This is a genomic window from Chishuiella sp. (genome assembly GCF_032109125.1).
Classification (GTDB): Bacteria; Bacteroidota; Bacteroidia; order Flavobacteriales; family Weeksellaceae; genus Empedobacter.
In genome coordinates, this window is sequence record NZ_DAMCLZ010000006.1 from 1 (window position 1) to 57,671 (window position 57,671).

Genomic DNA, 57,671 nt, shown 5'->3' on the forward strand with positions numbered 1-57,671 from the left:
CGCCAGTTTTTAAACAAAAGAATCCTCAAGTGAATAACTTGGGGATTTTTTTATACAATAAAATTAAGGTTTAAGTTATTCAGTTCCTAGTTTTAGTAATTAAACTTAGGTTCTTAAAATCAGCTACTTTTTATCAGCTACCATAATTATTTTCTTATTTTTATATAGAAGTTCTTTGATTGGTTTTTCTTAGAATAATGGCTTCTAATTTGGTATTGATATATATATTACTGATTGGAAAACTTCAAAACAGTATATTGGTCATGAAAGTTTTATACACATTTTACCAACTTCTGAAGATTATAAAGATAATGGAAAATTAGATTTTAGTAGTGGCTATGATAAAGATGCTATTAATTTTATAAAATCAATAGGAGTTCAAAATCCTTCTAATTCTGGAGGATGGATTGACCATTTTAATGAAAATGTAAGGAATAGCGCAAGAGAAAAAACAACATCAATAATTCAACAGTACTACAAGTTGAATAATTTAAATGTTTCAGATAAAGGTATCCATAAAAGACGTAGACTTGACTCTAGATATCCTCCAAATATATCTAACAAACTTGTAGATTATGAAAAGAAGCGAAATAGTAAATAATTTTTAAAAAAATGTATAAGAATAAAACATTGAACAAAGGCTTATTATTTTTTTTTAGTATTATTTTTTTTATAGGTTTTATTTATTATAAAACTCAAAAAAAGGATAAAAACATAAGTAACATAAAATATGCAACGACTGCTAACAATGAATTTAATTGGAAAATAGAAAAGGGAAATTCTGTTTATTATATTAGATTAAGTGCAAATGATTACATTGAAAACATTAATAATGACGAATATTTTAAGAAGCTACTAGGAAAATATAAATTTTCAGATTATAGTTATATAAAAAATACAAATGAATTTGTGAATTTATCAATAAGTGAAGACCCTATTGAAAATAGATTTTTAATTAGTCATAAATATAGTTATGATTTGAATATAGATTCTTTAGGAATAGTTAATTTGAATGTTTATTATCCTATTGAAAAAGAAGGAGGTTATTCTTTTAATTTATCAAAAGACGATTTTAATATGATAAAAAATATTTTAAGAAATATTTCCGTAAAAGAATTAAATAATAAATTTTACATTAAAAATAATAAATCAGCACAATCCATAATTATAAATAATCAATATATTATAAATGATTTTAAACCATTAAAATCTAACCTTGATATTTATGCTATGTTGATGTTTTCTAATTATATAACAATGAGGTATATAGATAAAAAAGTACCTAATAATATTAAATATAGTATTAAGTCTTCTAATTATATAACAACTCGTCCTATTCCAGAAATACTTTCACATTAATTACAAATAATTAACAATAGCACCAAAGGCAAATAAACGTTTGCCTTTGGTTATTTTATAAAGTAACTAAGCTACATTTTCATTAAAAAAATCTTTAAATTTCTTAGTGGTTAGCATTTTTATTTTCTTATTTTTATAGAGAAGTTTTTTGATTAGTTTTGTTTAGAAGAAAACAACTATTATCCTTTTGGATTAAAACATAGTGGGTATATAGCCGCAACTATTGGTAATAAAAATTATAATTACAAATATAATGATTATGGAGAAAAAAGCTTTAATTAAGCTTTTACGAACATACTGTACGTAGTGGAATTACAAACAGATTTAGATATTAATCTTTACGACTACGGAGTTCGTAATTACGATTCTGCGATTGGACGTTGGTTCAACATCGATCCACTAGCAGAGAAATATCGTAGATGGTCACCTTACTTATGTTGTAAACAATCCAGTCTTCTTTATTGATCCCGACGGGATTATGGCTACTCCACCTGATTATTATATTTTTAATGAAAAAGGAAATTTTGTTCGGATAGATAGAAATAATCAGCCTGACAAACTTGTTGTTGAAAACTCAAAAACTGGTAGAATTAAAGGTAAATATAATTTTAATGATCCAGCAAATGATACTAAAGCAATTGAAGAAGGTATTATATCAGAAGTTGTTTTTATTACTAAAGAAGATATTGATTTAGAAATGAAAATTGGTTTGATTGGTAGTGAAAAAGAAAGAGCCCTTACTTTTATAGAAAGAGAAAGTAGACACACAGTGGATGAGTCAGCATTATCAGGAAAAAGTAATGGTCAATTAGATTTTAAAAATGGAGGTGTGAATATTAGCCCTGTAGGTTTACATTTGGTAAACGGAATAGCCAATAACGATTATGATTGTGGGAGTTTTTTATGGGGACAAGCTGGTAAAAGGCTTGGATTAAGTCCTTCAACTCTTTCCGTTGCGGCTCATTTAAACAACGCTGTAAATGGAAGAAGTGATAATCCTGGTGTATCAACTGGAATACTTGATTCTCCAGAAGATCAACGAGCTATAAGAAATGGATATTATTATCCTAATCAACCTTTTAAAATAAAACAATCAGCAGGTGATCCAACAAAATGGATTAAAAATTGATATTATGATGAAAGAAATAATATTATTAATCAGTTTACTTTCACTTTTTAATTGTAAAAAAGTCAATCATAATAATGACAGTAACAGGATATTTAATCAAGTCCAAAAATCTGATTTTAAGATTTTTGAAGGTGTATATATAAAAACATCAAATGTATTGGACGGAAATGAAAGAGTTTCTTCCTTCATAAAAGAATTTAACGGAAACAAATATCATTTACCAAATTTTGAATATTACAATTGTAATATAGGAGACACTATCTGCTTAAAAATAAAAGCAAAAAAAACATTTGATATTTCTAAATATAATCTTTCTATTAGTAAAAATAAAAATCAAAATTATTATTCTACTTTAAATGATATTTCAAAAATTATCAATGAATTTCAAAAATTAGATATATATAAAATTTATAGTAGTACTGAAATTGGTAATTCTATAATATTTTTCATTAAAGACGAAGAATACATTGCTTATATTGATGATATCTTAAAAATTAAAAATGAATATTGGAAAGAAAAAATATCTAATAGTAAAAAAATAGATCAACATTGGTATTATAGTAAATAAGTATTCCAAATGCATTATTTTAGCAAAACTCACAATAAATTAAAAGGCAAACTAACATTTGCCTTTTGTTATTTTATAAAGTAACTAAGCTACATTTTCATTAAAAAAATCTTTAAATTTCTTTGTGGTTAGCATTTTTATTTGCTTATTTTTATAGAGAAGTTCTTTGATTAGTTTTGTTTATAAGAAAACAACTATTATCCTTTTGGATTAAAACATAGTGGGTATACAGCCGCAACTATTGGTAATAAAAATTATAATTACAAATACAATGATTATGGAGAAAAAAGCTTTAATTAAGCTTTTACGAACATACTGTACATAGTGGAATTACAAACAGATTTAGATATTAATCTTTACGACTACGGCGCTCGTAATTACGATTCTGCGATTGGACGTTGGTTCAACATCGATCCACTAGCAGAGAAATTTATTAATATTACTCCATATTCATACGTTGCTAATAATCCTATAAATGCCATTGATACTGATGGAAGAGATATAATTTTTCGAACTAAAAGCCAAACTTTAGTATATAGTAAAGGGAATTTTTATTATGGTAGTATTACAAAAAATAAGAATGGATTGTTTCAAGTTAATAGATCATGATGGGCGAAAAGAAAAAGTGAGTTCTACATTATGGAAAGTCAGACAATCATTTTGAAAAACAGAAAAATAAAACAATAATTATTTAAAAGAAATTCTACATGCTTTAGAAAATTCTGAAAAAATGCATATAATTAAAGAGGGGAGCAAAAGTAATGTTTCTAATAATGTAGTTCTTGATAGAAAAGAAATAAATGCAGGAAAATCAGAAAAAAAAGGAGACAAATTATATACTATAACAACCTTCGATTTCTTAGATGAAGCTAAAGATAACTTTAAAAAACAAGAGGGGATTCCTGATTCTGATTTATCTACTGTTGCTCACGAAATGAGACATGCTTTTGATGATGATTAAGGTAAAAGTAAGGATAATGATCCTAATAACTCTGCTTCAGAACCTTCTGAAATAAGAGCTGTTGAAACAGAAAATAAAGCTAGAGAAATAGAAAATCTTCCTAAAAGAAAAACTTATGGTGGTAAAAAAATTCAATTTTAATATTATTATATCTTATTTTTTATACTTTTTTATTATTTCATGTAATAATAATAGAAAAGATTATTTTACTTATGATTATTTAAAAAAAGATATAGAAAAGGAATTAAATTATATCGACTCTAATTACACCAATAGTAAATATTATTATATTTTATTAGAAAATAATAAATTGGCTAAAATACCGTTGAACATACTTTTTTCAATAACTAAAAAAGATAACCTTATTTACAATAATAATTTAGGCGATATATACAAAGTTTTAAATTTTAAAATAGTATATAATGAAATGGAATTAAAAAGTAAATATCCTGATATATTTACTTTTAAAATGTCTAATATGATAGAATCCGAATATTCCAATTTATCAAAACAGGATTTTATAAATAAGTATACAATACAAAGAAATAACAAATACTTTTTAGAATGTAAAAACAAAGATATAGAAGAATGTGAATCAATTATATATATATATTATAAATATCATTATACATATTATTTTGATGACTATTTAGGTAAGGGGTTTTTTATGAATAATGGGTAGTATTACCACAAGCTATGGTGAACATCATGCTGGTGAGTTATTAAAATAAATAATTTTAAACCACAAAAACCCCCAATTAGAGGGCTTTTGTTATTTTATAAAGTAACTAAGCTACATTTTCATTAAAAAAATCTTTAAATTTCTTAGTGGTTAGCATTTTTATTTTCTTATTTTTATAGAGAAGTTTTTTGATTAGTTTTGTTTAGAAGAAAACAACTATTATCCTTTTGGATTAAAACATAGTGGGTATACAGCAAGTACTATTGGTAATAAAAATTATAATTACAAGTATAACGATTATGGAGAAAAAAGCTTTAATTAAGCTTTTGACGAACATACCGCACGCAGTGCTGAGTTACAAACAGACTTAGATATTAATCTTTACGATTACGGTGCCAGAAATTACGACCCTGCAATCGGTCGTTGGTTTAATATTGACCCGCTCGCGGAACTATATCCTGATTTTTCTCCATATGTTTATGCTGCAAATGTTCCTACAAAATTTGTAGATTATGATGGTAGAGATTTTGGTGTATCCATAGATCATGATAAAAAAACAATTACAATTATAGGTCATGTATACGCTAATAAAAAAGATATGACTCTTTTAAATGAAATAGCTACTTATTTAAATGAACAGACAGGTGTTGTTTTGAAAGTTGGAGAAGGAGAAAGTGCTACTAATTATTCAATAGGATTTAATATTACTACAGAAGAAAGCGAGACACCTAATAAAAGTGCTAATAAAGCTAATAAAAGTGATAATGATCCCTTTGGTAAAATAAATAATTCATTTACACAAAATTCTGATGATGCTTTAGTAAGAGGAAAGTCTGTTAGAGGTTCAGCCAGCAGAACAAAATCTGCAATAAAAAATGATGAAGGAGTATTTGCAGGAGCTCATGAAATTTTACACCTTTTAGGTTCTGGTCATAAAAATGGAATAATGTCAGATGGAGCTACTTCTGGAGGAGTTACAGATGATATTTATGGAGCTATATTAAAAGGTGTAGGTGTAGGTAATGGATCTATTGGTTCTGGAAATAAAAATGCTATAGGGCAAGGTCATATACGTAGTGAATCAGGTGATAGACCTAATGGATTTATGGAAGGCTCAATAATGAATAAGGCTAAATTTGATAGACAAATGCATAGAGCTGTAGAAAAAAGAATAAAACAAGATAATAAAAAATAAAATTTATGAAAATATTTTTTTCATTCTTTCTCTTCTTTATTGTAAATGTCTCATTCTCTCAAAATGCACAATATTATGATAAAGTATTAAATGAAATTTTACAAAAAATAGTAAAAGAAAACCCAAAAGACAGGTATTATTTTGAAAGCTTTAAATCTATATATAATAGTTCCTATGGATTATTTGATACTTTTATAGATTGTGAGAATGATTTCTCTTCTTTTAAACAATTAGAAAAAAATCAAAATATTAATATTTCAAATAAATACACTCATTATATTGTTAAAAAAAATATTATTAATAATTTTTTTTTAGGAAGAAGATTGAAGAAAATTGAAATAGATAATCTTTTCTTTGATATAGATACAAATACATATCTCTTAAAGGTTTCTTTTCAAGGAAAAGAAGGAGAAACATCTGTTTTAATCTTTTTTGATGATTCAAAGGAAAAGATATTGAATACATGTTACTCATATTCTATATATTAGAAATAAATTAATTCACAATAGCACCAAAGGCAAACGTTTGTTTTGCCTTTGGTTGTTTTATAGTGTCACTACATTTTTATTAAAGAAGTCTTTGATTTTTTTAGTTGTTAGTATTTTTATTTTCTTATTTTTATACAGAAGTTCTTTGATTAGTTTTGTTTAGAAGAAAACAACTATTATCCTTTTGGTTTAAAACATAGTGGTTATACAGCAACTACCATTGGTAATAAAAATTATAATTACAAATACAATGATTATGGAGAAAAAAGCTTTAATTAAGTTTTTGACGAACATACCGCACGTAGTGGAACTGCAAACAGATCTAGATATTAATCTTTACGACTACGGTGCTCGTAATTACGACTCTGCTATCGGCCGTTGGTTTAATGTAGATCCGCTGGCGGAGAAAATGAGACGTCACTCGCCTTACAACTACGCTTTTAATAACCCTATACGTTTTATTGATCCTGATGGAATGGCTCCTGATGATATCATCTTTGGAAATATCAGTAAAGAACTTCAGAATAAAATTGTAAATCAATTACAAGAAGTAACAGGGTTAACTCTTAATGTTGATGATAATGGAAAATTAAATTATGATCAAAATTCTACGGGTGATTTAGTAAGTGAAACTGCAGCAAATATGTTAATGGGAGCAATTAACTATACAAATCATACTTATAATATTTCAGAAAAAACAGAAGGAGATAGTTCTAATCAAATGGGGATTAATGTTTCTAATATTTCTGTAAATTCCAATCAAGTTTCTGGTTTTGAAGAAGGTGTAAGTAAAAATTTAAATCCTTTAACATTAGGAGCAGGTATGACTGTTTTACATGAAATTAGCCATAAATCAAATAATTTATCAGATCCTGCTTTTGGTTTTGGAGAGAAAGGAGACAATGTTAATTTCATGAATACTATTAGAAAAGAATTAGATGCTTCAGGTAAGTTTGATAAATCTTTTGGGCAACGTGAAAGTTATTTTCCAATTACTCGTTCTGGCTATGATTATTATCCATTTAGTAATAAATCTTTAAACATTATTAGTTCTAATGGTTCTGTAAATAATTTAAACCCATCTAAACACTTATTTATAAAAACTAAAAAATGAAAAAAATAATCATTTATTTTTCAATTATTTGCATTTTTTACAATTGTAAGGTGCATACTGAATCTTCAAATCATATTCCAATACAATATTATAAAGCTTATGATTCTATATCTCATTTTATGAAGAAAGATAAATTTCTTAATGATATGAAAGCAAAATATGGTAACCACTTTATTAAATTTTATTTGATGAAAGATATATATAGCGTGAAAGACGGTAGATTTAATCAAAAAAATCTTTATAAAGAAGATGGTCTGAAAGAATTTTCAAAAAAATATTCAGAAGGAAATCTAAATAAATATAAAGACATCAGACAAGCCTTACCGAAAGATTTAAAAAAGTATAAAGGTCCAAACCTTTTCGTTTATTTTTCTAATATAGAAAATGACACTCTAAAAGTAGATATTTTAACTAATCCTTACTCTGAGTACAATAAGACAGGAAGTGTAGATAAATTTTTAATTATCTTTGATAAAGAATCTATTAAGACATTTAATCATTGGAAAGATCATTACGAATGGTAAGTAAATTCAAAATATTTTCACAATAACACAAAAGGCAAACGTTGTTTTGCCTTTTGTTATTTTATAGAGTAGCTACATTTTTATTAAAAAAATCCTATTTTTTTAGTAGTTAGCATTTTATCAAATAGTTTTTCAATTTTTATCTCTAATAATTAAACTTATTACTTAAAACTCACAACTTAAAATGGCTTCTTAATTCGCAATAGGGATTGCAGTGAAAATCCTTTTACAAACTGATGGCTGAGCGGAGTCGAAGTCTGTTTGTAAAAGATTGAAATGGAAAGCCCGGCACGAAGTGATTGCCCAAAAAAATGTTCTAATATAAAATTCCCAATTCTTTCCATATTCGTCTTGTTACTTTGTTGCATGAAAAAGATGAATAGAGGATTTTTTTATTTCCTATTTCTATTATTTTTTGTTTCTGGTATAACATTACAAGCACAAAATAAACAATTGCCAAAAGTACATCATGCAGAGCCATTGTATTTGGATTTGGTAAGAGATTTGGGAGCAAGAAAAGGTGAAAAGGAATTGAATGTTGGAATGGAGTTTTCTAAAAATAATAACTACAACGAGTTTACTTATTTAACGGAGTATGAATTTGCACCAGTTGATAGATTGGGGCTAGAGGTTGAAGCTGATTTTTCTTTTTATAATAATAGAAAAAACGAGGCAAAGAAAATGAATCATGAATTGGAAGCACTTCGTTTTTCATCTCAGTATTCTTTTTATGTTTCAGAAAAATCACAAACAACTTTGGCTGTAGGTTATTCTCAGATATTAGATTTTAATGATTTTAAAAATTTTAACGATAAACAAATAGTCGTCGGGACTAATTATAATCCTTTTTTTATCGCTGCTAAACGTTGGGGGAATAATTGGCATACTTTACTGTTCTTTTCTCCTATTTTGGAAGAATCTTTTGAACATGATGAATGGGGAATGCGTTGGGAGTTTAATTCTTCTATTTATTACAATCTGCCAGGAACGGGACATTATGTAGGGTTAGAGTTTAATGAGGCTTTGGAACATGATGAGTTTTCTATGGTGATACATCCAGAAGTAAAATTGAAAGTGAACGAACAGCTAGCTGTTGGTTTGGTGAATGGCTTTTCTGTGAATCATCATTCAGAAAATTTTAGTTTGTTTGGTCGTCTAATTTATGAATTGTAATAGTTTTTGAAAAAAATGAAAGAGTTAAAATATATAGTATTCTTATTGGTATTGTCGTTGAATGTAAATGCACAATTAAGCCCTCCAGGATTGGGAAAAGCAGATGTTGTGCAATGGTCTGCATTGGGTGTTAGGCAAGATATAAATGATAAATGGCAATCTATGACATATACTGGTTGGGGAAGTAAAAGTGTAGATGGAAAATATAATCCTTTGTCTAAAAATGCGATTTGGGTGTTGAACCAAGAGTTTTATAAGAAGATAAATAAAAATTGGAAATATTCTTTTGCATTAAGTTATAGAAGACAAAATGAATATGACACAAATGATTTTGGTGAAGAAATAAAAGAGGTGACACAAGAATTTAGAGTGTATGGACGAATAAATTATGAGTTAAAATTAGATAAATGGAAAATTTCTCCTACACTAAGACAAGATATACGTAGATTTTATACAAAAGATTTTAAGAATAGTGAGGAAGATTGGCAATTTAGAAGTCGATTTAAATTACAAGTTACCTATAATTTAGATGAAGATGAAAGACATAAATTGATAGGTGGTGCAGAGAGTTTATTTGCAACAGCACATGATTCTAAAAATGATGAATGGTCGGACTTTAAGTATAAAGAAAGTCGATTTACGTTTTACTATTCATATTCGCCAGAGAATATTCCAGCTCAGTTTAATATAGGCTATATGAATAACTTAATTGGAGATAGCCATCCTTATGGTGTAAATTATGTTGCATTTGATATTATACTAACAAACTTATTTTAAACAAATAGTTGATATACGAGATTATAATTTTTCATGTTGTTATTCTTAGCTTCTTTAAAAGTAGATGAAATATATTTTAATAGTTATATAGATGATAAAACGGTTTTAAATCTTATATCTATTTTTGGGGCAATTGCTTCGCACCGTGCTTTTTCGCTATATCTTTTTAGATTGGTCATTAAGCGAATTCGAAATGCAATGACCAATCTAAAAAGGATGCCACTTCAATCACTATTGCAAAATAAAAGACTAATCATTAATTATAGACTAAAAATCAATGATTAGAAATTATAAAAAAATAGTTTAAATAACACTTCGTTATAAAAATTTAAACAACTTATTTTAATTAAAAAATCCAGATAATTTTATTATCTGGATTTTTTTTATAGCATTTCAAAAGATTCTAAAGTTCCGTCTTCGTTGAACCTAATTTCATATTCATAACGTTCATTAGAAATTCTTGTAGGATACCAATTTATTTTATTGTTATAATACTGAGCATCAATTGTTATATCAGAGGCTTTACTATTAATTTCTTTTTGTTTTTCTAGTAAGGCATTATAAACATTTGAAACATTACGAAATGGAATTCGATTCAGATTAATCACATTACTTTGTACATCATCATTTTTAGATAATCGAATAGGAGATGGTTCTCCCCATTTACCATTTTCATATTTGTATTCATCAACAAATAAAGGATTATCAGGATTTTGTAATTTCAGAATTATTCTATAGTTAGTATAAAAGTAAATGTTTTTATAAATAAAGATAGATTTACCTTTAAATTCTGGTAAATTTTTCAGTGAATTTTCAGCTTGATTAAGAACTTCTAAATTATTGAAAAAAGGTATTTCTTTTTCTTCATTATTATTAGAAAGTGAATTAATGCTTTCTATCGATGATTTTTTTTCTGTTAGCGTATCTGTTATCGTATTTTTAAATTGTTTACAAGAATTGAAAATACTTATTACTGAACAAGAGAATAAAAATATGTAAGTGAACTTTTTCATGGGATTAGATTTCATTTAAATCATCTGTAAATGCAACATTTTGATGATTGTTTGTTGAATAGAATATTTCTTTTTCCTTTTGATGTATATTTACTAAATCAGTTAGTAAAACAATTTTTTTGATTGTTGCATGTTGTTTTTTTCCTAACGAGTCGGTATATTCCAATTCAAATTTTACTTGTGGTTGGTTGTTAATATATGTTCCGGTTTGTTCTGCACTTAAAATTTTAGCAAATGTTTTCTCTCCTTTAAATTTTAATTCTAACGATTCTTTATTTCTAAAAGAATTTTTTCCCATTAGTTTTACAAAGACTAACCAAAAAATAAAGCATATAAAAAATATAACAAGAGGGGAAATAATTAATGGATGATCAAAACTTAAAAATCTCCATCCAAAACCATGATTTTCTAATTGATAACTAAATGCATAATAATATATAACTCCAAGTAAAGCTATAAACCATATAAAATACAGTTTATAATTTACTTTACTTTTGATTCCATCTAAAATTATATATGGCATTTTAGAGAAAGATTCGTCAACTAGGATAGAAATCCAATTCCCTTCTTCAAAACGATTCTCGTTGGGACGAGAATCATTAATCTCCATTGAATGCCAAATTTTTTGTTGATTAAAATTATCTAATTCTAGGATTACTTTTTTATGGATAAAGCTTTTTGTTTTTAAAGGAGTCGATTTAGATTCGATGATTTTCGCCTGAATTCTTTTTCCTGATTTTAAAATTGAGGCAATATTCTTTTGTGTTTGAAAAGAATATTTATAAATCATATAAAAAGCTATACAGAAAACAGATGTCCAAAGAAAAATACTAAGTCCCAGATAAGCTAAAGCTTTTTTACCATCAACAAGCTCGAGATGATCGTATGATGTTGTATTGTAATAAATAATTGCAGGATGTGCAAAAATGAAATACAAAATAAATACTATCCAAAAATATCCAAAAAACTTTCCCATAACGAATAAACTATTCAGCTCCTTTTAAAGAAATAGTAACACCAGAATATTTATCATGATCAGCTCCTATATAAGTAAGATCATATCTATCATTACTAGTGTTATTTTCGTCTGCTAACTTATCTTTTAATAAAGAATAATTAATTTTTTCTACTTTAGGATTCCAATCATTTTCAGAAACAGGTTTAATAGACTCGATATCTTCCATTTTAAACAACGCTTTATCGTTCACAACGTTTATAGATCTTTTCATAAAAATAGTATCACCTTCTATTTTTTCTATTTTTACCCAACCTTGTGGTAAACCATTGATGCTATTTCCTTCCGCATCAGTAAAAAATGTAGCGCCATATAATTGTCCAGCTTTTAGATTATATAGAGCAGTATTTAATTTTTCATTTTGATCACAGTAAGCTTTAGATTCTATTTTTCGATTAATCCCAAATATAATTGCAGCAATTAATGTAAGAGTAGCTATAATTAAGTAACCTTTCCATAATCTGAAATACGGTATTTTACAGGTCTTTTTTAGTTGTTTAACTTCCTCTTTTATTTCTGGAGAATATTTTCTTGCATGAATTAATTCACCTTTACTATTGTATAATCGAGATATCTTAACTAAACCACCACCCATAGAAAGACCTAAAAACTTTGTTGCAGGAGTTATAATGTATAATTCGAAATTTTGTTCTTCAGTATCATTTTTTAATTTACCTGTTATAAATTTTTGTGCTAATGGCAATTCGTAGCGTGTATAAAAAAAGATCATAAATGTTTAGTTTAATATTTTTAATTGTTTTTTAATTGTTTTTTAATTGTTTTTTCCTGCGTTTGACCAAATATAAAATGATATACCACAGGTAATTAAATAAAATATAGGTAGTAATGCAATGAGTAATTTATTAGAAGGATTAAATTTCCAACTAATTAATATACTAATTGGATAAAGAGTAGATAAAACTAGAAATATATAGCTAATTATCGTATTAAAATTTGTTGTATTTGCAGAACGTTCTCCTGCAAATGACATTACGTTTGCAAGTAATACAAATGGATAAATAACAAGAGGAATAAGTCCTAATATATTTATAATTTTAATTAGCATATTTTTAATAATAATCACTTGTCGATTGCTAAAATAAAATGTTTTATTAGTAGATAAAAATTACAACAATGCTTTCTTTTGATTTTAACACTTCACTAAACCTAAAAAGATAAATTATTTCATCTTATTTTTTAACTAATTATAAAATATTTAAAAGGTTATAAATCATTGTTTTTATTATTGATTTTTGTCTATTGAAACAACTTTAAAAATCCATTTAATATATAATTAGTACCTTTGTACCGTCAAAAGAAGTTGATGCGTTATTTTTTACGCTTTTTTATATCAAAATTTTAAATTGATATAAAATTCAAGTTATTCGATATAATTACTTGTATATTATCATTAAGATAATTTAATTTCTAATCTATTTAAAAGAAATATTTTTTTCTTTTTTACATGATAAACTCTTGGTCGAATAAGAGTATAAACTATGAAATAATATTTAATAAGACACAAGGCATTGTTCACAATGTTATTGTAATGTAATTTATTGTGTTTTAAGAAAGTGCGTTTGATTAATGATTTCGTTTGTAATGTTTTGTATATCAATATTTTTTTTGACAATTTGTTTAACCAAAACTCTGAAAATGGATAGAAAAGAGAGCCAAAGGAAAGTAAAACTAAAAGTCGAGGATTTAACAATAGTTTTCGGAAAACAAAAGGAAAAAGCTTTAGAATTATTAGATAAAGGTTTTTCTAAAAAAGAAATTCTTGAGCAAACTGGCTGTACAGTAGGTATTAATAAAGCTAGTTTTGAAATATACGAAGGTGAATTCTTTGTAATTATGGGATTATCTGGTAGTGGAAAGTCTACTTTACTACGTTGTCTTAATAGATTAAATGAACCTACGTCTGGAAAAGTATTCATCAATGATGATGATATTACAGTTAAAAACAATAAACAATTATTGGATGTAAGAAGAACAGAAATGAGTATGGTTTTTCAAAAATTTGGATTATTACCACATCATACTGTTTTAAGTAATGCGGCCTTCGGCTTAGAAATTAGAGGAGAAGATAAAACTTCACGAGAAGAAAAAGCACAAAAAGCATTAGATATTGTTGGATTGAATGGTTTTGAAAATCAGTTTCCTTCTCAATTATCTGGAGGAATGCAACAAAGGGTTGGTTTAGCCAGAGCGTTAGCTAACGATCCAGAAGTATTATTGATGGATGAAGCATTTTCTGCTTTAGATCCTTTAATAAAAACTGAAATGCAAGATCAGTTACTAGATTTACAAGATTCACTACAAAAAACAATCGTTTTTATTACACATGATTTAGATGAAGCCATAAAAATTGGTGATAGAATTGTAATCATGAAAGATGGAGTAATAGAACAAATAGGAACAGCAGAAGATATTTTAACGAATCCTAAAAGTGATTATGTAAAAGCCTTTGTAGAAAAAGTTGATCGAAAAACTATTATTACTGCAGGTTCTTTGATGCATGAAAAACCAACAGTTGTACGATTTAGAAAAGATGGTCCAGAAGGAGCGTTGAGAAAAATGAGATCGACAAGTTTAGATATGTTACCTGTTGTAGATATTCATAATAAATTCTTAGGATTAGTTTCGTTGGCAGATGTTGTTCGAATTGCAAAATTAAAAGAGCCAACAGTAGAATCTATTATAAATGATAATGTACCATCAGTATTTAGTGATGCTACTGTAGAAGAAATGTTACCTCTTATTTCTGGGAATAAAGCAACAATTGCAGTCATAGATAATCAAAATAAATTATTGGGAGTTGTATCTCAAACTTCACTGATCATTGAAGCTACAAAATTTAACGAAGAAGAAATCATAGAATTAAAAGAAATAGCAAACAATCAATAAAATGAATAAAACAATCAATATAGGTCAATACGTAGAAATTGCTATTAATTGGCTAACAGAAAATGCAAAACCTTTATTTGATGTAATAAAAAACATTGGAAATTCCTCTATTATGGGAATTGAATGGGGATTATTAGCAGTTCCATTTTATGTAGTCATCTTATTATTTGCTTTATTAGCTTTATGGAAGTCTGGTAAAGGAGTTGCAATAATGACAATTGCTGGCTTTACATTAATTTATTTAATGGGATTTTGGAAAGAAACAATGGAAACACTTGCTCTAATAGTTGTATCAACTATAACAGCTCTTGTTTTTTCAATTCCTTTAGGAATTTGGGCTGCAAAAAGTAAATTGGCAGAGAAAATAATTCGTCCATTATTGGATTTAATGCAAACCATGCCTGCTTTTGTGTATTTAATTCCTGCAGTATTATTTTTCAGTATAGGAAAAGTGCCTGGTGCTTTTGCAACAATTATTTTTGCAATGCCGCCAGCTGTTCGTCTAACTACTTTAGGAATAGAATCTGTTCCAAAAGATATTGTTGAAGCAGCACGTTCTTTTGGTGCAACTAATCGACAAATACTATTTAAGGTAGAACTGCCTTTAGCAGCTAAAACTATATTAACAGGTGTTAATCAAACTATATTACTTTCTTTATCAATGGTAGTAATTGCAGGTATGATTGCTGCAGGTGGTTTAGGAGAAAAAGTATTAGAAGGAATTAATAATCTTGATATAGGATTAGGTTTTGAGAGTGGTTTATCTGTTGTTATTTTAGCAATTATATTAGATAGAATAACGCAAGGATTTGTAAAGAAAAAATAGAATTATGAAATTTATAAAATATACTATATTATCTTTTTTATTTCTTATACTATCTTCAATAACATTTTATTCATGTAATGGATTAAAGAATTCCAAATACATTACAATAGGAATGGTAGATGGTTGGGCAGATGATGTTGCATTTACATATGTTACAAAAGCAATTTTAGATCAACAAGGTTATCATGTAATTATCCAAAAAGCATCTACAGATATGATTTTAGCTTCAATGAATAATGGTGATACAGATTTATTTTTAGGAACATGGCTTCCATATACTCATGCAGCTAAAGTTGCAAAATTTCCTAAATTAGAAACATTAGGAGTTAATTATAATAATGGAAGAATAGGATTAATAGTTCCAGATTATTTACCAATAAATTCTATAGAAGAATTAAATCAGAATAAAGATAAATTTAAAGGAAAAATAATAGGAATTGAAAAAGGTTCTGGTCTTGCTTCTGCTACTGATAATGCTATTGTAGATTATAACCTTAAAGGTTATGAGCAGATTAATTCATCTACTATAGCGATGATTACAGAAGTGCAAAATGCAATTAGAAATAAAGAATGGATAGTTGGTACAGGCTGGCAACCACATTGGATGTTCGGAAAAATGAAAATTAAATTTATAGATGATCCTAAAAAAGTTTTTGGAGAAGCAGAACAAATAAAAACGTTAAGCCGTAAAAATTTTGTAAAAGATCATCCAGATTTAGGCTTATTTTTTTCTAAAATGAACTTTGATGATGCAACAATGTCTGACTTGTTAGCAAAATTAGAAGATAGTAAAGATAAAGAAGTTACTGCAAAAGAATGGGTAAAAGAACATCAAAAGTTAGTAAATTCTTGGTTATCTAAAACAAAATAATATTTAAAATCATTATAAAGTATCATTATTTCAAATAATGATACTTTTTTTTTGATGAATAGGGCATTATTCTAATAGATTTCTAATACAATAAAAATAACTTTTTTATTGGGGGGTAAATTCATATTCTCTAAAGTTTCTTATGTAAGAATTATTTTTAAATTTGCATAAATTCTAAATAGATGAATATAATTCTTTTTGATGGGGAAGAGTGGGAAAATCTTTTACCTCTCACTTTTACAAAACCTATTGCTTCTTTACGTATGGGAGCTTTAAGTTTTGGCGAACGCTGGGAAAAATTACTCAAGAGTAAGATTTCTAATCAAACACAACCTTATTTACAAGAAAAATATCCTATTCAGCTTCAAACCGAAAACCTATTTATAAATCCTTCTTTTTTTCCTACAGTTGAGTTAGTTGATAAAATAAAAAATATTAAACTTAATCAAAGTATTTTATATAAAAATCATTTAGTTGCTGTAAAAACTACAGATAAAATTCCAACTAAATCTTCAAATAGTATAAATTTAGAAAAAGATATAATACATATCAAAAACTCTTGGGATTTATTTACATATAATTTTCAGGCAATAGAATTTGATTTTGATTTATTAACAGAAGGAAGAAAATCTGAACCCATATCTGATACAAACCGTGTTTTAAATCCTGAAAGAATTTTTATTGAGAAAGGAGCAAAAGTAGAATTTTCAATTTTAAATGCGACAGAAGGATCTATTTATATTGGAAAAGATACTGAAATAATGGAAGGTTCCATGATAAGAGGTAGTTTGGCATTGTGTGAAAATGCTAAAATAAACATGGGATCTAAAATTTATTCTGGTTGTACAATTGGTCCTTATTGTAAAGTAGGAGGAGAATTGAATAATGCTATTTTAACAGCTTATTCAAATAAAGGTCATGACGGATTTTTAGGTAATTCTGTTATAGGTGAATGGTGTAATTTAGGTGCTGATACGAATACATCAAACTTAAAAAATAATTATGCAGAAGTCAAATTATGGAATTATAAAGAAAATCGCTTTATAAAGACAGGTTTACAATTTTGTGGATTAATTATGGCAGATTATTCAAAGTCAGCAATTAACACTCAATTTAATACTGGTACGGTTGTTGGTGTTGCTGCTAATATTTTTCAAGTCGGGTTTCCACCAAATTTAGTAAAACATTACAGTTGGGGAGGAAAATCAGATTCTCCTATTTTTACTTTTGATAAAGCATGCGAAGCTGCAGAAAAAATGATGGAAAGAAGAAAAATAGAATTATCATCTATAGATAAGAATATTTTAGAATATATTTTTAAATTAAATAATAACTAATTCAATAAGAAGGTATATTGAGGATTTTATAAAAAAATGCTAAAAGATTAAAATTAATTGGTAATTCTTTAACGTTTAATTAAAAATTCTTAATTTTGCTTTTTGTTAGAAAAGAAATTTGTGAAATGACTGGTAAATATAAAAACGTTTTAGAGTTAATAGGAGAAACTCCATTAGTTCAATTAAACAGAATTAACCAAGACATTCCAGGCGAAGTTTATGCAAAGTTAGAGTGTTACAATCCTGGACACTCAACAAAAGACAGAATAGCTTTACATATTATAGAAGAGGCTGAAAAAAATGGTTTATTACAACCTGGCGCTACAATTGTAGAAACAACTTCAGGTAACACTGGGTTTGCTGTAGCTATGGTTGCAATAGTAAAAGGGTATAAATGTATCTTAGCAGTATCAGATAAGACAAAAGCAGAGAAAATTTCATTTCTTAAAGCAATGGGAGCTAAAGTTTTCCTTTGTCCAGCTAATGTCCCAGCAGATGATCCTAAGTCATATTATGAAGTAGCAAAAAGAATTGCTGCTGAAACACCAAATTCCCTTTATATTAATCAATATTTTAATAGAGGAAATACAGAAGCTCACTATTTAACAACAGGTCCTGAAATCTGGGAACAAACTGAAGGTAAAATAACACACTTAATCGGTTGTACAGGAACAGGAGGAACTTTAACAGGTAGTGCTCGTTTTATAAAAGAAAAAAATCCAGATGTGAAAATTATTGGAGTTGATGCTTATGGATCAATTTTAAAAACTTATCACGAAACTGGTAAAATAGATGAAAATGAAATTTATCCTTACAGAATAGAAGGTTTAGGAAAGAATTTAGTTCCTGGAGCTTTAGATTTTGATATGGTTGATCGTTTTATAAAAGTTACTGATGAGGATGCAGCTTATTGTACTAGAGAGATAGCTCTTAAAGAAGGTATGATGGTAGGTTATACATCAGGAGCTGCTACACAAGCATATAAAATGTTATCAAATCAAGGTGAATTTGATCAAAATTCTGTTGTTGTTATATTATACCCAGATCATGGATCTCGTTATATGACAAAGGTATTTAGTGATGATTGGATGGCTGAACAAGGTTTTACTAATAGTAGACTAAATGGTTTGGAAGCAAGAGCCACTGTAGAACAAATAAAATAATTAAATATCAATAAAAGTAATTAGAAATTTATTAATTCCTAATTACTTTTTAAGATTAATAAAAATATAAAAGAAATGGATATTTTCGAACGCTTAAAACAAAATCCTGGACCATTAGGTCAATTTGCTGATTATGGTGAAGGTTATTACGTATTTCCTCAATTAAAAGGAGAAATAGGACCTGTAATGGAATTCCAAGGGAAAAAAGTAATTACTTGGTCTATTAATAATTATTTAGGTTTAGCAAATCATCCTGAAGTTCGTAAAGCTGATGCTGATGCTGCTGCAAAATATGGAATGGCATATCCTATGGGGGCTCGTGCTATGTCTGGGCAAACTGACTATCACGCTCAATTAGAACAAGAATTAGCTGATTTTGTACAAAAAGAATCTGCTTATTTAATGAACTTTGGTTACCAAGGAATGGTTTCTACAATCGATGCTTTAGTTTCTAAAAATGATGTAATTGTTTATGATGCTGAATGTCATGCTTGTATTGTAGATGGTGTTCGTTTACATTTTGGTAAACGTTTTATTTATCAACATAATAATATAGAAAGTTTTGAGAAAACGATTATACGTGCTCGTAAACTTGCAGACAAACAAGGAGGAGGTATTCTTGTAATAACTGAAGGTGTTTTCGGTATGACTGGAAAACAAGGTATCCTAAAAGAGATTGCAGCATTTAAAGATGAATATAAATTCCGTTTATTAGTTGATGATGCTCATGGTTTTGGTACTTTGGGTAAAACAGGTGCTGGAGCAGGTGAAGAACAAGGTTGTCAAGATCAAATTGATATTTATTTTTCTACGTTTGCAAAATCAATGGCTGGTTTTGGAGCTTTTATAGCAGGAAACAAAGACATTATTCGTATTTTAAAATATAATTTACGTTCTCAAATTTTCGCTAAATCTTTAACTATGCCAATGGTTATTGGAGGTTTAAAGCGTTTGGAGTTATTAAGACAATCTCCAGATCTTAAAAATAAGTTATGGCATAATGTTGAAAAAATACAAAAAGGTTTAGAAGAAAGAGGTTTCGATATCGGAGGTTCTAATACTTGTGTTACTCCAATTGTATTAAATGGTTCTCCAATTGAAGCTACAGTTCTTGCAAAAGAAATGAGAGAAGAATATGGAATATTTGTATCTGTGGTTGTTTACCCAGTTATTCCTAAAGGAATGATTATTTTCCGTATTATCCCTACTGCAGCTCATGAAGATGAACACATAGAATACACATTAAATTCATTTGCAGAAATTAAAGATAAATTAGCAGATGGATATTATAAAAGAAAAGCTGAAGAATTGAATGTAGATTTCATTCAATACTAAAAATATAATAAATTGTATTTAAGCCCTTAACATAATATGTTAAGGGCTTTTTTTATTAAATACTTTATAAAAGTACTCACTTATATCACTTGTTTGATGATTTGATTTACTATATTTGTTAGGAATTAAAAACAAAACACAACACACAACAATTCGTTATGAAAATACACAATTTTAGTGCAGGACCATGCATTTTACCACAAGTTGTTTTCGAAAAAATGGCACAAGCTTGTTTAGATTTTAATAATTCGGGAACTTCTATTCTAGAAATATCACATCGTCGTAAAGATGCTGTTGAGGTTATAGATACAGCAAGAGCTTTAGTGAAGGAGTTGATGAATGTTCCTGAAACACACGATGTTTTATTTATGCAAGGAGGTGCATCTCTACAATTTCCTACTGTAGCATATAATTTATTAAAAGAAGGAGGAAAAGCTGCTTATACACAAACAGGTAAATGGGCAGAAAACGCAATTAAAGAAGCAAAACGATTTGGAGAAATAGAAGTTATTGCATCTTCTAAAGATAAAAATTACAATTACATTCCAAAAAATTATACAATACCTACAGATGTAGATTATTTTCATTGTACATCCAATAATACTATTTTTGGAACTCAGATAAAAGAATTTCCTAATTCTCCTGTTCCTATGGTATGTGATATGTCATCAGATATCTTATCAAGAAATATAGATGTATCTAAATTTGGAGTTATTTATGCAGGTGCTCAAAAAAATATGGGACCAGCTGGTTCTGCGGTAGCAATTGTTCAAAAAGATATATTAGGTAAAACAGGACGTAATATTCCAGATTATTTAAATTACGATGTTCATATTAAAAAAGAATCATCATTTAATACTTGGCCAGTTATTGCAATTTATGGTGTAATGTTAAATCTGCAATGGTTAAAAGAGCAAGGAGGAGTAGATGCGATTTCTAAAATTAATACTGCAAAAGCAGAAGCAATTTATACAGAAATTGATAGAAATGGTTTATTTGCAGGAACAGCCGAAGTTGAAGATCGTTCTCAAATGAATGCTACTTTTGTTTTGAATAATGAGGATCTAAAATCAGAATTTGATGCATTATTAAAAGAAGCTGGAGTAGTTTCTTTAGCTGGGCATAGAGATGTTGGAGGATATAGAGCTTCTATGTACAATGCATTACCATTAGAATCTGTTCAGGTTTTAGTTGAAGTAATGAAACAATTTGAACAAAAATTCGGATAAAAATTAAATTCTATCATTTAATACCTTAATACTAAAAAATAAAATGAAAATATTAGCAAACGACGGAATTTCTAAAGCAGGTCAAGAAGCTTTAGAAAGTAAAGGTTTCGAAGTTATAACAGCTCATGTAGCACAAGAAGCATTAGAAAACTATATAAATGAAAATGGAATAGAAGTTCTTCTTGTTCGCTCTGCAACAAAAGTTCGTCAACCACTTATAGATGCAACAAATTTAAAAATTATTGGTCGCGGTGGAGTTGGAATGGATAATATTGATGTAGAATACGCACGTGAAAAAGGAATACAAGTAATCAATACTCCTGCTTCTTCTTCTGCATCAGTAGCAGAATTTGTTATAGCACATTTATTCTCTATCGTTCGTAATTTACATCAAGCAAACCGTACAATGCCATTAGAAGGAGATTCTAAATTCGGAGCATTAAAAAAAGCTTACGCTAAGGCAATCGAATTAAGAGGTAAAACTATGGGAGTTATTGGTTTCGGACGTATTGGAGTTGAAGTTATTCGAGAAGCAATAGGTCTTGGAATGAATATCTTAGTTTATGATAAATTTCCTGCAACTCGTGATATAGAATTGGAATTTTTTGATGGACAAAAAGTAACATTTAAAATTACGTCTGTAGATTTTGATGAAGTAATTACTAAAGCAGATTTTATTACTTTACATGTTCCTTCACAAGATGGATATATTTTAGGAGAAAAAGAATTTACTAAAATGAAAGATGGTGTTATCATTATTAATACAGCTCGTGGAGGTGTTGTTGATGAAAAAGCTTTGGTTGATGCTATAGAAGATGGTAAAGTTGCTGGTGCAGCATTAGATGTTTTCGAAAATGAACCAACTCCAGAAATGGGATTGTTAATGAATGAATCGTTGTCATTATCTCCTCACATTGCAGGATCAACAAATGAAGCTCAAGATAGAATTGGAACTGAATTAGCTTCACAGATTGTTGAAATCTATGCTAAATAATTCATTTAGGTTTATCTAAATTTCTAAATTACTCATTATGCCTCAATTCAAACCTTTTAAAGGAATTCGACCAACAGAAGAAACATCTCAGAATTTTGTTACACTTGCAGTGAATCAATATTCTAAGGAAGAGTTGGAACATTGTATCAATACAAGAGAAAATTCTTTTTTACATATAATTTTACCAACTTGGGATGAAACAATTAAAGATTCTAAGGAGAAATTTAGAAAAGTTCGTGAAAATTTAGATGATTTTCTTTCTAAAAAAATATTAACTCAAGATAAATCATCATTTTATATTTATCAAGTTATACAGCCTAATGGTCGTCAAACTAAAGGTCTTGTAGGATTAGTAAGTATAGAGGATTATAAAGAAAATAAAATTAAAAGACATGAAGAAACTTTAGATCATCGAGTTAATTTATTTGCAGAATATTTAAAAGAGTCCCATTTTCATGCTGAGCCTGTTTTATTAACATACAAACCTGCTCAACGTGTAGATTTATTGATTGATACAGAAATGAAAAGAAAACCTCTTCTTAAAATTTCGGAAGCAAATGGTACTCAACATTTGTTATGGAGAGTAGATAATCGATTAAATTTAAAACAATTTAAAGATTCTATTGAAAATTTAAATGAGTTGTATATTGCTGATGGACATCATCGTATGGAAAGCTCAGAACGATATACAAAACATGCAATAAAAAATTCAGAAGATGAAGTTTATGGCAATGAGGCTTTTAATTATACTTTAGCTCTTTTAGTTTCCAATGAAGATTTAATTATTAACGATTACAATCGCTTGATTAAGGATTTAAATGGATTAACATCAGAGCAATTTTTATCTGCTTTAGAAGAATCTTTTGAAATAATTCTAAAAGGAGAAGAGTTAGTTGTTCCGACGAAAAAACATCATCTTGTGATGTATTTAGATGGACAATTTTATAGCCTTTTTGTAAAGAATAATTTATTATCTGTTGAAGGATTAAGTGAGTTAGATACGTATATTTTTGAAGAAAATGTATTGAAACCAATTTATGAAATTAATGATTCTAAAAAAGATAAACGAGTACATTATGAAAAAGGTACGAGAACAAAAGAAGGGATTGAGGTTTTAAAGAATAAAGTAGATAATGAAGGTTATAAAGTGGCTTTTGCGTTTTATCCTATTGATGTAAAAGATCTACAATTAATTTCTGATTTAGGGCTTAAAATGCCTCCAAAAAGTACTTATATCGAACCAAAGCCATTGAGCGGTTTTCCTGTTTTCGATTTAAATGAATAAAATAATTATGAGTATTCAAGATAATTTAATACAAATTGAGCAAACAATACCAAAGCATGTAACATTAATTGCAGTTTCTAAGACAAAGCCAATTTCAGATTTGGAAGAAGCTTATGCTGCTGGAATTCGTGATTTTGGAGAAAATAAAATACAAGAAATGTGTGATAAATACGAAACTTTACCTAAAGATATTCGTTGGCATATGATAGGTCATGTACAAACCAATAAGGTGAAATATATGGCTCCCTTTGTAGATTTAATTCATGGTGTTGATAGTTTAAAATTATTAAAAGAGATAAACAAACAAGCTGAAAAAAATAATCGTGTTATAAAAGTTTTATTGCAACAGTTTATTGCTGATGAAGAAACAAAGTTTGGTCTTGATGAAAATGAAGTTAGACAAATAATGAGTGATGAGGTAAATAAATTACCTTATATACAAGTTGTAGGTTTAATGGGAATGGCAACATTTACTGATGATGAAAATAAAATTAGAAATGAGTTTAAATTATTAAAATCGAATTTTGATTTTTTGAAATCGACAAATGAAAATATTTCTATTCTTTCCATGGGAATGAGTGGAGATTATAAAACAGCAATAGAAGAAGGTAGTACAATGGTAAGAATAGGTAGTTCTATTTTTGGACATAGAAATTATTCTATTTAGTATAAAATATTTTACATAAAGAAACCTAAACAGATTTGTTTAGGTTTTTTTTATGGCTTATTCATAAAAAATTTTCATGTAAATATTGCATAGCTTCTTTAACTGCAATAATTGGATTTTTAGGATTAAATCCAAGGTCTTTTCTTGCTTTAGAAATATCAAAATTTTGTTGTAAGCCAGAGAACATTCCAATTTCTTTTGTTGTTAATAGAGGAGCTTTCCCACTAATTTTCCCTCCAATTTCCATTAACCATGCAGCAGAATATAAGATTGGTTTTGGAACTGCAATAGGTAATTTTATATTTAATTCTGGATATAATTCTTGTGCAATTTTAGTAGTTTCTTTTATAGACATACATTTTTCATTTGCTAAAATATATCGTTCTCCATTCTTTCCTTTTATTGCAGCTAAATAACATCCTTCAGCCACATCTTTTACGTCAATCCAATTTAGAGTAATATTTGTTTCTATAGGGATTTCTTTTTTAAGAATGAGTTGGATAATGTTATATGACACATTAAGAGGAGAGAATGCTTTACTTCCTATCATGGCTGATGGCATGACTACAACAATTTCTATATTATGTTTTTTAGCCAATTCAAGAGCAAGTTTTTCACCATCATTTTTTGAATTGTAATAAGTATCTCTTCTGTCAGGATTGTAGCCATAACTTTCTTTCGTTGGAATCTTGGAATAATCTAAAGCTGCAATAGAACTAACATAAACAATGCGTTTTACACCAGCTTCTACAGCAGCTTCTATTGTATGTTTTGTTCCTAGAAGATTGACATCGTAAATTTCTTCTTGAGGATTTTTTGCCCAAAGTTTAAAAACTGCTCCAACTGCATAAAATGTTTCAACTCCCTGCAAGGCTTTTACAAGTGATTCCTTATTTATAATATCGGCTTGTATAACTTCACAATCTAATCCTATAAAAGGTTTTTTATTTTTTATATTACGAACAGATGCCCTTACAGGAATTCCTTTTTCTAAAAGAAATCTTACTAAATTATTTCCTAAATGTCCATTAGCTCCTGTGACTAATGAAAGGTTTTTAGATGTTTCCATAATTTCTATTTTTAATAGAACAAATTTTGGAATTCTATTTTCAAAAGAACTTCACAAATGTTACTTAATTAGATAGTAATAAATTACCAATTATTTAATCCATTTTTAAGAGCTTCGTTATATTTTTCTTCATCAAAACTATATAAGTCAGGAGATTTATGAGCTCCCCCTTTTCTTTGTTCATTAAGTTTTTTAAGAATACCCATATTTTTAATTTTACGATAAAAATTACCTCTATTTAGTTCTTTTCCAAGTATAGTTTCATATAGTTTTTGCAATTCTGGTAAAGTAAATTTCTCTGGTAAAAGATTGTAACCAATAGGTTTTATTGATATTTTTTCTCTTAAAGCTAATAAGGCTCTTTCTATTATATTTCTATGATCCATACCAATATCTATTTTATCCAATTCATGTAAATAAATCCATTTACAATCGCTACTAAAATCATCTGCAATTAATGTAGTATTTGTAGGGTTATATAATGCTAGATAACCAATTGTTATAAATCGTTGTTTATGGAAGAGAGTTTCGTCAAAATCTTCAAAATAAAATTCACTTCTATCTTTTCTTCCAAAGACTTCGAATTGTTCTAAATATGCATCATTAATGCCTGCTCTGTTTTTAAGTATTCTTATAATAGCATCATCTAGATTTTCGTCTTTTCGAATGTATCCACCAGGAAGTAGCCATTTTTCACGATAATTCATTTTTATTAATAAAACTTTAAGCTCATTGTTTTCAAAACCAAATATTACAGGGTCTGCAGAAAGATGAGATATAAAAATTTCTTTTGCTTCTTCAGATGTATTAAGAAGTTGTTGTTTAGAATCCATGTTGATTTTATAGAGTAATTGTTACAAAATTAGTATTAAATTCTAATTAATAAATTGAAATATGCTCTTTTTAGCCCTTTTTTGTAATGATTACGAATGAATTATGTCATTTATTTTAATAAAATGATGATATTTTTTTTAATTTATGGTGTATAATATACTTTATTATAAATAATTAATATGTGTGTTAAATTTCGTTAATTTTTTCTTGTTCATTATTTTTTTTTGATGTAAAATTGTAATGCTTCAATATGAAGCATTGAAAAGATTAAGAATATAAAAAATCTATTCATATAATTTATAAAGTCAAATTTTAATTTTACTCAATCGTTTTAGTAAAATATGGTTTGTTAATACTGTTCTTTTTAAATATAAAAGAATGAGTGGTTTATTTAATTTTTGATATAGATATTCTTGCTTTTTCTCAAAACCACAAAAAAATTAACAAATGAGAAAATTAACTTTTAAAATTTCAATACTTGTATTGATATGTGCTGGTCCAACAATTTTTGCCCAGGAAAATATTGATAGTATTGTAGTGAAGGATTCTGTAAAAGCAGTTATTAAAAATGAAAATGGTGTAAAAAATACATCAATTTCCAAAGAAGACAATAACAGGAATGTAATGTTGAATGCTGCGAATAATACAAGTCCTAGGGATGTAAATATAGGTTTGCCAGCAACAGTTGGAGGTATTACGATTCTAGAAAATGATTTGCCATCTGTTTACTTTTTCTGGCCTGAGCTTCCAAATAAAACTTGGAGACAAAGTGTTAGTTTAGAAAGTACAGGGCTGTTAAAGATGGATCAGTTAGCTAATACAATGGGAGATTTGGGTTTTGCTGTAAATTCATATGCTCAGACAGGAACAAAAGAATTAAAAGTAAAAGGAAAATTTACAACAAGTAACTTTGGATGGTTTCAAGGAGATGTGAATGTTTCTGGTCCGATAAATAAAAATGGTTGGTCTTATACATTAGGTGCTTTTACAAACTTTGATCCAAGTACATTTAAATTAGGATTTAATAGAAATGTTGATGAAACTAAAATTTTTAGAGCAGGAATTACAAAATACTTTAATAATGATAAAGGGAAAATTTCATTTTTATATAAATATGCTGATTCATATAATATAGGAAATTATGCAGTTTATCAATATAAAACTGATGGTAAAGTTAAAGAGCTTGACAATTTTAGAATTGGAAGAGATTCTTATGTTGTAAATGATGGAGAAATAAGAATGAAAGATATTTTATCAGGTAAAGATTATTGGGCATCTATGCATGGTAAAGACAATAGAACATCATCTCATAATATTGATATTTTTGGTAATTATCTTTTGGATAGTGGTTGGAATTTTAAATTTTCTACAAGAGCACATTTTGCAAAAGCAAGAATGTCAACAATAATTCCTTTAAGTATTTTTAATGCCGATGCTACTGATGGTTATACGTATGCTTCTAATGGAAATACTTATTCTGGTCCAGTGGGAACGCAATTAGCAATGCATACTCCTGAGACACCTATCGTTAATATTGCAGGACGATTTTCTTTGAATAAGCAAGTGGGTAACCATAATTTAACATTTGGACTTCTAGAACAATATTATAACATAGATAAGTTTACTTCTAATAGGTCTTTTTTCTTTCAAACAGTGAGTGCTCAACCAGATAGATTAATAGGGCCTTCTACAGATCAATATGGATTTTATAATTATAATTCTGGTGGAGAATATCATAGTGGAACTGAAAATAAAATATCTGTTTACGCAACAGATGAATGGAAGGTGAATGATAACTTTAATTTAAGTTATGGTTTAAATTTGAGAAATCATATTATTAACGGAGAATTTTCTATGACTCCTAGAACTCCTGGTTTTGTTTTTGAATCAGATGATTTTCAAAGTATTAATGAGAGTTGGTTCCATATAGGAGGAAGTTTGAATGCTACCTATAACATCACAAAAAAATTCGGATTATTAGCAAATTTCTTATATACAGAAGAAAATAGAAGGTTAGAAAGTTATTCTCAGGCGTTTACACCAGATACAAAAAAAATTAAAAGTCCATTGGGTGCATTTGGAATTTTCTGGAATACAGATTTTATTCAATTAATATCTCAAGCTACATGGCTTACTAAAAATGGTTATTTAGGAAGATATAATCTTGTAAACCCTAATAACACAACTCAAGTAGACGTAGCAAGTGTAGATTATAGTATTGAAACATTAGGTTGGACAACTGACTTTGTCCTAAAACCATTTAAAGGATTTAATTTACATTATTTAATTACATTTCAGGATCCTGTTTATAAAGATTTTTCATTTAATGCATTTAATGAAAATTATAATTATTCAAATAAAAATGTAGTTGGTATTTCTAAAGTTTTAATGGAAATAGATCCTAGTTATACAATAGATAAATGGAGGTTTTGGGCTAGTTTTAGATACTTTTCTAAACAATATGCCAACTTAACAAATGCATTATATTTTGCTCCTAGATGGGAAACATTTGGTGGAATTAATTATACACTTAATGATAAAATAAGTATTGGAGCTACAGTAATCAATTTCTTAAATCAAAGAGGAGCTAGTGGAACTATTAATGGAGCTGAATTGATTACAGATGCAAATCCTTATAATGGAAAATTGTTAACAGGATCATATATGATGCCATTAACAGGTCAATTATCAGTAAGCTTTAATTTTTAAATAATAAAAAAATGAAAAAAAAGGTATTAAATATTACTGCATTATTTTTTTGTGTAATTACGTTTTCTCAAAATATAAAAATAGTTAATAATTCAGATGGACCAGCTTTAGGATATTCATCAGATTCAGGTGTTAAAATTCTAACAATAAATGGTAAAAAATTTAAAGATTTAAATAAAAATGGAAAGTTAGATAAATATGAAGATTGGCGTTTATCAACTGAAGAAAGAGCAAAAGATTTAGCTTCTAAAATGTCTATAGAACAAATAGCAGGTCTTATGTTATATAGTGGTCATCAGTCAGTTCCTGCAGGAACTGATTATAGAGCAGGTAAATATAATGGAAAGCTTTATAAAGAAAGTGAAGCTAAAGCATATGATTTAACGGATGAACAAAAGAAGTTTTTAAAAGATGACAATCTTCGACATGTTTTACTTACAACAGTAGAATCACCAGAAATCGCAGCAAAATGGAGTAATAATATTCAGGCTTATATAGAAGGTTTAGGCTTAGGAATTCCAGCTAATAATAGTTCAGATCCAAGACATTCAGCTACTGTTACAGCCGAATTTAACGAAGGAGCTGGAGGACAAATATCTTTATGGCCAGATGGATTAGCAATGGGAGCAACCTTCGACCCAGAATTAGTTAAAAAATTCGGACATATTGCCGCTCAGGAATATAGAGCTTTAGGTATTTCAACAGCACTTTCTCCTCAAATAGATTTAGGAACAGAGCCTAGATGGTATAGAATTGCTTATGTTTTTAGTGAAAGTCCAGAATTAACAGCTGATTTAGGAAGAGGATATATTGATGGTTTTCAAACAACAGTTGGAACAAGTACTAAAAATGGTTGGGGATCTAAAAGCGTAAATGCAATGGTTAAACATTGGCCAGGAGGTGGTCCTGAAGAAGGAGGTAGAGATGGACATTGGGCAATGGGGAAATTTGCAGTATATCCAGGAAATAATTTTCAAAATCACGTAAAACCATTTACTGAAGGAGCTTTTAAACTAGCAGATGGAACAAAAGAAGCAGCTGCAGTTATGCCATATTATACTATCAGCTTTAATCAAGATACAAAAAATGGAGAAAATGTAGGAAATGGATTTTCTAAATATTTAATCACAGATTTACTTCGAAAAAAATATGGTTATGATGGAGTAGTTTGTACAGATTGGTTAATTACTGCCGATGAACCAAAAACTCCTGGAGGTTTTGCTGGGAAACCATGGGGAGTAGAAAAAATGACAATTGCAGAACGTCATTATAAAGTATTAGAAGCAGGTGTAGATCAATTTGGTGGTAATAATGATAAAGGACCTGTTTTAGAAGCATACCAAATGGGAGTAAAAGAACATGGAGAGAAAGCTTATCGTAAAAAATTTGAACAATCAGCTATCCGTTTACTTAGAAATTTTTTTAGAACAGGATTATTTGAAAACCCTTATGTAAACATAGAAGAGACTAAAAAAATTGTAGGTAATCCAGAATTTATGAAAGCTGGATACGAGGCACAAGTTAAGTCGATTGTAATGTTAAAAAATAAAGGGAATATCTTACCTATAAAAGAAAGAAAAACAGTTTATATACCAAAAAGATATTCACCAGCAACTTTCAATTGGTGGGGTGTATATAATGCTCCAACATTAGAATATCCTATTGATATCGAAAAAATAAAAGAAAATTTTAATGTAACAGAAGACCCTACAAAAGCAGATTTTGCATTAGTTTTTGTAAAAAGTCCTCATAGCGAAAATGCAGGTTATAGTGATATAGATGCTGCAGAGGGTGGGAATGGTTATCTCCCTATTTCGTTACAATATCAAACATATACAGCAACAGATGCACGTGATAAAAGTATTGCTGCGGGAGATCCAGTAGTTGCTCCAAATATAAAAGATAGATCATTTAAAAATAAAACTTCAACTGTAAGTAATTTCACTGATTTACTGATGATAGAAGATACATATAAAGCAATGAATGGAAAACCTGTTATTGTTTCTATTACAGCTTCTAAACCAATGGTGTTTAATGAGTTTGAAAATCATGCTGATGCAATCTTAATGAATTTTAATGTTTCAAATCAAGCAGTTTTAGATATTATTAATGGAAAGTATGAACCTTCAGGTTTACTTCCTCTTCAAATGCCTGCAAATATGAAAACAGTAGAATTACAAAAAGAAGATGTTCCATATGATATGGAAACACATAAAGATTCTGAAGGTCATAATTATGATTTTGGATATGGTATGAACTGGTCTGGTGTAATAAAAGATGCCAGAACAGAAAAATACAAACATTAATTAAAATTGAATGTTGATTAATGTCTAATAAGCTAGACATACCATGTCTAGCTTTTTTATATAAAACTATTTTAATAAAAAAATAAATATGAAAATAAAAAGCACATTATTCACTTTATTATTAGGATCTATAGTGTTAAATGCTCAAGAAAATTTAGATTTTAGTGGAAAGAAAAATATAGTATCACCAGAAATCAAAGGTAAAAATATAACATTTCGTTTACTTGCACCAAATGCTAAAAATGTTAAAATACAAGGAAATTGGTCTTCTAATATAGGAATGGAGCCAGGTTCAGTAGATTTACAAAAAGACAAAGACGGAATTTGGTCATTAACAGAGAATAATTTAAATCCAGATATTTACACATATTCTTTTTTAGTAGATGGAGTAAAAGTAAATGATCCAAATAATTCTTATCAAGTACGTGATGTATCTTCTGTTATGAATATGTTCCTAGTAGATGGAAAGCAATCAGAAAATTATAAAGTTCAGAATGTTCCCCATGGTACAGTATCAAAAAGATGGTATACCTCAAAAGGATTTCAGGAAGATCGAAGATTAACTATTTATACACCTCCAGGATATGAAAATTCAAAGGAAAAATACCCTGTCTTATATTTATTGCATGGTATGGGAGGAGATGAAGAGGCATGGATGACTCTAGGAAGAGCTTCTCAAATTTTAGATAATTTAATAGCACAAGGTAAAGCAAAACCAATGATTGTAGTTATGCCAAATGGACATACAAGCAATACCGCTGCTCCAGGAGAATCTTCTAAAGGTTTTTATCCAATAGTTATGCAAACTCCAGATATTTTCTCGGGAGATATGGAAACATACTTCAAAGAAATAATCAATTTTACGGAAGCTAATTATCGTGTAAAAGCAGACGCAAAAAATAGAGCTATAGCAGGTTTATCTATGGGTGGTTTTCATTCACTATACATTTCAGCAAATCAGCCAAAAACATTTGATTATATAGGTTTGTTTTCTCCTGCAACAATGCCTCTAGAAGATAAGCAGAGTCCGATTTATAATAACTTAAATGATAAACTAAAAATTCAACAAAAAAATACATATAAGTTATATTGGATAGCAATTGGAAAAACAGATTTTCTATATAAAATGGTAGAGGATTATCGCCATCAATTAGATGAAATAAATTTCAATTACAAATATATAGAATCGGAAGGGGGACATACATGGAGTAATTGGAGAACTTATCTCAACAGTTTTATACCACAGTTATTTAATTAATTTTTATTTGGGCAGCTATTCTGCCCTCCACTCTCAATCTTTTTTATACAATCTAAATAGTATAAAAAAGGATTTCCGTTCAGGTCAGGCTGCAATTTAGAATATAATTATATCTACCACAATAAAGATCAGAATTTAAAAACATATAAAAATGAAAAAAATAATATTATTAAGCTTGTTTTTAACCAATTTAGGGATTCAGGCTCAGCAGTCAATTCCACTATTTAAAGGTAAAGCTCCAGGAACCGAAAATTGGAAGCAAAAGGAAACACAACAATTCAATGAATTATTTAAAACAGAAGTTGTTTTTAACGTTACTCAACCATCTATTTTAGTTTATCCAGCAAGTAAGGCTAAGGCAAATGGTACAGTTGTTTTAGTTGCTCCTGGCGGAGGTTTTCAAAGTTTATCTATTAACCGCGAAGGAATAGATATGGCAAAAAAACTTGCTGAACAAGGAATTACAGCAGTTGTCTTAAAATACAGATTATTAGAAACAAAATCGAATGATCCTGCAACAGAAATGATGGAAAATATCAAAGATAGACCTGCTTTTGATAAAAGAACTGCGCCTATAAAAGTAATGGCAGGAGAAGATATTAAAACAGCAATTTCTTATATAAGAACACATGCAAAAGAATTGAATATTAATCCTGATAAATTAGGTGTTATTGGTTTCTCTGCTGGTGCTAGTGTTATCTTAGAAAGTGTTCTTCATAGTAAAGACATAGCTACTTTACCAAATTTTGCAGCATCAATGTATGGAGGGCCTAGTGATGAAATTTTAGCAACAGAAATGCCATCTCGTGCAGTTCCATTATTTATTTGTGTTGCAGCAGATGACCAATTAAAATTGGCACCTAAAAGTTTAGCGCTTTATAATAAATGGATTCAAGCAGAACAACCAACAGAATTACATGTATACGAAAAAGGAGGTCATGGATTTGGAGTCGGTAAACAAAATTTACCTTTAGACAATTGGACAACTGTTTATTTTGATTGGTTAAGATTTCACAAATTTCTTTAATAATTATTTATGAAATCGATTTTATTTAGTTTAAGTCTTTTTTCAGGATTTTTTGTTTTTGCACAATCTACTGCGGTTATACCACAAATGGATGATTATGTAAAACCAAGATATAGCGCTATCATAGATAATGATTTTGGAGGTGATCCAGATGGTTTATTTCAGTTAGTTCATCAAATTCTTTCACCTTCTATAGAAATAAAAGGTATAATAGGTTCTCATTTAAAACCAGGAGATCCTTTTGATTCTTCAACTATTACAGCAGAAAATGCTGTAATAAAAATAAATGAAACTCTTGATATAATGAATCTTAAAAACAAATATAAAGTTTTACAAGGTTCAAATGATCAATTAAAAGATTTAAAAATACCAAATATATCTGCTGGAGCTAAAGCTATTGTAGAAGAAGCAATGAAAGCAGATCCAAAAAATCCATTATTTATTCTCTGTGGTGCTGGTTTAACAGAAGTGGCAAGCGCTTATTTGATGGAACCAAGAATTGCAGACAAAGTAATTGTTGTTTGGATTGGTGGACCAGAATATATGGATTTAGCAACACCGCCTCCAGGGTTTACACCATTAGAGTATAATTTAGGAATAGATATAAAAGCAGCTCAGGTTGTTTTTAACGAATCAAATTTATCTATTTGGCAAATTCCAAGAAATACTTATAGACAAACCCTAATGTCTTATGCTGAGCTTGTTAGTAGAGTAAAAGCAGAAGGGCAATTAGGAAAATATCTTATAAATACAATTGAAGATCTTATGAAGAGAGTTCAAAAACTTAATTTTCATATAGGTGAAACTTATATTATGGGTGATAGTCCTTTAGTTTTATTAAGTGCTTTACAATCTTCTTTTGAAGCAGATTCTTCTTCTAGCTCATATGTCCTTAAAAATGCACCAAAAATAAATGATGATGGTTTGTATCAATATAACCCAAAAGGAAGAAATATAAGAATTTATACACAACTCGATACAAGATTAATGTTCGAGGACTTTTATACAAAAATTAAATTATTTAATCACAAAAAATAAATTATAATGAAAAAAAATCAATTCACATTATTAAAATTTTCTAATAAATCAAAAATAGCAGGGTTATTTTTTACTTTATTAGCAACATCCACTATAGTAAAAGCTCAAAATGTACCATTAATCACTATTGATGGAAAAACATTTCAAGATTCTAATAAAAATGGAAAATTGGATCCTTGGGAAGATACTCGTCTTTCTACGGATAAAAGGATAGATGCAATTATCAAGCAAATGACGAATGAGGAAAAAGTTAATTTGTTAATAGGTACGGGGATGCCTGGGATAGAGGTTTTAACAGGTCCAGTAGGAGACTCAAAACAAGGCTTAGTTCCTGGTGCAGCTGGAGGTACAGATTCATTTGATCGATTTGGAATTCCAGCTACAATTGTTGCAGATGGACCTGCTGGATTAAGAATTGCACCGACAAGAGATAATGATACAAAAACATATTATGCTACAGCGTTTCCTGTAGGTACAGCACTAGCTTCTACTTGGAACCAAGAGTTATTAGAACAAGTTGGAAAAGCAATGGGAAATGAAGTAAAAGAATATGGTGTTGATGTACTTCTTGCTCCAGCATTAAATATTCAAAGAAATCCATTAAATGGAAGAAATTTTGAGTATTATTCTGAAGATCCTTTAATATCTGGAAAAACGACAGCATCTGTTGTAAATGGAATACAATCTCAAGGTGTAGGGACATCAATTAAACATTTTGCTGCAAATAATGAAGAAACAAATCGTTTAACAATTAATGCTCATGTATCTGAAAGAGCAATGAGAGAATTGTATTTAAGAAATTTTGAAATTGCTGTAAAAGAATCACAACCCTGGACAGTAATGTCTTCATATAATAAAGTAAATGGTGTTTATACATCAGATTCAAAAGATTTACTAACTCAAGTTTTAAGAAATGAATGGGGGTTTAAAGGTATTGTAATGACAGATTGGTTTGGAGGTTTTCCAGGTTTTGAATCTATTAAAGATGGAGGGATTTCTGATGTTGTAAAACAAATGAATGCAGGTAATGATCTTTTAATGCCTGGAATTCCTGCACAGAAAAAAGTATTATTAGAAGCATTAAATTCAGGAAAATTATCTCAAGAAGTTGCAAATGTTAATGTGAAAAGAATTTTAGAATATATTTTTAAAACACCGACTTTTTCTCAATACAAATACAGTGATAAACCAAATTTAGCTGAACATGCAGAAGTAACAAGAAATGCAGCAGCAGAAGGAATGGTTTTGCTTAAAAATGAGAAGAATACATTACCATTTTCAAATAAACAAAAGGAAATTTCATTATTTGGTGTTACATCTTACGCATGGATTACTGGAGGAACAGGAAGTGGTAGTGTTAATAATAAACATACAGTATCTTTATTAGAAGGTCTTACAGCTACAGGTTATAAATTAGATAAAGAGTTGGTCGATTTATATAAACCATTTGCAGAAAAAGCTTCTGAAGAAGAATTAATTGAAAGAAAAAAGAAAGGTATTCTTGGTCTTCCAGGAAGATTATCAGAAATGAAAATGGATGACGCCTTTCTTACTAAAAAAGCAGAAACATCAGAAATAGCTTTTGTTACTTTAGGTAGAAACTCTGGAGAAGGAGGAGATAGAGTTGTTGATAATGATTTTAATTTAGCTACAGAAGAAATAGAAATGTTAGATAAAATTTCTAAAGCTTTTCATGCAAAAGGTAAAAAAGTTGTTGTTATTTTAAATATTGGTGGTGTTATTGAAACCGCTTCTTGGAAAGATAAAGTAGATGCTATTTTGTTAGCATGGCAACCAGGACAAGAAGGAGGATATTCTGTTGCTGATGTAATTTCAGGAAAAATTAATCCTTCAGGAAAACTTACAATGACATATCCTATAAAATATTCAGATCATGCTTCTGCAAAAAATTTCCCTGGAGTACCAGTAAATAATCCAACAGATGTAACATATGAAGAAGGTGTTTATGTGGGATATCGTTATTTTAATACATTCGGAATAAAACCATCTTACGAGTTTGGTTATGGAAAATCATATACAGATTTTACTTATTCAGGAGTAAAAATTAACTCAAAAACATTCAATAATAAAGTTGAAGTTAGTGTGGATATAAAAAATACAGGAAAAGTAAATGGAAAAGAAGTAGTAGAACTTTATCTTTCAGCACCAGCAAAATCAATAGACAAACCTAAATCTGAATTGAAAGCTTATGCAAAAACAAAAAATTTAAAACCAGGAGAATCTCAAACAATAGTTTTGACATTAGATGCAAAAGATTTAGCGTCATTTGAATCTTCAAAATCTGCTTGGGTTGCCGAATCTGGATTGTATAAAATTTCGATAGGTTCATCTTCATTGGATATAAAACAAACAATAGATTTTTCTGTTCCGAAGGAAATAATTGTAGAAAAAGTACAACATATATTACCTTTAGATAAACAGTTTAATGATTTGAAATCTTAATGATTTAATAAAGGGGAAATTTTATAAACACAAAAGAAATAAATAATTTTTCTTTTGTGTTTTGTTTAAAAGAATATGATTATGAAAAATGAAGAACAATCAAAAAAAAATTATGTAATTCCATTGGTTACAATAACTATATTATTTTTTATGTGGGGATTTATCACATGTATGAATGATATTTTAATTCCATATTTAAAACAACTTTTTAAATTAACATTTTTTGAATCAATGTTGGTTCAGTTTTGTTTTTTTGGAGCTTATTTTATTGGTTCACTAATCTATTTTATTATTTCTACAACAAAAGGTGATCCAATTGATAAAGTAGGTTATAAAAAAGGGATACTTTTTGGAATTTTTTTAGCAGCTTTAGGTTGTGTATTATTTTATCCAGCAGCAACGTTTTCATCTTATGTTTTGTTTTTAGGAGCTTTATTTGTTTTAGGCCTAGGGTTTACAGTTTTACAAATTACAGCTAATGCTTATGTGTCTTTACTTGGATCAGAAGATTCAGCATCAAGTAGATTGAATATGACACAAGCATTTAATGCATTCGGAACAACTATAGCTCCTGTTTTAGGAGGTCATTTAATTTTTGAATTATTTTCTGAAGAAGATGGTAGTTTAAGTGCTATGGCTACAAAAATTCCATATTTAATTTTTGCTGCTATATTATTATTAGTTGCTTTATTAATAGCTAGAGTAAAATTACCAGACTTTCAAGTAAAAGATGATGAAATTGTAAAAGGATTCGGTTCTATTAAATATAATCATTTGAAATTAGGTGTTTTGGCTATGTTTTGTTATGTCGGAGGAGAGGTTGCTGTAGGTAGTTTTATTATTAGTTTTTTAGAACAACCACAAATTATGAATTTCTCTGAAGTTGTGAGTAAAAATTATTTATCTCTTTATTGGGGAGGAGCTATGATAGGTAGATTTTTAGGAGCTATTTCATTAAATCAATCAATTAGTCAATCTAAAAAAATATTATATATGTTTGGGGCAGCTACAGCTGTATTTTTAGTTATTTTCAGTATTGTAGATTTAACTTTTTCACAAATTAGCTTCTTTTTGGTATTTATAGTTTTAAATTTTATAGCGTTTTTCATAGGTAAATCAGCTCCAGCAAGAACACTAGCTATTTTTGCTTCAATAAATGTAATATTGTTAATTTCGGCTATCTTAAATCATGGAGAAATGGCTATGTATAGTATATTGGGTATAGGAATATTTAATTCTATTATGTTTTCTAATATTTATACATTAGCAATTTCTGGGTTAGGTAAATATACTAGTCAAGGTTCTTCTTTAGTTGTTATGGCTATATTGGGAGGAGCAATAATTCCTATATTTCAAGGATATTTAGCTGATCATTTTGGAGTTCAAATATCATTTGTTATCCCTGTTTTTTGTTATGGTTATATATTATTTTTTGGACTTTATTGTTCAAAATATTTAGGACAAGTAAAAACTGATCATAGTGTATCAGGACATTAGAAATATAATATTTACGTTTTAAAAAATAATAGGAAGTAATCTTAATTACTTCCTATTATTTTTTCTAATTCTACTTAAACTTTTTGGATTCATTCCTAAAAATGAAGCAATGTATTGTAGTGGAACATTTTGTATGATAGAAGGGTAGTTCTTTATTAATTTATTGTATCGTTCTTCAGCTGTAAGTGTAGCTAATTCGTTAGCCCTAGTTTCATTATAGGTTAATGCTTCTTGAAATACAGATAAACTAAAATCTTTGAAAATCTTTTTTTTATTGATGATTGTTTCTAACTGATTTTTAGAAATACGTAATAAATCGCAATCTGTAATACATTCCAAATTTTCAGAAGAAATTGTCTCGTTCATAAAATGAAAATAGGAAGTTATAAAACCAGGAGGACAGTTGATATGTGTTGTTATTTCTTCTCCTTTTTCATTGTAATAAAAAAGTCTTATAAAACCAGAAACAACAAAATATAAGAATTGTGGAACTTTTCCTTCTTCTTCAATAATCGTATTTTTAGAAAAAGAAATTGGTTCAAAAAATTGGCGACAAAGTATAGCATCTTCGTCACCAAAATCTTTATTTTTAGCAATTAGTTGTAATAGTTTTTCATGCATAGAACAAAGATAGAATATTTCTATTCTTCTTTTGCATCGATTAAAACAGCGAGTTGTATACATGGTTCTGTTGAACGGTTGCTCCAAGCATGGTTTGTTCCCCTTTGTATTACAATATCTCCAGGTTTTAGTAATGTTTCTCCATCTTCTACAATAAGATACAATTCACCAGAAAGAATTATAATATAATCTAATGTTGGTGTTTGGTGCATCATAGGATGAGGTTCATTCGGTTTTATTTCTATTCCTAATTCTTTATCTGGAGGAATAGAAACGTATCTAAAATAAGTTCCATTTTTTGGCGTTTGAGGAAAACCTAAATTAGGTATTTTATTTTCAAAATTTAGATTTGCTGGCGATTGTTGTGTATTCCAAATGTCCGAAATAATTAAATTTGGAAAGTGTTCAACTACATTTTCTACAGTTTTATCTTCTGTTATGGTAGATTTTCCATTTTTGATTCCTGTTACAATTCTTCTAGGTATTTTTTTCATAGTATTATTCGTGTTTCATAATTAGTTTATTACCTTTTGTTAAATTATTTTTTAATAACTCGTGTGCAGAAAGAATACTTTCCAAAGAAAGCTGACCAATGTTTATGTAATTAGGTGGAGTTATTGATTTCTTCTCTAAAAGTTCTGTTATTTTTTCCAATCCTTTTTTATAGTAAGCATAATCTTTAATCGAACTATAGGCATAGTTTGATATATTTATAATACTATTTCCATTGTTAAAAAGATTTTCTCTAGAATTGGTTGTTGTTAAAGCTGTAACATCAACATAAATTCCATTGGTTTTTAATGTTTCAGCAATTATTTCAGACATTTTATTTCCAACAAGATCTATCCCAATATCAAAAGGAGAGTTATTATTTGCTCTTAATAAGTTTTTGATAAAATTTGTGCTATTGTAATCTATAATTTGAGAATCATTTAATCCTATATTATTTAAGTGTGATTTACTTTCTGCATTACCTACAGTTGCAACAATATTTTGTTTTTTATTCATAATTAATAATTTTATTAAAAATGAACCAACTCCACCACTTGCCCCAGATACTAAAATATTATTTGTAGTATTTAAATTTAAACGATTATAGATTTGTAAAGCTGTTAATCCTGCTGAAGGTAATCCAGTAGCTTCTTCGAAGGATATATTTTTAGGTTTTAAAGCAACTATTTCTTCTGGAACGCTAATATATTCTGCATAGCTACCATTAGATCCCATAGAACCAGAGCCACAAAAAACTTCGTCTCCAAGATTAAATTCTTTTACATTTTCTCCCTTTTCTATTACAATTCCAGAAAATTCTCTTCCTAGTATAGGAGAGGATATTAATTTTCTTTCTAATTCATTTTCTAGCATTTGGTAATCAATAGGATTAAATCCACTTGCAATAATTTTAATTAATAATTCATTGCTCTTAGGAATTGGTTGCTCAACAAATGCTTCTTCTAATTGGTTGTTTTTATTTAAGATAATTGCTTTCATAATTTATTGTATTATAAAACAAATGTAATTTTAGAATGGTTTATATTTACTATTAGTTAACAAACGGTAACTAGTTACCCTAATGAAACTATTATGACGAAATTGATAGAGAACGGAATAGAAAGAGAGGCTACTTGTACAGAAGAATTATTTGCAATGAGAGATAGTTTAGACGTTTTGGGAGGGAAATGGAAATTAATGATTCTCCGTTATCTAACAAATAGAGTAGGTCAGGAAATTCATTTTAAAAAATTACAAAGAGGTATCGAAGGAATTTCTGCCAAAATGTTGAGTAAGGAGTTAAAAGATTTAGAAATTAATTTACTTATTACACGAACAATACGAGATACAAAGCCAATAACAGTAACGTATGCTGTTACAGAATATGGGAAAACAGTTCTTCCTGTAACAGAAACATTAGTTAAATGGGGATTATCTCATCGACAAGAAATAAAAAAGTCTATGAAATAGAATTATGTAAAAAAATGTAGATATTTATTCAAACAAGAAAATTCTATTTATTTGAATTTAAGTTTTTTGAATTTTATGTTAATTCTAATCGGACTTTAATTTACTTTATAATAATTGTAATTTTAGAACAGTTTATATTTGCTTCTCATTAATAGAATAATTCTTATTAAAAGAATTTATTTAGTTAAAATTAATAAAATAAAATATTAAAAATGAATGTATTAGATTTTATGCTAATCTTATTAGCTGGCTCTGTAGCTGCTGGTTTCATAGGTTCTCTTTCAGGATTGGGAGGAGGTATTGTAGTTATTCCTCTTTTAACAATTGTATTAGGAGTAGATCTTCACTATGCAATAGGAGCAGCACTTGTTTCAGTTATAGCAACATCTTCAGGCTCTGCAGCAGCTTATGTAAAAGAAGGAATTGCAAATATGCGGTTGGGTATGTTCCTCGAGATAGCAACTACTTTAGGAGCTGTTGGTGGAGCATTAATTTCTGCAGCAGCACCAAGTTCTATTATAGCTATCTTTTTTGGATGTGCATTAATTTTTTCTGCATTAAACTCTTTACGTAAAAAAGAAGAACATGTTGTCGAAAAATCGAGTAATATGGCAGTAAAATTGAAACTTCCCTCAACATATCCTGATGCAAAAGGTAATAATGTTCCTTATGGAACTAAAAATGTTATAGGAGGATTTAGTATGATGGGATTGGCTGGGTTATTATCTGGAATGTTAGGTATAGGTTCAGGAGCTTTTAAGGTAATAGCAATGGATAATATTATGCGAATACCTTTCAAGGTATCTACAACAACAAGTAACTTTATGATGGGAGTTACAGCTTTAGCTAGTTGCGTTATTTATATACAAAAAGGATATATAGTTCCTGATATTTGCTTACCAGTAATGATAGGGGTATTGGTTGGAGCAATGATTGGTTCTAAAGTTTTAATGATGACAGACCCTAAAAAACTACGTATATTTTTTGCTTTTATTATTTTATTTCTAGCAGGGAATATGATTTATAATGGTATTAAAGGAAATTTTTAAGTTATGACATTTACAGATAAAGATCTTCAAAAAATAATTGGAGGAGTATTAAAATATGGCGTATATACAGTACTAACTATTGGTATTATAGGTGGAATAATTTTTCTTACTTCTCATGGACATGAAACAGTTAATTATAGTAAGTTTGTCGAAAATGACCGTAGTATTTTCGAAGTAATTTCTACAATTTTTAGAGGAGTAGTTGAATTAAAAGGTAGTTCAATTATTTTCTTAGGAATATTAATTTTATTCTTAACTCCATTTTTACGACTTATTCTTTCTTTAGTATCTTTTATATTAGAAAAAGACAAATTATATGTTATTATAACACTTATCGTATTGTTTATTATTAGTATGAGTGTTTTCTTTGGATTTTCTCATTAAATTTTATTTGGAACGATTGGTTTAATATAAGTATATTTGCATTATGCCAAGGAATAAAGAATTCGATTATAACATAAAATTAGAAATTGCAAGAAACCTTTTTTGGGAAAAAGGTTATCATGCAACTTCTATGCATGACTTGGTTTCTACGTTGGGTCTTAACAGAAGTAGTATCTATGATACGTATGGAAATAAAGAAGAACTATTTTTGAAATGTTTGGTTGATTATTCAAAATTGAAAGAGAACCAATATAAAAAAGCATCTTCGGTAGGAAAAAAAGCAATCGATAATTTAGAATTTATAATTCGCGATGTCGTAAATCAAACATTAAAAGATAATAAAGCTTGTTTTATTGTTAATACAATTTTTGAAGTGGCATCAACCAACAATCAAATAAAGGCATTACTCAATAAAAATGGAGTAATATTACAAACAATCTTAGAAGAAAAAATACATCAAGCCCAGTTAGATGGCGATATAAAAAGCTCTAAGAATCCTATAATTATAGCTCGATTTATTCTTTCTACTTTCAGTACATTTTGGAGTCATTATATTCTTTCTCAGGATGAGAAAGAAGTCCAAGAGATGGTAGATTTTTTAATCGAGCAAATTAAAAAATAATTTTTTATCTTATTTTGGAACGATTGGTTTAAAATAAAAATATATGGAAAACAAAAATTTAATTACAGTACAATCTTATTATCAATTAATTAATGAAGGATATGTCAATTCAGAAAAATATTATCAATTATTTAGTGATGATGTAGAAATATTTTATCAAAAGTTTGGTTTTGGAAAGGGGAGAGAAGGATTACAAAAATTTGGGCAAAAAATTATTCAATTGATTGATTATTTAGAGTTCGATTTAGAAAAATTTAATTACATAGAAAATAAAGAATTTGTTATTGTAGAAGGTCATGAAAAAGGAATTACAAATACTGGAATAAAATTTCCTAACAATACAGATTCTTATGGAAAATTTTGTTCTGTTTTCCAATTAGAAAATAACAAAATAAAAAGAATGCATTGTTATGTGGACCCAGATTTTGCTTCTCAAGATATAGAACGATTAAGAATATTAAATACTTTACTAATAGAAGATAAAACAAGCCAGACCAAGAAAATTGTAGACGAATTCTATGACATACAATTTGGACGTAGAAAAGGAAATCCAATAGACCTATTTGCAGATAAAGTAGATTGGGATTTACCAGGGAATAAAAATAAATTTTCTTGGGTAGGAAAAAGAGAAACCAAAGAAGAAGTTCAAGCTTTTTTTTATGAATTATCAAAAAATATAGAATCAGAAAAATTCGAAATAGATTTTATTACTGTAAATGGAGAAAACGCAACAGTGGTTGGTTCATTAGTATCAAAAATATTGCCTTACAATAAATCTTTCAGTACAACATTTGTTGTTATATTAAAAGTAGTTGATGAAAAGATTGTAAAATATCATTTTTTAGAAGATAGTTATAAACTAAATGAAGAGATGAGGTAAAATAAAAATTCAATAATTATTTAATTTATTTTTAGTCATGAGTTTGCAATAGTGATTGAAGCGGCATCCTTTTTTGATTGGTCACTGAGCGAAGTCGAAATGACCAATCAAAAAAGATATAGCGTGAAAGCACGGTGCGTAGCAATTGCCCAAAAAATAATCATAAATTTTAAAAGAAATGAACAACTTTAAGAGAAAAATAATTTGGGCAAACCCTTCGGGACGCGCTTTTCATTTCAATCTTTTACAAACAGACTTCGACTCCGCTCAGCTATCAGTTTGTAAAAGGATTTCCATTACAATCCCTTTTGCGATTTTTATGTATAGTGTAAAAAGTATTAAGTAGAAAGTAATTTTAAAGATTGAATGTGTAAATATTCAAAATTTAATTACTCTTTTCTTGATAATTTAGATAAATGAATCTAACTTTAATCTTATGATTTTAGAAAATAATTTTGTCCGATTAGAAGTCTTAAATGAAACTCATTTAGAGTTTTTACATGAGTTTATTCACCAACAAGAAATCTGGAAATATTCCTTAATACCTATGAAAACAAAAGAGGACATGAGAAACTATATTGATATTGCAATTGAACATTATCATGAAGAAAACCAATTACCTTTTATTGTTTTAGATAAATTAACTAATAGATATGTTGGTTCGACACGTTTATATGAAATTAGTACATCAAATAAACGAGCTAAACTTGGTTATACTTGGTACGACAAAGCTGTACAAGGAACAAAAGTAAATAAGAGTTGTAAATATCTATTATTGGATTATGCTTTCAATCAATTAGATTTTAATCGAATCGAATTCAATGCAGATGTTCGAAATGAGAAAAGTATTTTTGCAATGAAATCTCTAGGAGCAGAAGTAGAAGGTATATTAAGAAAACATACTATTTTGCCTGATGGATATTGTAGAGATATAATTGTTTTGAGTATTTTAAAAGATGATTGGAACAAAGATTTATCCGAAAAACTTCAACAAAAATTAGTTTAGACTTCTGTTAAAATTTGGTTAGTAATAAAATCTATATTTCGTTTTAAACCATCATATTTGGTACGTTTAACAGGAGATTTTCTGAAAATTTCACGAAAAACATCTTCTGTAATCTCTTCCCAATCTTGTTTAGAAAACTGATTTATTTTTTCATTTCCTATAAAACGACTTTCTTTTGTAGGAAGTGAAAAACGATTCCAAGGACAAACTTCTTGACAAACATCACAACCAAAAATCCAATCATCAAATTTACCTTTCATTTCAGTAGGAATCTGCTCTTTCAATTCAATTGTAAAATAGGAAATACATTGGCTTCCATTTACAGTTTTGTTAGGTAAAATAGCTTCTGTAGGACAAGCATCTATACAACGTGTACATTTTCCACAATGGTCAGTTTCTATGGGTGAATCGTAGTTTAATTCTAAATCGATAATTAATTCTGCCAAAAAAAAGAAAGAACCTTTTTGTTTGGATAACGTCAAGGAATTTTTACCAACCCATCCTATTCCAGCTTTTTTTGCCCAAGCATGTTCCAAAATAGGAGCAGAGTCGGCAAATGCTCGTCCGTTAACATCTCCAATCTCTTCTTGAATATAATCCAATAATTCTCGTACTTTTTCTTTAACCACAAAATGATAATCTTCACCTTGTGCATACATAGCTATTTTATAAGAATCTGGATTTCTGTCCAATTCTTGATAATAATTATAAGCTAATGAAATGACTGATTTAGCACCATCTACCAATAATCTAGGGTCTAATCGCATATCAAAATGATTAGCCATATAACTCATATTTCCATGATAATTATTATTCAACCATTTTTCTAAACGAGGAGCTTCCTCTTCTAAAAAATCTGCTTTGGCAACTCCACACGAAATAAACCCCAACGCTTCAGCTTTTTCTTTGATGCGTTGGGTTCTATCATTTTTTATATGTTCTGCAGTTCCAAGAAACATTTTATTTTAATAAGTACAAAAAAAGTTAATTGTCAGCATATTGAAGATTTTAACGGGAGCAAATTTAGAGAAAAAAAGGCATAAAATTACTGTTGTTGAGTATTGAATCCTTTCAAAGTATATTCCACCATTTTACCAATGCGGTGTTTTTATTGCACAGCTAAGTTAATAAGCCATCTCTAATTTTACAATTCTGTAAAAAAAACAGAAATAAAAACCTCCTTAAAATCGCTTTTAAAGAGGTCTGTTTTTATATTTTATTTGTTGTTCTACTTAAAATTATGAGTTACGCAACAGTTACCAATGTTATGTGCTTTGCTATTTTTTTGAAAGATACCAGTTTGAGAAAATTAATAAAACTAAAGAAACAATTATTACCAAAGCTTTTCCACAAAACTCACTTTTAATAAAATAAAACACTAATAAGAATATGACTAAACTAATAAGAAGGATTGTTATAATGTTCTGTAAGGCAAGTAATAATATTCCTATAACTTTTTTTAGAGGATTATAATTTGAAAATTTTCTATAAAAACTAATCTCGTCTTCAATTTTGGATATTATTAAATAAAGTTCTGTATCTATTTTACTTATTGTCTCTTGAATAAGATTGTTGTTATTAGTTTCATCAATTGATATTCTTAAAATATTATCTAAAATTTCCTTACTTAAATACGCAGATTTACCATCTTTAAGTAGTAAATTTTGAATTTGATTTTTATAATCTAAATTATAATAACCAGAATTAAAATATAGAATTAAACTAAGCCTATTCTTTATTTCTGTTAGTATTTCAATTCTGGTTGTATAAGTTTTTTCAAATGTTATTTTTGCTTCATTTATTGGTTTTTCTATAATACCTTTTATTAACCAAGAAATAAAAGCAAATAGACTTGTTAAAATGAAAATAAGCAAATTTTTATCAATTTCTTTTAAAGATGTAGTTATATCCATTTGTATTCTTTAAGTTGTTGTTTAAAATATGAGCCAAAAAATCTTTTAATTTCGTGAAACATATTTCCTTCTTTTGAAGAGTCATTAAGTGGATTTTCATTTCTCAAAATTCCAAACGTAGTATCTGCGTGATGCATAATGGCTAATCTTTCGTCATTATTATTTGTAGTCCCTGTTTTTAGAAAAGCATTTTCAATATTGAAATTGAGTTTTGTTTTAAAAATTTTATTTAAAATTTTCATTAATTCCATTTTTTCATCATCAATATTTTCGGTTAAAAAATCATTATAAGCTAATGTTAATTGATGTAATGAAAGCCCATTTTTTGTCGCACCTAAAATAGCTGAAGGAAAGACTTCATCATCCTTGATTTGAATAGAATCTGATAAAAAATTTAAAGTATTTTCAATTCCTATTGTTTCAGAAATATTAATAAAAGCATTGTTATTTGAATGATATAAAGCTTCGTCAATATTCAATTTAGAATTTACTGAAGTTGCTTCTCTAACATTCCAATTTAAATTATTTTTATAGGAAGAAAACTTTTGATCATTATTAATACCATTTTTCTTTGCATAATAATAAATAAAAGGTTTTAAGGTTGAACCAACATTTGATTTAAAAATAAAAGGATAATCAGAGCCATAAAAACTATAAAAACCAATTACTTTTTTATTTCTAATTATTACAATAGAAGTTGGGTATTTAGATTTCCTAACCAAATTTTCGGCAAAATCTTGATAATATGAAACTAATGTTGAATCTATACGTTTATTCTGAAAATCAATATTTTCCGTAATAAATGGTATTGTATTATTTCTTAATATATTTATTCTATGATTTCCTGATATATTACTTTTTTTGCCAATTTTATTATATTGATATAAATTGAGTTTATTACTATTAAATAATAATTCAGAAAGTAATTTCATCCTTTTATTTGTTGCATCTAAATTACTGAGATAATAATTTGGACCTCTTAAAATTGTAAGTAGATAAATAATTTCACTATTATTCAATTTCTTAGGTTCCTTATCAAAATAATATAAACTAGCACTTCTAACTCCTCTCAGATTTTTTCCAAAATAAACATTATTAAAATATAAATTAAGAATATCATCTTTGGAATAATTATATTCAAGTTTTAACGCAATAATAGATTCTCTAATTTTTCTTGATAAAGTTCTAGAATTATCTTTTAAAATATTTCTCGCCAGTTGTTGAGAAATAGTACTACCTCCTTCTAAAACTTTCATATTCATAAAGTTTCTTAATAATGCTCTTGTAGTACCTTTTATATCAATTCCATTATGATTGAAAAACCGCTTATCTTCTATTGGAATAATAAATTCTTTAAATTTTTCCGGAATTTCTGGAGCTTCGGCTTTGCATTCATAATTTTCAGAAACTACTGCGTAAGCTTTACTTTTTTTATTTGTTTTATTATAAATTACAAATCCTTCAAATTCTTTTTTCATAGTTTATAGGCGATATTTTTGGAGTATTGCACATAAGATTGTTATTTCACGAAACAAAACGCGGTGTAGTTTCGTAAAACAACAACTATATTCGTATGTTGTTAAATTTGCTACGAATATAATTGTTTTTTCTGTAAATTAGATACTTAGTAAAATAATTTAAGTATGGATAAGGAAATAGTTTTTACTAAATAAATCTTATACTAAGATGGATAGCGAAACAATTCTAAAAACCTTAGAAATCAAATAAATCCGTCTGCGGAGAATTTTCTCCACGGTATTTTACACCAATATGCTTGTACGATTTTTCAGTAGCAACACGACCACGAGCTGTACGCATCAAATAACCTTCTTGTATAAGATATGGTTCATAAACTTCTTCTAAAGTTCCACCATTTTCTCCAACAGCAGTAGCTAAAGTTGTTATACCAACAGGACCACCTTTAAATTTCTCGATAATAGTAGATAAAATTCGATTATCCATTTCATCTAATCCGTTATCATCAACTTTTAGTGCTTTCAAAGAAAATTCAGCAATAGATTGATCTATTTTTCCATTTCCTTTTATTTGCGCAAAATCTCTTGTTCTTCGTAATAATGCATTTGCAATACGAGGTGTTCCACGACTTCTTCCTGCAATTTCTATTGCAGCCTCCATGTCGATTGGCGTATTTAATATACGAGAAGAACGTTCTACAATAGAACTAAGTAATTCTACATTGTAATACTCAAATCTAAAATTAATACCGAAACGGGCACGCAAAGGCGCTGTTAATAAACCAGAACGTGTTGTTGCTCCAATTAACGTAAAAGGATTAAGACCAATTTGTACAGAACGTGCATTTGGTCCAGATTCTATCATAATATCAATCTTGAAATCTTCCATTGCAGAATATAAATACTCTTCAATAATAGGAGACATACGATGTATTTCATCAATAAATAACACATCATTTTCTTCAAGATTAGTTAATAATCCAGCCAAATCACTTGGCTTATCCAAAACAGGACCAGAAGTAATTTTTATTCCAACACCTAATTCGTTCGCAATAATATTAGCTAATGTAGTTTTTCCTAAACCCGGAGGTCCATGTAATAAAACATGATCCAAAGCTTCACCACGAAGTTTAGAAGCTTTTACAAAAACTTCTAAATTTTCTAAAATATGAGCTTGCCCAGCAAAATCATCAAAACTCTGCGGACGAACGGTGTTTTCGTGACTAAGGTCATCGTCTGGATAAAATTCCTTATCAGGCTTCAATAAATCTGACATATATGATGATATAAATATTAATGATAAAAATACAAAGTACAATTTAAATAATCCTACGTACTTTTACAGTTACAAAGAACGCAATATTTTTTTAAGATAAAAAGAATTATGAGTAAAGGAATATTATTAGTGAATTTAGGTTCGCCAGATTCTACAAGTGTACAAGATGTAAGAACATACCTTAGAGAGTTCTTGATGGATGGGAAAGTGATTGATACACCTTGGTTGATTCGTAAAATGATTGTCGAACTTTTTATTTTACCAAGAAGACCTATAAAATCAGCTGAAGCATATAAAAAGGTTTGGATGAAAGAGGGATCACCACTTATTATATATTCAAAAATTTTAAGAGAAAAAGTACAAGAACAATTAGATATTCCTGTTGGATTAGCTATGCGTTACAAAAATCCTTCTATAGAATTTGGACTAAAAGAACTGTATGATAAAGGTGTAAGAGATATTTTGGTTGTTCCTCTTTATCCACAATATACAATGTCTACGACAGAAACAGTTGCAGATAAAGTATTAGAAGTTCAAAAGAAAAAATTCAAAGATGTAAATGTTCAGTTTCTGAAAGCATTTTATAAGCATCCAGATTATATCAAAGTATTAGGCGATTCTATTAAAGAACAATTACCAGAAGATTACGATAAATTATTATTTTCTTATCATGGTATTCCAGAAAGACATGATCGAAAAGCTATTGGAGCAGCTAAAAGAAGTAAATTACCTATAGAAACTTATCGTAATCAATGTTTAGAAACAACAAGATTGGTGACAGAATATTTAGGTCTTCCAGAAGATAAATATTTCACGTCATTTCAATCTCGTTTAGGAACTGATCCTTGGATAAAACCATATACAGATCAAACTTTAGAACATTTTCCAACAGAAGGTGTAAAAAAGATAGCAGTTTGTACGCCAGCTTTCGTCGCTGATTGTTTAGAAACTTTAGAAGAAATTTCGATGGAAGGTAAAGAAGAATTTCTAGAAGCAGGAGGAGAAGAATTTATTTACATTCCTTGTTTAAATGATAGACAAGATTGGGTTGATGCTTTAGTAAAATGGTTTAAAGGTTGGCAGAATAATTAATATATTTTTTTGTCCTCTATACAAAATAATAGAATTTATTATTATTCTCAGAATTACAATAAAAAGAGCCTGTTTAGAAATTATTAGATGATTTTTAAACAGGCTCTTACAATAAATTAAATATCTTTGCGTATAATTTTCAATTTTCACGAGGATATTTTTTATTTGATGAGGTTAATACTGTCGACATTTTTTTTGATATTATCTTTGTTTTCATCTGCACAATTTTTAGATACGAGTGGTAATCTAATTATTGATGGAAGAAAGTATCTAAAATCTAAAATTGATACAACAGGAAGAGCTACAGGGTGGCAAGTGCTTGGTACTAATACATTAACAGTTAATCAGAATACCTTTTCTAATTGGCTAGCAGGGGGAGAAAATTCTGTTTCTTTGAATGGAAAAGTAGATTATGAATTTAATTTTCGAAAAAAGAAACATTTTTGGGATAATCGTGTTATTATGGAATATGGTTTTATCGATAATAAAACCAATGGAACAAGGAAAACAGCTGATAATATAAATCTTACAACTTCTTATGGGTATTTATTAAAAGAAAATTGGTATTTATCATCTTCACTTAACTTTAGATCACAGTTTACAGCTGGTTATGATTATAATGTAACACCATATAAAAAACTATCAAATTTATTTGCTCCAGCATATGTAACTGTTGGGGTCGGGGTAAATTATACTCCAAATTCTAATTTCTCATTAAGTTTTCAACCTTTAACATCAAGAACAACAATTGTAGCAGATAAAGATTTACAATATAAAGGATCTTATGGCCTTAGAAATGATGGTGATACTTTTCTTTTTGAAATAGGAGCTTATTTAGGAGGGAGATATAAATTAAAATTATTTGAAAACGTTACTTATGATAATAATATAGGGATTTTTGCTAATTATTCAAGGAAAGTTTACAATTTAGATATTGTTTATGCAGGTTTATTAGATATGAAAATAAATAATTTTATGTCTACCCAGTTAACATTGAATTTGATTTATGATGATGATCAAATAAAACAAATACAATTTAAACAAGCTTTAGGCGTTGGATTAATATATAAGATTGATAATAAGGAGAAAAAGAAGAAAAAAAGGAAGAAAAAAGAGATACTAGATTATTCTGAAGTACCATTATCTCCTCTGAAATTGCATAATCTAGAATTAAATATGGATAATTATAAACAAGTATTTAAAGAAAATTCAATAGAAGAGAATTCAATCTACTTAAAATCAGAATCAATATTTTAATAATAAATAACAATAACTAAAAAAACATTATGAGGAAAATCATTTTAGCCATTACTATTTTGGGGAGTTCACTATTATTTGGACAAACTGTAAAGGATGGTAAATTATCTACTGATAGTAGGCGATATCTAAAAGATGTAAAATTTGAAGGACGTCAACCTGGATGGTATGTTTCAGGTAATAATTCATTATTATTTTCTCAAAACTCTTTTAGTAATTGGGTAGCTGGAGGAGTTAATTCATTTGCATTAAATGCTGGTTTTGATTATGAATTCAATTTGACTAGAGATAAACACATTTGGGATAATAGAATAACTCTTGGCTATGGTATGCAGAAGAACCAAGGGGAAGGCACAAGAAAAACAAATGATATCATAAACCTTACATCTTCCTATGGATATAATATTGGTAGTGATTGGTATTTAGCTGCTGCTATGACTTTTAATTCTCAATTTACACAAGGATATAATTACAGTACAGAACCAAAAACAAAGATTTCTAATATTATGGCTCCTGGTTATTTGAGCCTTGGTTTAGGATTAGATTATAAACCAAATGAGAATTTTCAAGTTAATATTCATCCTTTTACTCCAAGAGCAACATTTGTATTAGATAAAGATTTACAAACAAAAGGGAATTTTGGTCTTAAAGCTGATGGAGATAATGCTGTATTAGAATTTGGAGCTTATTTGGGGGCTCGTTATAAATTCCAAATTATGGAAGGAATTTCTTATGATAATCGCATAGGTATATATGCTGATTATTTAAATAAGTTTGGAAATATGGATATTGCTTATCAAGGTTTATTGGATTTAAAAGTTAATCGCTTTGTATCTGCTCAACTTTCTGTAAATCTATTGTATTATGAAGATCAGATAAAAAAAGTACAGGTAAAACAAACTTTAGGAATTGGATTTAATTATAAATTTGATAATACAAAACCTAAAGAAGAAGCTACACAAGCATCCGCTTTTATTCATGAGCAACCAATTTTTGAAGATAAAGAAAATTCTTTAGAAGTTGCAACTAATGTTTTAAGAGATGAGCCTATTTTAAATGAAACAAAATTAGTCACACAATAAATTTTAAAACCTGCTTTTTTAAAGCAGGTTTTTTTTATTTTTCTTATTTTTGTATAACAATTCAGTCTTAAATGAGAAAAGATATTTTAGCAGGTTTATTACCTCAAGGTTTAGTTATAATTTGGGCTATATATGAGCTAATAATTGGGATAAATAATGAACAAAATTCTAGAATTTTCCTTAGTTCGATTTTTATCTTATTATTTATTGTGATTTTAGTTGTGACTTTGTTTAAAATAAAAAAATATCCAAATGATCCAACTTATCTAAAGAAAAAATAATATTATTTTAGTCTATAATAGAATAAATATTATCAGGTGTAATGGTATTTGTTGGTGTATAGATTAACCAATCGGTAATCATTTCTTGCGGATAAATACCTTCATCTCCTTCATTTAAACCATCAACAGCATAAGGTCTATTTAAACAAACAGCTACAATCTCATTATTATCAGTTATGTTTTATACATCAAACCAAATATGTTCTTTTTTCATTTCGTGATTAACCTCAAATCCTAGCTTTACTAAAAATCGCCAATAGTTTTCTTCATCCGCTTCAGGATTAAAATATTTTTTAAAAACTTTTTTATAATCATCAAATCTTTGATAAGCCATAGCAGACATTCTTTCTGTTTCTTGATCACTTATAAAAAATATAGGATTATCAGCAATTGTAGATGAATAAATTTCAGGAGAAACAGTAATTCCTTCTTGTACAGCAAGTAAAACTCCAGAAGGTTCATAATTTTCATTCTCAGGTTGTCTGTCATTATATCCTCCAGGGATATTGGTTTGATAATTTTTTACAACATCCTCCCATCTTTTCCAACAAAAAGTAATATCCAAGCCATCATATCCAATATTGAATTCTTGATTTTCTGGTGATCTATAATCTGCTTTTATAAATGCATTGACAATCATGTCTAATGCAGAATTTAATTGTTCTATACCGTTTTTTATATTCAGCATTTCTAGTTCAACAGAGCCACATCTATGTAGACCATGAGTATGTAACCAATATATTTTTTCTCCATCAATTTCATCATAAACACCATGTATAGTATATAAATAACTAGGAGCAGGAGGAACTTCAGATTTTGCTGTTAGTTTTGCCCATTTCCCCGATAGTAATCTAAAAGGCATAAAATCAACAACAATAGAAGGATTTTCTACAATTGATTGTAAAACTTTTAACTGTAAATGAAAACTATCCAAAGCATCATTTCCAAAATACATATCAGCTTCTAAATAATAATTTTGTTGCATGGCTAAATCAAGCTCATTTTCAGAAATTAAATTTCCAAAACCAAATTCAGAATAATCATTTGATTTGGCATCTACAACGTATAAATTAATTGTGTAATCTTCGTTTAAATAAGTCACATTAATTTTATATTCTTGTTTAATCACTTCATCTGAAGTTCTATTATCATCAATGATTTCGAAATGATTAAGTTCAAAATAATTATTTTTTTGTAGATTATTTTTAATTAATTGTTCATTAAAAATGAAGTCAGAAGTAGAAGGAAAAACTCCCATTGTTGATGGTAAGCTTAATCCTTTTTCTTCTATTTCTTTATATAATTCTTGATTAGTCATTTTTTTATTTTTTTGATTTATGCTAAAATAATTGATTTTATACGTGATAATATTTAGAAAAATGTTAAACTTTATTAATATTAAAATAAACCAAAGCCTTTAACTTACATTAAATTATTGTAATTTTGCTTGCATAATTATCCAATTATGATAACATCTATGACAGGTTATGGTAAATCTATTTTAGAATTACCTGAAAAAAAAATTACAATAGAATTACGTTCTTTAAACAGTAAAACATTTGATTTAAATACTAGAATTCCATCATTTTATCGTGAAAAAGAATTAGAAATAAGAAATTTACTTTCAGAAAAAATACAAAGAGGAAAAGTTGATTTTTCTATGATGGTTGAGTTGAATCCTGCAGCTCGTAATCAAAGTCTTAATGCCGATTTAATTAAAAAATATATTAGCGAATTTAAAGAAATAACACCAGAAGTTACAGATGCTGAATTGTTACCTGTTGTTATGCGTATGCCAGATGTAATTTCATATACACAAGATGAGTTAAATGAAGACGAATGGAATCAAATTCGTACAACTATCTTAGAAGCTGCTGATGCTTTAAACAAATTTAGAGCAGATGAAGGTGCTGTTCTTGAAAAATATTTGAGATTAAATTTAAATAATATACTTCAATTATTAACAGATGTTACTCCATTCGAAAAAGTAAGAATAGAAACAATAAAAGATCGTTTTGCAAAACGTATGGATGAACAAAAAATTGATGTTGATCAAAATCGTTTTGAACAAGAATTAATTTTCTATTTAGAAAAATTAGATATTACAGAAGAAAAGGTTCGTCTTAAAAATCATTGCGAATATTTTTTAAAGGAATTAGAATCTATAGAATCAAATGGTAAAAAATTAGGATTTATTTCTCAAGAAATAGGAAGAGAAATAAATACTTTAGGTTCTAAATCTAATCACTCAGAAATGCAAAAGATTGTCGTTCAAATGAAAGACGAATTAGAAAAAATAAAAGAACAATCATTAAACGTTTTATAATGAAAAAAGGAAAATTAATCGTCTTTTCAGCTCCATCTGGTGCAGGTAAAACTACATTGGTTCGTCATGCTCTAGAAAATTTAAATAATCTCAAATTTTCTATTTCATGTACAACTAGAGAAAAGAGAGAAGGTGAAGAACATGGAAAAGATTATTATTTTTTAAATCCAGAAGAATTTAAAACTAAAATTACAAATGATGAATTTGTAGAACACGAGGAAGTTTACCGTGATAATTTTTACGGAACATTAAAATCCGAAGTTGATAGAATTATTTCTGAAGGAAACTCAGTTGTTTTTGATATTGATGTTATTGGAGCTTTAAACATAAAAAAAATTTATGGAGATGAATGTTTAACGGTTTTCGTTAATCCTCCATCTTTAGAAATTCTAAAAAATCGTTTGATTTCTCGTAACACAGAAAGCGAAGATAAACTGAAACAAAGAATCGATAAGGCTGAAATTGAAATGGAGAAAGCAAAAGAATTTGATATTATTCTTTTGAATGATGACCTAGAAACAGCAAAACAAAAAGCAGTAGAAATTATTACTAATTTTCAAAATTCTTAATTTTTTTTACATCATAAAATCATAGCTCAATCTTATCAGGTTGAGCTATTTTTTTATCTATTTTATATTTTGGGCGGACGAACGGGCTATACATTTTATCTTTTATAATTAAAAACTTCGAAAATCTACGTTTTTAGTTATAAAAGGATATCATTTCTATCTCTGCCGCATTTATTTAATTTTCATATATTTATATAATTACTAACTTATAGAAAATTATAACAATAATAGTATGAAAATAATCTAAACTATGAATATAAAATCTACATTTATAATACTTCTGTTGATTCAGTGTAATCAGTTATTTAGTCAAAACATAGTGAAAGGCATAGTGAAAGATGAAAATTCAAAACCAATTGCCCAAGCAATAGTCTATGTTGATGGTTCTACAATAAAATCAAATACAAATAATCAAGGAGAGTTTACTTTAGATTTACCAAATGGACAGTATAATTTAATTGTAAGAGCAGATTTATTTGAGAATTTTATTTTAGGAATTAATTCACTGGATAATAAATATTACACAATAAAATTAGAACCAGAAGTCATTAATTTACAAGAAACAACAGTTCAGGTAATATCTAAAGCTGATTGGTTATATTATTACAATACATTTCTTAAATTATTTTTAGGAAGTGATAAAGCATCTCAACAAACTAAAATTATAAACTCTAAAGATCTTCGATTTAGATATGATAAGCAATCTAAAGTACTTACTGCAACTTCAAAAAATCCTTTAATTATTAGTAATGATTATTTGGGATATGATATTGAATATGATTTAATAGATTTTAATGTAAATTATCAAACGAATTATGCTTTGACACTTGGAACAGCTTTATTTACAGAAAAGAAAACAAAATCTTCTCCCAGTAAAAAATGGATAAAAAATAGGGAAAAAGCTTATTTAGGAAGTATAAATCATTTTATAAAATCTATTTATGATAATCAATTAGAAGAAAACGGATATGAAGTGAAACGATTAATACGTAAAGAAAATCCAGAATATGAAAAATTTAAAAATGAAATTGCTTTGAGTAAAAAAATAGATGGTAAAGTACCT

57 protein-coding genes and 1 pseudogene (1 of these 58 running past the window's edge) are annotated in these 57,671 nt (G+C 28.1%); 44 read left to right on the plus strand and 14 right to left on the minus strand.

The window, feature by feature from the left end:
- The first annotated feature begins 612 nt into the window (after window positions 1-612).
- The 14 genes and pseudogenes from RT575_RS07925 (at window position 613) to RT575_RS07990 (ending at window position 9,970) form a co-directional block, all read left to right on the plus strand.
- Window positions 613-1,359 (plus strand): hypothetical protein, encoded by a 747-nt coding sequence (locus RT575_RS07925; protein ID WP_313580005.1) that lies wholly within the window; start codon window positions 613-615, stop codon window positions 1,357-1,359.
- A gap of 306 nt (window positions 1,360-1,665) precedes the next feature.
- Window positions 1,666-1,824, plus strand: a complete 159-nt coding sequence (locus tag RT575_RS07930) for a hypothetical protein (RefSeq protein ID WP_313580007.1) — start codon at window positions 1,666-1,668, stop codon at window positions 1,822-1,824.
- Window positions 1,825-1,837: 13 nt separating this feature from the next.
- Entirely contained in the window at window positions 1,838-2,488 is a 651-nt protein-coding gene (locus RT575_RS07935) for a hypothetical protein (RefSeq protein ID WP_313580009.1), read from the plus strand.
- 4 nt (window positions 2,489-2,492) lie between these two features.
- A complete protein-coding gene (locus RT575_RS07940) occupies window positions 2,493-3,056 on the plus strand; it encodes a hypothetical protein (RefSeq protein ID WP_313580010.1) in 564 nt (187 codons plus the stop codon).
- 324 nt (window positions 3,057-3,380) lie between these two features.
- Window positions 3,381-3,665, plus strand: a complete 285-nt coding sequence (locus tag RT575_RS07945; RefSeq protein WP_313580012.1) for an RHS repeat-associated core domain-containing protein — start codon at window positions 3,381-3,383, stop codon at window positions 3,663-3,665.
- Between the two features lie 121 nt (window positions 3,666-3,786).
- Window positions 3,787-4,017: a hypothetical protein gene (locus RT575_RS07950; protein WP_313580014.1), complete on the plus strand. Its 231-nt coding sequence runs from the start codon at window positions 3,787-3,789 to the stop codon at window positions 4,015-4,017.
- Window positions 4,018-4,132: 115 nt separating this feature from the next.
- A complete protein-coding gene (locus RT575_RS07955; RefSeq protein WP_313580016.1) occupies window positions 4,133-4,699 on the plus strand; it encodes a hypothetical protein in 567 nt (188 codons plus the stop codon).
- Between the two features lie 373 nt (window positions 4,700-5,072).
- Window positions 5,073-5,207, plus strand: a pseudogene (locus tag RT575_RS07960) (RHS repeat-associated core domain-containing protein); the annotation flags it as partial.
- Between the two features lie 90 nt (window positions 5,208-5,297).
- Window positions 5,298-5,894 carry a hypothetical protein gene (locus tag RT575_RS07965; protein ID WP_313580018.1) on the plus strand — a complete coding sequence of 199 codons (597 nt, stop codon included), beginning with the start codon at window positions 5,298-5,300 and terminating at the stop codon, window positions 5,892-5,894.
- Window positions 5,895-5,899: 5 nt separating this feature from the next.
- Window positions 5,900-6,382: a hypothetical protein gene (locus tag RT575_RS07970; RefSeq protein ID WP_313580020.1), complete on the plus strand. Its 483-nt coding sequence runs from the start codon at window positions 5,900-5,902 to the stop codon at window positions 6,380-6,382.
- 256 nt (window positions 6,383-6,638) lie between these two features.
- Window positions 6,639-7,496, plus strand: a complete 858-nt coding sequence (locus RT575_RS07975) for an RHS repeat-associated core domain-containing protein (protein ID WP_313580022.1) — start codon at window positions 6,639-6,641, stop codon at window positions 7,494-7,496.
- The gene (locus RT575_RS07980; RefSeq protein WP_313580024.1) at window positions 7,493-8,020 is read left to right on the plus strand and encodes a hypothetical protein; all 528 of its coding nucleotides are present in this window, start codon (window positions 7,493-7,495) and stop codon (window positions 8,018-8,020) included. The genes RT575_RS07975 and RT575_RS07980 overlap by 4 nt, the downstream gene beginning before the upstream one ends.
- 375 nt (window positions 8,021-8,395) lie before the next feature.
- The gene (locus tag RT575_RS07985) at window positions 8,396-9,193 is read left to right on the plus strand and encodes an HAEPLYID family protein (RefSeq protein WP_313374439.1); all 798 of its coding nucleotides are present in this window, start codon (window positions 8,396-8,398) and stop codon (window positions 9,191-9,193) included.
- A gap of 15 nt (window positions 9,194-9,208) precedes the next feature.
- Window positions 9,209-9,970, plus strand: a complete 762-nt coding sequence (locus RT575_RS07990) for a DUF2490 domain-containing protein (RefSeq protein ID WP_313580026.1) — start codon at window positions 9,209-9,211, stop codon at window positions 9,968-9,970.
- Between the two features lie 383 nt (window positions 9,971-10,353).
- Here RT575_RS07990 and RT575_RS07995 read toward each other — a convergent pair whose 3' ends face one another.
- From RT575_RS07995 to RT575_RS08010, 4 genes are read right to left on the minus strand one after another with little or no spacing between them, the layout of a single operon-like run.
- Window positions 10,354-10,998, minus strand: coding sequence for a hypothetical protein (locus RT575_RS07995; RefSeq protein ID WP_313580028.1), 645 nt, complete (start codon window positions 10,996-10,998; stop codon window positions 10,354-10,356).
- Window positions 10,988-11,959 (minus strand): hypothetical protein, encoded by a 972-nt coding sequence (locus RT575_RS08000; protein ID WP_313580030.1) that lies wholly within the window; start codon window positions 11,957-11,959, stop codon window positions 10,988-10,990. Before RT575_RS08000 ends, RT575_RS07995 begins: the two co-directional genes overlap by 11 nt.
- Before the next feature lie 10 nt (window positions 11,960-11,969).
- A complete protein-coding gene (locus tag RT575_RS08005; RefSeq protein WP_313580032.1) occupies window positions 11,970-12,728 on the minus strand; it encodes a hypothetical protein in 759 nt (252 codons plus the stop codon).
- Window positions 12,729-12,770: 42 nt separating this feature from the next.
- A complete protein-coding gene (locus tag RT575_RS08010) occupies window positions 12,771-13,064 on the minus strand; it encodes a hypothetical protein (RefSeq protein WP_313580034.1) in 294 nt (97 codons plus the stop codon).
- A 590-nt stretch (window positions 13,065-13,654) separates the two neighbouring features.
- Here RT575_RS08010 and RT575_RS08015 point away from each other — a divergent pair.
- The 10 genes from RT575_RS08015 to RT575_RS08060 all read left to right on the plus strand — a co-directional run bounded on the left by RT575_RS08015 (window position 13,655) and on the right by RT575_RS08060 (window position 24,612).
- Window positions 13,655-14,905, plus strand: coding sequence for a glycine betaine/L-proline ABC transporter ATP-binding protein (locus RT575_RS08015; RefSeq protein ID WP_313580036.1), 1,251 nt, complete (start codon window positions 13,655-13,657; stop codon window positions 14,903-14,905).
- A 1-nt stretch (window position 14,906) separates the two neighbouring features.
- A complete protein-coding gene (locus RT575_RS08020) occupies window positions 14,907-15,731 on the plus strand; it encodes a proline/glycine betaine ABC transporter permease (protein WP_313386575.1) in 825 nt (274 codons plus the stop codon).
- Between the two features lie 4 nt (window positions 15,732-15,735).
- Window positions 15,736-16,602: a glycine betaine ABC transporter substrate-binding protein gene (locus tag RT575_RS08025; RefSeq protein ID WP_313580038.1), complete on the plus strand. Its 867-nt coding sequence runs from the start codon at window positions 15,736-15,738 to the stop codon at window positions 16,600-16,602.
- A 182-nt stretch (window positions 16,603-16,784) separates the two neighbouring features.
- Window positions 16,785-17,939: a GlmU family protein gene (locus RT575_RS08030; protein ID WP_313580040.1), complete on the plus strand. Its 1,155-nt coding sequence runs from the start codon at window positions 16,785-16,787 to the stop codon at window positions 17,937-17,939.
- 125 nt (window positions 17,940-18,064) lie between these two features.
- Window positions 18,065-19,102 (plus strand): pyridoxal-phosphate dependent enzyme, encoded by a 1,038-nt coding sequence (locus tag RT575_RS08035; protein ID WP_313386572.1) that lies wholly within the window; start codon window positions 18,065-18,067, stop codon window positions 19,100-19,102.
- Window positions 19,103-19,177: 75 nt separating this feature from the next.
- Window positions 19,178-20,437, plus strand: a complete 1,260-nt coding sequence (locus RT575_RS08040; RefSeq protein ID WP_313386571.1) for an aminotransferase class I/II-fold pyridoxal phosphate-dependent enzyme — start codon at window positions 19,178-19,180, stop codon at window positions 20,435-20,437.
- A 158-nt stretch (window positions 20,438-20,595) separates the two neighbouring features.
- Complete coding sequence (gene serC / locus RT575_RS08045; protein WP_313580042.1) at window positions 20,596-21,666, plus strand: 3-phosphoserine/phosphohydroxythreonine transaminase; 1,071 nt, start codon at window positions 20,596-20,598, stop codon at window positions 21,664-21,666.
- A 43-nt stretch (window positions 21,667-21,709) separates the two neighbouring features.
- Entirely contained in the window at window positions 21,710-22,660 is a 951-nt protein-coding gene (locus tag RT575_RS08050) for a D-2-hydroxyacid dehydrogenase (protein WP_313386569.1), read from the plus strand.
- Between the two features lie 37 nt (window positions 22,661-22,697).
- Window positions 22,698-23,945, plus strand: a complete 1,248-nt coding sequence (locus RT575_RS08055; RefSeq protein ID WP_313580044.1) for a DUF1015 domain-containing protein — start codon at window positions 22,698-22,700, stop codon at window positions 23,943-23,945.
- Window positions 23,946-23,952: 7 nt separating this feature from the next.
- Window positions 23,953-24,612 (plus strand): YggS family pyridoxal phosphate-dependent enzyme, encoded by a 660-nt coding sequence (locus RT575_RS08060; protein WP_313580046.1) that lies wholly within the window; start codon window positions 23,953-23,955, stop codon window positions 24,610-24,612.
- A 61-nt stretch (window positions 24,613-24,673) separates the two neighbouring features.
- On the opposite strand, the gene RT575_RS08065 is transcribed toward RT575_RS08060, so the two are convergent.
- The gene (locus RT575_RS08065) at window positions 24,674-25,681 is read right to left on the minus strand and encodes an NAD-dependent epimerase/dehydratase family protein (protein ID WP_313580048.1); all 1,008 of its coding nucleotides are present in this window, start codon (window positions 25,679-25,681) and stop codon (window positions 24,674-24,676) included.
- Window positions 25,682-25,764: 83 nt separating this feature from the next.
- On the minus strand, window positions 25,765-26,514 hold the full coding sequence (locus RT575_RS08070; RefSeq protein ID WP_313580049.1) for an NrtR DNA-binding winged helix domain-containing protein: 750 nt from the start codon (window positions 26,512-26,514) through the stop codon (window positions 25,765-25,767).
- A 448-nt stretch (window positions 26,515-26,962) separates the two neighbouring features.
- Between RT575_RS08070 and RT575_RS08075 the strand changes: the two genes are divergently transcribed.
- From RT575_RS08075 to RT575_RS08105, 7 genes are all read left to right on the plus strand, one after another.
- The gene (locus tag RT575_RS08075) at window positions 26,963-29,224 is read left to right on the plus strand and encodes a TonB-dependent receptor (protein WP_313580050.1); all 2,262 of its coding nucleotides are present in this window, start codon (window positions 26,963-26,965) and stop codon (window positions 29,222-29,224) included.
- An 11-nt stretch (window positions 29,225-29,235) separates the two neighbouring features.
- On the plus strand, window positions 29,236-31,530 hold the full coding sequence (locus RT575_RS08080; RefSeq protein WP_313580052.1) for a glycoside hydrolase family 3 N-terminal domain-containing protein: 2,295 nt from the start codon (window positions 29,236-29,238) through the stop codon (window positions 31,528-31,530).
- A gap of 88 nt (window positions 31,531-31,618) precedes the next feature.
- Window positions 31,619-32,788, plus strand: coding sequence for an alpha/beta hydrolase-fold protein (locus tag RT575_RS08085; RefSeq protein WP_313580054.1), 1,170 nt, complete (start codon window positions 31,619-31,621; stop codon window positions 32,786-32,788).
- A gap of 151 nt (window positions 32,789-32,939) precedes the next feature.
- A complete protein-coding gene (locus tag RT575_RS08090) occupies window positions 32,940-33,815 on the plus strand; it encodes an alpha/beta hydrolase (protein WP_313580056.1) in 876 nt (291 codons plus the stop codon).
- Window positions 33,816-33,824: 9 nt separating this feature from the next.
- Window positions 33,825-34,853, plus strand: a complete 1,029-nt coding sequence (locus RT575_RS08095) for a nucleoside hydrolase (protein WP_313580058.1) — start codon at window positions 33,825-33,827, stop codon at window positions 34,851-34,853.
- Between the two features lie 6 nt (window positions 34,854-34,859).
- On the plus strand, window positions 34,860-37,316 hold the full coding sequence (locus RT575_RS08100; protein ID WP_313580060.1) for a glycoside hydrolase family 3 N-terminal domain-containing protein: 2,457 nt from the start codon (window positions 34,860-34,862) through the stop codon (window positions 37,314-37,316).
- 81 nt (window positions 37,317-37,397) lie between these two features.
- Window positions 37,398-38,813 (plus strand): sugar MFS transporter, encoded by a 1,416-nt coding sequence (locus tag RT575_RS08105; protein ID WP_313580062.1) that lies wholly within the window; start codon window positions 37,398-37,400, stop codon window positions 38,811-38,813.
- A 45-nt stretch (window positions 38,814-38,858) separates the two neighbouring features.
- Here the strand turns inward: RT575_RS08105 and RT575_RS08110 are convergent, their stop codons facing one another.
- Genes RT575_RS08110 through RT575_RS08120 form a run of 3 tightly spaced genes read right to left on the minus strand, consistent with a single transcriptional unit; the run spans window position 38,859 to window position 40,925 of the window.
- Window positions 38,859-39,434 (minus strand): Crp/Fnr family transcriptional regulator, encoded by a 576-nt coding sequence (locus RT575_RS08110; protein WP_313580064.1) that lies wholly within the window; start codon window positions 39,432-39,434, stop codon window positions 38,859-38,861.
- A gap of 20 nt (window positions 39,435-39,454) precedes the next feature.
- Entirely contained in the window at window positions 39,455-39,928 is a 474-nt protein-coding gene (locus RT575_RS08115) for a cupin domain-containing protein (RefSeq protein ID WP_313580066.1), read from the minus strand.
- Window positions 39,929-39,932: 4 nt separating this feature from the next.
- A complete protein-coding gene (locus tag RT575_RS08120; protein ID WP_313580067.1) occupies window positions 39,933-40,925 on the minus strand; it encodes an NADP-dependent oxidoreductase in 993 nt (330 codons plus the stop codon).
- Between the two features lie 93 nt (window positions 40,926-41,018).
- Between RT575_RS08120 and RT575_RS08125 the strand changes: the two genes are divergently transcribed.
- The 6 genes from RT575_RS08125 to RT575_RS08150 all read left to right on the plus strand — a co-directional run bounded on the left by RT575_RS08125 (window position 41,019) and on the right by RT575_RS08150 (window position 45,337).
- Window positions 41,019-41,396, plus strand: coding sequence for a helix-turn-helix domain-containing protein (locus RT575_RS08125; RefSeq protein WP_313580069.1), 378 nt, complete (start codon window positions 41,019-41,021; stop codon window positions 41,394-41,396).
- A gap of 212 nt (window positions 41,397-41,608) precedes the next feature.
- Window positions 41,609-42,445, plus strand: coding sequence for a sulfite exporter TauE/SafE family protein (locus RT575_RS08130; RefSeq protein WP_313386561.1), 837 nt, complete (start codon window positions 41,609-41,611; stop codon window positions 42,443-42,445).
- Between the two features lie 3 nt (window positions 42,446-42,448).
- Window positions 42,449-42,829 carry a DUF1634 domain-containing protein gene (locus tag RT575_RS08135; protein WP_313580071.1) on the plus strand — a complete coding sequence of 127 codons (381 nt, stop codon included), beginning with the start codon at window positions 42,449-42,451 and terminating at the stop codon, window positions 42,827-42,829.
- A 43-nt stretch (window positions 42,830-42,872) separates the two neighbouring features.
- A complete protein-coding gene (locus RT575_RS08140; RefSeq protein WP_313580073.1) occupies window positions 42,873-43,451 on the plus strand; it encodes a helix-turn-helix domain-containing protein in 579 nt (192 codons plus the stop codon).
- A gap of 43 nt (window positions 43,452-43,494) precedes the next feature.
- On the plus strand, window positions 43,495-44,331 hold the full coding sequence (locus RT575_RS08145; protein ID WP_313580075.1) for a nuclear transport factor 2 family protein: 837 nt from the start codon (window positions 43,495-43,497) through the stop codon (window positions 44,329-44,331).
- Between the two features lie 436 nt (window positions 44,332-44,767).
- Window positions 44,768-45,337: a GNAT family protein gene (locus RT575_RS08150; RefSeq protein ID WP_313580077.1), complete on the plus strand. Its 570-nt coding sequence runs from the start codon at window positions 44,768-44,770 to the stop codon at window positions 45,335-45,337.
- Here the strand turns inward: RT575_RS08150 and queG are convergent.
- The 4 genes from queG to ruvB all read right to left on the minus strand — a co-directional run bounded on the left by queG (window position 45,334) and on the right by ruvB (window position 50,001).
- Entirely contained in the window at window positions 45,334-46,296 is a 963-nt protein-coding gene (queG, locus tag RT575_RS08155; protein WP_313580079.1) for a tRNA epoxyqueuosine(34) reductase QueG, read from the minus strand. The genes RT575_RS08150 and queG overlap by 4 nt on opposite strands.
- Window positions 46,297-46,614: 318 nt before the next feature.
- Entirely contained in the window at window positions 46,615-47,250 is a 636-nt protein-coding gene (locus RT575_RS08160) for a hypothetical protein (protein ID WP_313580081.1), read from the minus strand.
- Entirely contained in the window at window positions 47,241-48,728 is a 1,488-nt protein-coding gene (locus RT575_RS08165) for a transglycosylase domain-containing protein (RefSeq protein ID WP_313580083.1), read from the minus strand. Before RT575_RS08165 ends, RT575_RS08160 begins: the two co-directional genes overlap by 10 nt.
- Before the next feature lie 235 nt (window positions 48,729-48,963).
- A complete protein-coding gene (gene ruvB / locus RT575_RS08170; protein WP_313580084.1) occupies window positions 48,964-50,001 on the minus strand; it encodes a Holliday junction branch migration DNA helicase RuvB in 1,038 nt (345 codons plus the stop codon).
- A 108-nt stretch (window positions 50,002-50,109) separates the two neighbouring features.
- Between ruvB and hemH the strand changes: the two genes are divergently transcribed.
- The 4 genes from hemH to RT575_RS08190 all read left to right on the plus strand — a co-directional run bounded on the left by hemH (window position 50,110) and on the right by RT575_RS08190 (window position 53,713).
- Entirely contained in the window at window positions 50,110-51,093 is a 984-nt protein-coding gene (gene hemH / locus RT575_RS08175; protein WP_313580086.1) for a ferrochelatase, read from the plus strand.
- Window positions 51,094-51,261: 168 nt separating this feature from the next.
- Complete coding sequence (locus tag RT575_RS08180) at window positions 51,262-52,350, plus strand: DUF3078 domain-containing protein (protein ID WP_313386545.1); 1,089 nt, start codon at window positions 51,262-51,264, stop codon at window positions 52,348-52,350.
- Window positions 52,351-52,379: 29 nt separating this feature from the next.
- Window positions 52,380-53,432 carry a DUF3078 domain-containing protein gene (locus RT575_RS08185; RefSeq protein ID WP_313580088.1) on the plus strand — a complete coding sequence of 351 codons (1,053 nt, stop codon included), beginning with the start codon at window positions 52,380-52,382 and terminating at the stop codon, window positions 53,430-53,432.
- Window positions 53,433-53,503: 71 nt separating this feature from the next.
- A complete protein-coding gene (locus tag RT575_RS08190; RefSeq protein WP_313580090.1) occupies window positions 53,504-53,713 on the plus strand; it encodes a hypothetical protein in 210 nt (69 codons plus the stop codon).
- 181 nt (window positions 53,714-53,894) lie between these two features.
- Here the strand turns inward: RT575_RS08190 and RT575_RS08195 are convergent, their stop codons facing one another.
- A complete protein-coding gene (locus tag RT575_RS08195) occupies window positions 53,895-55,031 on the minus strand; it encodes a DUF4026 domain-containing protein (RefSeq protein ID WP_313580092.1) in 1,137 nt (378 codons plus the stop codon).
- A gap of 159 nt (window positions 55,032-55,190) precedes the next feature.
- Between RT575_RS08195 and RT575_RS08200 the strand changes: the two genes are divergently transcribed.
- The 3 genes from RT575_RS08200 to RT575_RS08210 form a co-directional block, all read left to right on the plus strand.
- The gene (locus RT575_RS08200) at window positions 55,191-56,039 is read left to right on the plus strand and encodes an endoribonuclease YicC domain-containing protein (RefSeq protein ID WP_313386589.1); all 849 of its coding nucleotides are present in this window, start codon (window positions 55,191-55,193) and stop codon (window positions 56,037-56,039) included.
- Window positions 56,039-56,608 carry a guanylate kinase gene (gene gmk / locus RT575_RS08205; protein ID WP_313386541.1) on the plus strand — a complete coding sequence of 190 codons (570 nt, stop codon included), beginning with the start codon at window positions 56,039-56,041 and terminating at the stop codon, window positions 56,606-56,608. Before RT575_RS08200 ends, gmk begins: the two co-directional genes overlap by 1 nt.
- Before the next feature lie 319 nt (window positions 56,609-56,927).
- Window positions 56,928-57,671, plus strand: the 5' portion of a protein-coding gene (locus RT575_RS08210) for a carboxypeptidase-like regulatory domain-containing protein (RefSeq protein WP_313580095.1). 321 nt of this gene lie beyond the right edge of the window; the window shows 744 of its 1,065 coding nt (coding positions 1-744); the start codon lies at window positions 56,928-56,930; its stop codon lies beyond the right edge, outside the window.

Excerpts from the sequence above, each read along its gene's own strand:
- RT575_RS07925 (WP_313580005.1), top strand. The coding sequence starts at position 613 with ATGTATAAGAATAAAACATTGAACAAAGGCTTATTATTTTTTTTTAGT.
- RT575_RS07935 (WP_313580009.1), top strand. The coding sequence starts at position 1,838 with ATGGCTACTCCACCTGATTATTATATTTTTAATGAAAAAGGAAATTTT.
- RT575_RS07940 (WP_313580010.1), top strand. The coding sequence starts at position 2,493 with ATGATGAAAGAAATAATATTATTAATCAGTTTACTTTCACTTTTTAAT.
- RT575_RS07950 (WP_313580014.1), top strand. The coding sequence starts at position 3,787 with ATGCATATAATTAAAGAGGGGAGCAAAAGTAATGTTTCTAATAATGTA.
- RT575_RS07955 (WP_313580016.1), top strand. The coding sequence starts at position 4,133 with ATGGTGGTAAAAAAATTCAATTTTAATATTATTATATCTTATTTTTTA.
- RT575_RS07965 (WP_313580018.1), top strand. The coding sequence starts at position 5,298 with ATGACTCTTTTAAATGAAATAGCTACTTATTTAAATGAACAGACAGGT.
- RT575_RS07970 (WP_313580020.1), top strand. The coding sequence starts at position 5,900 with ATGAAAATATTTTTTTCATTCTTTCTCTTCTTTATTGTAAATGTCTCA.
- RT575_RS07975 (WP_313580022.1), top strand. The coding sequence starts at position 6,639 with ATGGAGAAAAAAGCTTTAATTAAGTTTTTGACGAACATACCGCACGTA.
- RT575_RS07980 (WP_313580024.1), top strand. The coding sequence starts at position 7,493 with ATGAAAAAAATAATCATTTATTTTTCAATTATTTGCATTTTTTACAAT.
- RT575_RS07985 (WP_313374439.1), top strand. The coding sequence starts at position 8,396 with ATGAATAGAGGATTTTTTTATTTCCTATTTCTATTATTTTTTGTTTCT.
- RT575_RS07990 (WP_313580026.1), top strand. The coding sequence starts at position 9,209 with ATGAAAGAGTTAAAATATATAGTATTCTTATTGGTATTGTCGTTGAAT.
- RT575_RS07995 (WP_313580028.1), bottom strand. The coding sequence starts at position 10,998 with ATGAAATCTAATCCCATGAAAAAGTTCACTTACATATTTTTATTCTCT.
- RT575_RS08000 (WP_313580030.1), bottom strand. The coding sequence starts at position 11,959 with ATGGGAAAGTTTTTTGGATATTTTTGGATAGTATTTATTTTGTATTTC.
- RT575_RS08005 (WP_313580032.1), bottom strand. The coding sequence starts at position 12,728 with ATGATCTTTTTTTATACACGCTACGAATTGCCATTAGCACAAAAATTT.
- RT575_RS08010 (WP_313580034.1), bottom strand. The coding sequence starts at position 13,064 with ATGCTAATTAAAATTATAAATATATTAGGACTTATTCCTCTTGTTATT.
- RT575_RS08015 (WP_313580036.1), top strand. The coding sequence starts at position 13,655 with ATGGATAGAAAAGAGAGCCAAAGGAAAGTAAAACTAAAAGTCGAGGAT.
- RT575_RS08020 (WP_313386575.1), top strand. The coding sequence starts at position 14,907 with ATGAATAAAACAATCAATATAGGTCAATACGTAGAAATTGCTATTAAT.
- RT575_RS08025 (WP_313580038.1), top strand. The coding sequence starts at position 15,736 with ATGAAATTTATAAAATATACTATATTATCTTTTTTATTTCTTATACTA.
- RT575_RS08030 (WP_313580040.1), top strand. The coding sequence starts at position 16,785 with ATGAATATAATTCTTTTTGATGGGGAAGAGTGGGAAAATCTTTTACCT.
- RT575_RS08035 (WP_313386572.1), top strand. The coding sequence starts at position 18,065 with ATGACTGGTAAATATAAAAACGTTTTAGAGTTAATAGGAGAAACTCCA.
- RT575_RS08040 (WP_313386571.1), top strand. The coding sequence starts at position 19,178 with ATGGATATTTTCGAACGCTTAAAACAAAATCCTGGACCATTAGGTCAA.
- serC (WP_313580042.1), top strand. The coding sequence starts at position 20,596 with ATGAAAATACACAATTTTAGTGCAGGACCATGCATTTTACCACAAGTT.
- RT575_RS08050 (WP_313386569.1), top strand. The coding sequence starts at position 21,710 with ATGAAAATATTAGCAAACGACGGAATTTCTAAAGCAGGTCAAGAAGCT.
- RT575_RS08055 (WP_313580044.1), top strand. The coding sequence starts at position 22,698 with ATGCCTCAATTCAAACCTTTTAAAGGAATTCGACCAACAGAAGAAACA.
- RT575_RS08060 (WP_313580046.1), top strand. The coding sequence starts at position 23,953 with ATGAGTATTCAAGATAATTTAATACAAATTGAGCAAACAATACCAAAG.
- RT575_RS08065 (WP_313580048.1), bottom strand. The coding sequence starts at position 25,681 with ATGGAAACATCTAAAAACCTTTCATTAGTCACAGGAGCTAATGGACAT.
- RT575_RS08070 (WP_313580049.1), bottom strand. The coding sequence starts at position 26,514 with ATGGATTCTAAACAACAACTTCTTAATACATCTGAAGAAGCAAAAGAA.
- RT575_RS08075 (WP_313580050.1), top strand. The coding sequence starts at position 26,963 with ATGAGAAAATTAACTTTTAAAATTTCAATACTTGTATTGATATGTGCT.
- RT575_RS08080 (WP_313580052.1), top strand. The coding sequence starts at position 29,236 with ATGAAAAAAAAGGTATTAAATATTACTGCATTATTTTTTTGTGTAATT.
- RT575_RS08085 (WP_313580054.1), top strand. The coding sequence starts at position 31,619 with ATGAAAATAAAAAGCACATTATTCACTTTATTATTAGGATCTATAGTG.
- RT575_RS08090 (WP_313580056.1), top strand. The coding sequence starts at position 32,940 with ATGAAAAAAATAATATTATTAAGCTTGTTTTTAACCAATTTAGGGATT.
- RT575_RS08095 (WP_313580058.1), top strand. The coding sequence starts at position 33,825 with ATGAAATCGATTTTATTTAGTTTAAGTCTTTTTTCAGGATTTTTTGTT.
- RT575_RS08100 (WP_313580060.1), top strand. The coding sequence starts at position 34,860 with ATGAAAAAAAATCAATTCACATTATTAAAATTTTCTAATAAATCAAAA.
- RT575_RS08105 (WP_313580062.1), top strand. The coding sequence starts at position 37,398 with ATGAAAAATGAAGAACAATCAAAAAAAAATTATGTAATTCCATTGGTT.
- RT575_RS08110 (WP_313580064.1), bottom strand. The coding sequence starts at position 39,434 with ATGCATGAAAAACTATTACAACTAATTGCTAAAAATAAAGATTTTGGT.
- RT575_RS08115 (WP_313580066.1), bottom strand. The coding sequence starts at position 39,928 with ATGAAAAAAATACCTAGAAGAATTGTAACAGGAATCAAAAATGGAAAA.
- RT575_RS08120 (WP_313580067.1), bottom strand. The coding sequence starts at position 40,925 with ATGAAAGCAATTATCTTAAATAAAAACAACCAATTAGAAGAAGCATTT.
- RT575_RS08125 (WP_313580069.1), top strand. The coding sequence starts at position 41,019 with ATGACGAAATTGATAGAGAACGGAATAGAAAGAGAGGCTACTTGTACA.
- RT575_RS08130 (WP_313386561.1), top strand. The coding sequence starts at position 41,609 with ATGAATGTATTAGATTTTATGCTAATCTTATTAGCTGGCTCTGTAGCT.
- RT575_RS08135 (WP_313580071.1), top strand. The coding sequence starts at position 42,449 with ATGACATTTACAGATAAAGATCTTCAAAAAATAATTGGAGGAGTATTA.
- RT575_RS08140 (WP_313580073.1), top strand. The coding sequence starts at position 42,873 with ATGCCAAGGAATAAAGAATTCGATTATAACATAAAATTAGAAATTGCA.
- RT575_RS08145 (WP_313580075.1), top strand. The coding sequence starts at position 43,495 with ATGGAAAACAAAAATTTAATTACAGTACAATCTTATTATCAATTAATT.
- RT575_RS08150 (WP_313580077.1), top strand. The coding sequence starts at position 44,768 with ATGATTTTAGAAAATAATTTTGTCCGATTAGAAGTCTTAAATGAAACT.
- queG (WP_313580079.1), bottom strand. The coding sequence starts at position 46,296 with ATGTTTCTTGGAACTGCAGAACATATAAAAAATGATAGAACCCAACGC.
- RT575_RS08160 (WP_313580081.1), bottom strand. The coding sequence starts at position 47,250 with ATGGATATAACTACATCTTTAAAAGAAATTGATAAAAATTTGCTTATT.
- RT575_RS08165 (WP_313580083.1), bottom strand. The coding sequence starts at position 48,728 with ATGAAAAAAGAATTTGAAGGATTTGTAATTTATAATAAAACAAATAAA.
- ruvB (WP_313580084.1), bottom strand. The coding sequence starts at position 50,001 with ATGTCAGATTTATTGAAGCCTGATAAGGAATTTTATCCAGACGATGAC.
- hemH (WP_313580086.1), top strand. The coding sequence starts at position 50,110 with ATGAGTAAAGGAATATTATTAGTGAATTTAGGTTCGCCAGATTCTACA.
- RT575_RS08180 (WP_313386545.1), top strand. The coding sequence starts at position 51,262 with ATGAGGTTAATACTGTCGACATTTTTTTTGATATTATCTTTGTTTTCA.
- RT575_RS08185 (WP_313580088.1), top strand. The coding sequence starts at position 52,380 with ATGAGGAAAATCATTTTAGCCATTACTATTTTGGGGAGTTCACTATTA.
- RT575_RS08190 (WP_313580090.1), top strand. The coding sequence starts at position 53,504 with ATGAGAAAAGATATTTTAGCAGGTTTATTACCTCAAGGTTTAGTTATA.
- RT575_RS08195 (WP_313580092.1), bottom strand. The coding sequence starts at position 55,031 with ATGACTAATCAAGAATTATATAAAGAAATAGAAGAAAAAGGATTAAGC.
- RT575_RS08200 (WP_313386589.1), top strand. The coding sequence starts at position 55,191 with ATGACAGGTTATGGTAAATCTATTTTAGAATTACCTGAAAAAAAAATT.
- gmk (WP_313386541.1), top strand. The coding sequence starts at position 56,039 with ATGAAAAAAGGAAAATTAATCGTCTTTTCAGCTCCATCTGGTGCAGGT.